35 protein-coding genes are annotated in these 44,556 nt (G+C 73.9%); 20 read left to right on the top strand and 15 right to left on the bottom strand.

The annotated features are described in order from the left end of the window. Positions 1-286 precede the first annotated feature (286 nt). The 3 genes from E1200_RS05640 to E1200_RS05650 all read right to left on the bottom strand — a co-directional run bounded on the left by E1200_RS05640 (position 287) and on the right by E1200_RS05650 (position 3,581). A complete protein-coding gene (locus E1200_RS05640; RefSeq protein WP_131950719.1) occupies positions 287-1,765 on the bottom strand; it encodes an extracellular solute-binding protein in 1,479 nt (492 codons plus the stop codon). Between the two features lie 129 nt (positions 1,766-1,894). Continuing rightward, complete coding sequence (locus tag E1200_RS05645) at positions 1,895-2,686, bottom strand: ABC transporter ATP-binding protein (protein ID WP_243708359.1); 792 nt, start codon at positions 2,684-2,686, stop codon at positions 1,895-1,897. Beyond that, the gene (locus E1200_RS05650; protein WP_243708360.1) at positions 2,679-3,581 is read right to left on the bottom strand and encodes an ABC transporter permease; all 903 of its coding nucleotides are present in this window, start codon (positions 3,579-3,581) and stop codon (positions 2,679-2,681) included. Before E1200_RS05650 ends, E1200_RS05645 begins: the two co-directional genes overlap by 8 nt. A gap of 288 nt (positions 3,582-3,869) precedes the next feature. On the opposite strand from E1200_RS05650, the gene E1200_RS05655 reads away from it, so the two are divergent. The 8 genes from E1200_RS05655 (at position 3,870) to E1200_RS05690 (ending at position 13,500) form a co-directional block, all read left to right on the top strand. Further along, entirely contained in the window at positions 3,870-5,408 is a 1,539-nt protein-coding gene (locus tag E1200_RS05655) for a bifunctional phosphatase PAP2/diacylglycerol kinase family protein (protein ID WP_279483968.1), read from the top strand. Between the two features lie 377 nt (positions 5,409-5,785). Continuing rightward, positions 5,786-6,610 (top strand): VanW family protein, encoded by an 825-nt coding sequence (locus tag E1200_RS05660; RefSeq protein ID WP_131950722.1) that lies wholly within the window; start codon positions 5,786-5,788, stop codon positions 6,608-6,610. A 46-nt stretch (positions 6,611-6,656) separates the two neighbouring features. Then, positions 6,657-7,190, top strand: a complete 534-nt coding sequence (locus tag E1200_RS05665; RefSeq protein WP_131950723.1) for a YceI family protein — start codon at positions 6,657-6,659, stop codon at positions 7,188-7,190. Positions 7,191-7,219: 29 nt separating this feature from the next. Beyond that, positions 7,220-8,803, top strand: a complete 1,584-nt coding sequence (locus tag E1200_RS05670; RefSeq protein ID WP_131950724.1) for a thiamine pyrophosphate-dependent enzyme — start codon at positions 7,220-7,222, stop codon at positions 8,801-8,803. A gap of 316 nt (positions 8,804-9,119) precedes the next feature. Further along, positions 9,120-10,562, top strand: coding sequence for a long-chain fatty acid--CoA ligase (locus E1200_RS05675; RefSeq protein ID WP_131950725.1), 1,443 nt, complete (start codon positions 9,120-9,122; stop codon positions 10,560-10,562). 10 nt (positions 10,563-10,572) lie between these two features. Beyond that, positions 10,573-11,868: a beta-ketoacyl-ACP synthase II gene (fabF, locus tag E1200_RS05680; RefSeq protein ID WP_131950726.1), complete on the top strand. Its 1,296-nt coding sequence runs from the start codon at positions 10,573-10,575 to the stop codon at positions 11,866-11,868. 4 nt (positions 11,869-11,872) lie between these two features. Continuing rightward, positions 11,873-12,508 (top strand): GNAT family protein, encoded by a 636-nt coding sequence (locus E1200_RS05685; protein WP_131950727.1) that lies wholly within the window; start codon positions 11,873-11,875, stop codon positions 12,506-12,508. 74 nt (positions 12,509-12,582) lie between these two features. Continuing rightward, positions 12,583-13,500, top strand: coding sequence for a phytanoyl-CoA dioxygenase family protein (locus E1200_RS05690; RefSeq protein ID WP_131950728.1), 918 nt, complete (start codon positions 12,583-12,585; stop codon positions 13,498-13,500). Positions 13,501-13,540: 40 nt separating this feature from the next. On the opposite strand, the gene E1200_RS05695 is transcribed toward E1200_RS05690, so the two are convergent. Beyond that, positions 13,541-19,012 carry a type I polyketide synthase gene (locus E1200_RS05695; RefSeq protein WP_165950206.1) on the bottom strand — a complete coding sequence of 1,824 codons (5,472 nt, stop codon included), beginning with the start codon at positions 19,010-19,012 and terminating at the stop codon, positions 13,541-13,543. Then, complete coding sequence (locus E1200_RS05700; protein ID WP_165950207.1) at positions 19,009-20,847, bottom strand: fatty acyl-AMP ligase; 1,839 nt, start codon at positions 20,845-20,847, stop codon at positions 19,009-19,011. The genes E1200_RS05695 and E1200_RS05700 overlap by 4 nt, the downstream gene beginning before the upstream one ends. 334 nt (positions 20,848-21,181) lie before the next feature. Between E1200_RS05700 and fabI the strand changes: the two genes are divergently transcribed. Continuing rightward, positions 21,182-21,946: an enoyl-ACP reductase FabI gene (fabI, locus tag E1200_RS05705; RefSeq protein WP_131950731.1), complete on the top strand. Its 765-nt coding sequence runs from the start codon at positions 21,182-21,184 to the stop codon at positions 21,944-21,946. 142 nt (positions 21,947-22,088) lie between these two features. Here the strand turns inward: fabI and E1200_RS05710 are convergent, their stop codons facing one another. After that, positions 22,089-22,337: an acyl carrier protein gene (locus E1200_RS05710; protein ID WP_243708362.1), complete on the bottom strand. Its 249-nt coding sequence runs from the start codon at positions 22,335-22,337 to the stop codon at positions 22,089-22,091. 327 nt (positions 22,338-22,664) lie between these two features. Here E1200_RS05710 and E1200_RS05715 point away from each other — a divergent pair, with 327 nt between their 5' ends. Beyond that, the gene (locus E1200_RS05715; RefSeq protein ID WP_165950208.1) at positions 22,665-23,684 is read left to right on the top strand and encodes a histidine kinase; all 1,020 of its coding nucleotides are present in this window, start codon (positions 22,665-22,667) and stop codon (positions 23,682-23,684) included. A gap of 15 nt (positions 23,685-23,699) precedes the next feature. Next, on the top strand, positions 23,700-24,353 hold the full coding sequence (locus tag E1200_RS05720) for a response regulator transcription factor (protein WP_131950733.1): 654 nt from the start codon (positions 23,700-23,702) through the stop codon (positions 24,351-24,353). Between the two features lie 70 nt (positions 24,354-24,423). On the opposite strand, the gene E1200_RS05725 is transcribed toward E1200_RS05720, so the two are convergent. After that, entirely contained in the window at positions 24,424-25,038 is a 615-nt protein-coding gene (locus E1200_RS05725) for a hypothetical protein (protein ID WP_207933196.1), read from the bottom strand. Between the two features lie 483 nt (positions 25,039-25,521). Between E1200_RS05725 and E1200_RS05730 the strand changes: the two genes are divergently transcribed. The 9 genes from E1200_RS05730 (at position 25,522) to E1200_RS05760 (ending at position 36,676) form a co-directional block, all read left to right on the top strand. Further along, positions 25,522-29,889, top strand: a complete 4,368-nt coding sequence (locus E1200_RS05730) for a type I polyketide synthase (RefSeq protein ID WP_165950209.1) — start codon at positions 25,522-25,524, stop codon at positions 29,887-29,889. A gap of 42 nt (positions 29,890-29,931) precedes the next feature. Beyond that, positions 29,932-30,450, top strand: coding sequence for an SET domain-containing protein-lysine N-methyltransferase (locus tag E1200_RS05735; protein ID WP_131950735.1), 519 nt, complete (start codon positions 29,932-29,934; stop codon positions 30,448-30,450). After that, a complete protein-coding gene (locus tag E1200_RS05740; protein WP_131950736.1) occupies positions 30,447-31,655 on the top strand; it encodes a Glu/Leu/Phe/Val dehydrogenase dimerization domain-containing protein in 1,209 nt (402 codons plus the stop codon). The genes E1200_RS05735 and E1200_RS05740 overlap by 4 nt, the downstream gene beginning before the upstream one ends. Positions 31,656-31,999: 344 nt before the next feature. Beyond that, positions 32,000-32,911 (top strand): hypothetical protein, encoded by a 912-nt coding sequence (locus E1200_RS05745; RefSeq protein WP_131950737.1) that lies wholly within the window; start codon positions 32,000-32,002, stop codon positions 32,909-32,911. A 92-nt stretch (positions 32,912-33,003) separates the two neighbouring features. Further along, positions 33,004-33,150 carry a hypothetical protein gene (locus E1200_RS33525; RefSeq protein ID WP_165950210.1) on the top strand — a complete coding sequence of 49 codons (147 nt, stop codon included), beginning with the start codon at positions 33,004-33,006 and terminating at the stop codon, positions 33,148-33,150. Positions 33,151-33,211: 61 nt separating this feature from the next. Then, positions 33,212-33,358: a hypothetical protein gene (locus tag E1200_RS33530; RefSeq protein ID WP_165950211.1), complete on the top strand. Its 147-nt coding sequence runs from the start codon at positions 33,212-33,214 to the stop codon at positions 33,356-33,358. A 74-nt stretch (positions 33,359-33,432) separates the two neighbouring features. Beyond that, positions 33,433-34,725 carry an amidohydrolase family protein gene (locus tag E1200_RS05750; RefSeq protein ID WP_131950738.1) on the top strand — a complete coding sequence of 431 codons (1,293 nt, stop codon included), beginning with the start codon at positions 33,433-33,435 and terminating at the stop codon, positions 34,723-34,725. After that, on the top strand, positions 34,722-35,747 hold the full coding sequence (locus tag E1200_RS05755) for an ATP-binding cassette domain-containing protein (protein WP_131950739.1): 1,026 nt from the start codon (positions 34,722-34,724) through the stop codon (positions 35,745-35,747). The genes E1200_RS05750 and E1200_RS05755 overlap by 4 nt, the downstream gene beginning before the upstream one ends. Then, on the top strand, positions 35,744-36,676 hold the full coding sequence (locus E1200_RS05760) for an ABC transporter permease (protein ID WP_131950740.1): 933 nt from the start codon (positions 35,744-35,746) through the stop codon (positions 36,674-36,676). The genes E1200_RS05755 and E1200_RS05760 overlap by 4 nt, the downstream gene beginning before the upstream one ends. Before the next feature lies 1 nt (position 36,677). Here E1200_RS05760 and E1200_RS05765 read toward each other — a convergent pair whose 3' ends face one another. The 8 genes from E1200_RS05765 to E1200_RS05800 all read right to left on the bottom strand — a co-directional run. Next, positions 36,678-37,304 (bottom strand): DUF5825 family protein, encoded by a 627-nt coding sequence (locus E1200_RS05765; protein WP_131950741.1) that lies wholly within the window; start codon positions 37,302-37,304, stop codon positions 36,678-36,680. A gap of 14 nt (positions 37,305-37,318) precedes the next feature. Beyond that, entirely contained in the window at positions 37,319-39,232 is a 1,914-nt protein-coding gene (locus tag E1200_RS05770) for a RiPP maturation radical SAM C-methyltransferase (RefSeq protein WP_131950742.1), read from the bottom strand. A gap of 233 nt (positions 39,233-39,465) precedes the next feature. Then, the gene (locus tag E1200_RS05775) at positions 39,466-40,251 is read right to left on the bottom strand and encodes a hypothetical protein (protein WP_131950743.1); all 786 of its coding nucleotides are present in this window, start codon (positions 40,249-40,251) and stop codon (positions 39,466-39,468) included. After that, positions 40,248-41,363 carry a glycosyltransferase family 4 protein gene (locus tag E1200_RS05780; RefSeq protein WP_131950744.1) on the bottom strand — a complete coding sequence of 372 codons (1,116 nt, stop codon included), beginning with the start codon at positions 41,361-41,363 and terminating at the stop codon, positions 40,248-40,250. The genes E1200_RS05775 and E1200_RS05780 overlap by 4 nt, the downstream gene beginning before the upstream one ends. After that, positions 41,363-41,716, bottom strand: a complete 354-nt coding sequence (locus E1200_RS05785; protein ID WP_131950745.1) for a hypothetical protein — start codon at positions 41,714-41,716, stop codon at positions 41,363-41,365. The genes E1200_RS05780 and E1200_RS05785 overlap by 1 nt, the downstream gene beginning before the upstream one ends. Beyond that, on the bottom strand, positions 41,713-42,438 hold the full coding sequence (locus E1200_RS05790) for a hypothetical protein (protein ID WP_131950746.1): 726 nt from the start codon (positions 42,436-42,438) through the stop codon (positions 41,713-41,715). Before E1200_RS05790 ends, E1200_RS05785 begins: the two co-directional genes overlap by 4 nt. 11 nt (positions 42,439-42,449) lie before the next feature. After that, positions 42,450-43,622: a glycosyltransferase family 4 protein gene (locus tag E1200_RS05795; RefSeq protein WP_165950205.1), complete on the bottom strand. Its 1,173-nt coding sequence runs from the start codon at positions 43,620-43,622 to the stop codon at positions 42,450-42,452. Continuing rightward, positions 43,619-44,556, bottom strand: a 938-nt coding sequence (locus E1200_RS05800; protein ID WP_131950748.1) for an NAD-dependent epimerase/dehydratase family protein, incomplete at its 5' end; no start/stop codon positions are given. The genes E1200_RS05800 and E1200_RS05795, both read right to left, overlap by 4 nt.

A 44,556-nucleotide genomic window follows, 5' to 3' on the forward strand; every position in this document is an offset into this window, starting at 1 on the left:
CGCTCCGCCCGCCCCCGCCGCCGAGCCCGCAACTGCCCCTCGAACGCCTTAACGAGCCCTTTGACCTCAACTGTGTTCAATCTGCCTCGCCTCCGCTCGGCGGCTCGCGGGCGCTTCGCGCGCTGTGTTCAATTGCCTCGCCTCCGCTCGGCGGCGAGCGGGCGCTTTACGCGCTCTCTTCCCTCGTCGCTCCGGTCGCTCGTTCCTCGCTCCCTGCGCTCCTCAGTCCAGAGAGCGCGCGCCCGCTCGCGGGCGCCCAAGTCCACAAGGGGCTCGGAAGGGGTGTTCAGCCGCCTACCAGGCCGCGGTCGCGCCAGTTCTCGAAGATCTTCTTGATCTGGGTCTCGGCTTCGGCTACGGCTTCCTTGGCGGACGCCTGGCCGCGGGCGGCGCGGCCGAACATCGTCGGCAGGACGTGGGTGTTGAAGGTCTCGCCCACCGCCGGGTTGGACGGGCCCGGGTAGCCGATGTTGGCGCTCCAGGAGACGGAGTCCTTCAGGAAGGCGAGCTTGTTCGCGGGCTTGGCGCCCCACGGGTCGTTGTCGAGCCAGCCGTTCAGCTGCGGGACGAGCGACGGCCACGCAGGGAGGTCGTACATCTCGGAGTGGTACGTCACGGCCGGGAAGTTCGCCGTGTAGTGCAGCAGGAACTCCTTGGCCGCGTCCGGGTTGCCGGCGTAGGTCGGGACGATCCACTGCTGGATCACGTGCTGTGCCGCCAGCGCCGCCTTCGGGCCGCGCAGCGCGGGGACGAAGTGGATGTCGTCGCCGATCTCGCGGTTCGTGCCCATCGCGGTGCGCCAGGCGGAGATCGAGTTCAGGATGTAGGACGACTTGCCGGCGATGAGGGCCTGGTTGTTCGACGCGGGGTTCCACGAGAAGACCTCATCGGTCTCGGCCTCCTTGAACAGCCGCGTCATGTACTCGACGGCCGCGACCGTCGCGTCGGAGTTGATCGCGACCCGCTCGTTCTCGTCCTGGACGGAGCCGCCGAACGACCACAGCAGCGCCCGCGCCGCCATGTTCGAGTCGGTCTCGGGGGAGAGCCCGATCCCGCACGGCACGCCGGTCTGCCTCTTGATCTCGGCGGCGCCGCGCAGCAGGTCGTCCCAGCTCGCGGGGCCGTTCGGCATGCCGACCCGCTGCCACATCGAGCGGCGGTAGTCACCCGGGTCGGGCGTCCAACCGGGGCAGTAGGCGTAGAACTTCTCGGTGTTCGGGTTGTAGCTCGACTTGCGGCACAGCTCCTGCTGGCGTCCCCACCGCCGGTTCGCCTCCTGGACGACGTCGGACATGTCCAGGACGGCCGGCTCGTACTGTGAGAACGGCGCGATGTGCTGGATGAGGTCGTGGCCGCGCTTCGCCTGGATCTCCGACGCCGCGCGCCGGGGGACGTCCACGGTGTTCACGTGGTCGACGCGGACCTCGACGCCGGCCTTCCTGCCCCAGTCGGCGACGAACTTGTCGAACCAGGCGTCGTGCCGGGGCACGAAGTGGCTCCACATCAGGATGCTGAGGGAGCCGCTCAGTTTCGTCGCGGGGGAGGTGAACACCTCCTTCGGGGCGTCGCCGGAGCCCTTCGCCTGCGGTCCGCTGGACTCGCTCGCGCAGCCCGCGAGGAGCCCGTACGCGCCCGCCGCCAGGGCCGTGGACGCCAGGAATCCGCGTCTGCCGAGCCCGGCGGGGCCGGAGTGGGGGGTCGTCCCCCCACGAAGGGCACTGGGCTCGGGGGTTCGGGGGGAGTCGGGGGTGAGCCGGTCGGCCATGGGAGCCTCCCTCGCCGGTGAGGTACTCCCTCGAAAGTAGATCTACTTTCGAGGGACATCCAGCGACGATCCGGTAACCGTCCGTCACGCTGGTCTCACCGGTCCCGCAGGTCACCGGCGCCCCGCGGGCTACTTGCCGGTGGCCTCGGTGTAGGCGGCGATGACCTCTTCGGGGTCGCCGTCCATGTGCATCCGGCCCTCGTCGACCCAGATGACGCGGTCGCAGGTCTCCTTGACCACGTCGAGCTGGTGGGCGACGAGGAAGACCGCGCCGGCCTCCTTGCGCAGCTCCTCGATCCGCCGCTTGCTCTTGTTCTTGAACTTGGCGTCGCCGGTGGCGAGCGCCTCGTCGATGAGCAGCACGTCGTGGGTCTTGGCCGCGGCGATCGCGAACCGGAGCCGGGCGCCCATGCCGGACGAGTACGTCCGCATGGGGTACTGGATGAACCCCTCCTTGAGCCCGGCGAACTTCACGATCTCCTGGTACTTCGCCTTGGTCTCGGACGGGGTCATCCCCATCGCCAGGCAGCCGAGGACGATGTTGCGCTCGCCGGTGAGGTCCTTCATCAGGGCCGCGTTCACGCCCAGCAGGGACGGCTGGCCGTCGGTGTAGACGGCGCCGCTGTGCGGGGGCAGCAGGCCCGCGATCGCCTTCAGCAGCGTCGACTTGCCGGAGCCGTTGGTGCCGATGATCCCGATGGCCTCGCCCCGGTAGGCGATGAAGGACAGGCCCTTGATCGCGTGGACCTCGGTCATCGTGGGGCGGTGCTGCCGCCGGACGATCCGGGAGAACGCGCTGGCGGCGTTGCCCTTCCCGCCCGCGCCGAACACCCGGTAGACGATGTGGAGATCGTCCACCACGACGATCGGCTCCCGGTTCGGGTCGATGTCGACGGCGCCCCGCACCTTGGTGTCAGCCACGGCCGTATCGCTCCTCGGCACGGTAGAAGTACACGAAGCCCCCGATCAGCATCGCCAGGGACCAGCCGAGCGCGAGCAGCCACAGATGCGTCACGGATTCCACGTGCAGCTTGGTCTGGACGTATCCCCGGTACTCGCCCAGGAGGACGTACCGGCTCAGCTCCAGGAACACGTACGCGGGGTTCGCCTCCAGCAGCGTGCCGAGCCACGCGTGGTCCTTCAGCAGCTGGCTGCGCTCCATGATCTGCGGCAGGCTGAAGATGACACCGGACGCGTACAGCCACGTCCGCATGACGAAGGGCAGCAGCTGGGTGATGTCGCGGTTGAACGCGCCCAGCCGCGCCATGACCATGCTGATGCCGACGTTGAACATCAGCTGGAGCAGCAGGATCGGGATGAAGAGCAGCATGTAGAAGCTGAGCGGCTCGCCGAACGCCAGGATGATGGCGAACAGCACGACCAGCGAGGCCAGCAGCTGCTGCAACTCCACGACCGCGTACGCAAGCGGCAGCGTGGCCCGCGGGAAGTGCAGGGCCCGGATCAGCGACAGGTTGTCGCCGACCGACTTGGAGCCCGAGGTGACGGACCGCTGGGTGAAGCCGAACAGGAACACGCCGGTCACCAGGAACGGGATGAAGTCCGGCAGGTCGCGGCTCAGCCTCAGCAGCAGGCCGAAGATCAGGTAGTAGACGGCCGCGTTCAGCAGCGGCGTCAGTACCTGCCATACCTGGCCGAGGCGGGAATCGCTGTGCTTGGAGACGTTCTTCGCCGACGCGAACGCCCAGATGAAGTTCCGCCGAGCCCAGATGCTCTTGAGATACTTCGGCAGCGGGGGGCGCGCCGCGCTCTGCCTCAGCCCATGCCGTGCGGCGTAGTCGGCCAGGGTCTCGTTCACGTGAGAGGGCTCCGCGATCGTTCCGACCGACTCGCCACCCGAGGAACCGAGTCGTTCCGGGTGACTCATGCCGGGAAGCCTATTGCAGTCGATGCGTCCGACGTGACGTCTGCCCGCATAGTGACCCCCGATTTGAGATCTTTACGGCATCATGTCGCCGTCCCTGGGGATACCCGGGTCATGCGCGTCAACCACTCACGCCGGCCCACCGCGCAGCGCCGACCCCCCGTCTGGCGGCGCCCTCCGCCGCCGGAACCGCCCCGCTCCCGGTTCCACCGTTCCCGCACGTTGCGCAGGCTGGGGCGGCTCGACCGGTGGGCGTTCGACGGGGTCGCGGCGGCGTACCTGCCGGGGCTGGAGTACGTCCTGCCGAGGCTGTCGCGGTTCGCCGACAACGGGGTGCTGTGGTTCACGAGCGCCGGGATGATGGGGCTGGCCGGCGGCGCCCGGCTGCGGCGCGCGGCGCTGCGCGGCTCGATCGCGATCGCGGTGGCGAGCCCGGCGGTGAACCTGGTCGGCAAGCAGGCGTTCCGCCGCAGGCGGCCCGTGGTGGACCTGGTGCCGCCGATCCGCATCCGGTGGAAGCTGCCCACCTCGCACGCGTTCCCGTCCGGCCACTCGGCGTCGGCCGCGGCCTTCGCCGCCGGGGTCGCGATGGAGGCGCCGCGCCCGGTGGCGGCACCGGTCGTGGCGACGGCCGCGGCGGTGGCGTTCTCCCGCGTCTACACCGGCGCGCACTACCCGGGCGACGTCCTCGCGGGGGTGGGGATCGGCGTGCTCGCCGCGCTCGGGACGCGGACGGTCTGGCCCGCCCATCCGCCGGCTGCCAAGGTGACCCCGGCCGAGGACACGGTCACCGGACGGGACCTCGGCGAGCTCGTCACCGAGGACGGCCGCGGGGTGGTCGCGGTCGTCAACCGCGCCGCCGGCGGCGGCGACACGGCGGTCCGGGGCGCGGCCGCGATAGTGCCGAGCCGCGCGGACTACGCGCTGGAGGTCCTGCGGCGGGAGCTGCCCGCGGCGGAGGTCGTGACGTTCACGGCGGGCGACGACCTCGACAAGGTGTTCGGCGAGGCGGCCGGGCGGGCGTCGGTGCTCGCCGCCGTCGGCGGGGACGGGACGGTGAACACGGCCGCGCGGGCGGCGCTGCAGCACGACGTCCCGCTGCTGGTCGTCCCGGGCGGCACGTTCGACCACTTCGCCCGCGCCCTCGGCCTGGCGTCGGCCACGGAGGCGGTCTCCGCCTACCGGGGCGGCCGGCTCGGCCGCGTCGACGTCTCCTACATCGCCCCGGAGGCCGCGCGCCGGGGACGGGAGGAGGAGCACATCTTTCTGAACACCGCCGGTTTCGGCGCCTACACCGAGCTGCTCGAAATTCGGGAGCGGCTGGAGCGGCGCATCGGCAAGTGGCCCGCGCTCGCCGTCGCCGCCGTGCGGACGCTGCGGCACTCCGAGCCCGTGAACCTGGTCGTGGACGGCCGCGAGCGCCGCGTCTGGCTGGCGTTCGTCGGCAACTGCCGCTACGGCGCGCGGGGCGCCACCCCGAACTGGCGTGCGCGGCTCGACGACGGGTGGCTCGACGTCCGGACGGTGTCCACCGGCCGCCGCATCCCGCGCATCCGCGCGGTCGCCGCGGTGCTGGCCGGGCACCTGCACATCATCCCCGGGTACCGCGCGTGGAAGGCGACCGGGCTGGAGATGGCGTCGCCGGCCGGCGGGCTGGTGATCGCCCGCGACGGCGAGCTCACCTCGCTGCCCGGGAGGCTCCGGTTCGGCAAGCACGCCGGCGCCCTGACCGTCTTCTGCCCCGACGCCGCGCTCGGCTGACAGGTCCCCGGCTGACAGGTCCGCGACACGGGTCGGTTTACCGATCATCGTCCGGGTAGGTGACCGGACGTCCCACGACCCCGACCGCCCGGCCGGTCCCGCGCCACCGGCCGGGCGGTCGGCCGTCCGGGCCCGGACCCGGTGTTGTTCGCGGGTTCGTGTTGTTCCGGTAAAGGTCCGGCGTTGGCCGTGGGGCGGGCGGCAGGGTCCGTTGCAGGATCCGAAGGGGATTCTCGGGGGGTGTGTGTTCTGTGAGGCGGACCCGGCCTGGCCGGAACCGACGGTGCCGCGAGCGGGGCCGGCACGACGACCGCCGTCGCCGCGGCCGCGGGCAGCAGCCGAAGCTGGGCGAGTGCGTCCGGCGGTGGTGGCCGTTCGTGGCGGGCACGCTGGCGACGACCGGGCTGCTGCTCGGGGCGTACCTGGTGGGCCCGCGCGAGCCCGGCGCGGCGGCGACGCTGACCGTCCGCGGCAAGGCCCCGCCGGACCGGTCGTTACCGGGCCGGATCGTCCCGGACGCCGCGGCGGGGGCGGGCGCGGGCACCCGGGAGCGGCCGATGAGCAGCTACACCACCCGCTTCACGCCGGGGGAGCCCCGCGTCCGCAACATCGAGCTGGCCGCCGGGATGCTCGACGGCCACGTCGTCGAGGCCGGCGGGACGTTCTCGTTCAACGACGTCGTCGGGCCGCGCACCAAGAGCCGCGGGTACGTCCCGGCGCCGGTCATCACGGGGTCGCGGCTGGTCAAGGACGTGGGCGGCGGGATCTGCCAGGTGTCCTCGACGCTCTTCAACGCGGTGTTCAAGGCGGGCCTGGACATCCGGAAGTCGCGCGCGCACACCCTGTACCTGCCGGAGTACCCCGAGGGGCGCGAGGCCGCCGTGTCGTATCCGGAGCTGGACTTCACGTGGCGGAACGACACCGGGCACCCCGTCCGCATCGAGGTCGACAGCACGGTGGAGTCGCTGACGGTCAACCTGTACGGGCACCGCAGGTACGAGGTCCGGTCGAAGACGTCCGAGCGGTACGGGATCAAGCCGTTCGGCGAGGGCGTCGGGCGGGGACGGAAATGCGTGCCCATGGCCGGCCGCAAGGGCTTCGAGATCGACGTCTGGCGGACGCTCCTCGACGGCGGCCGGAAGGTCCGGCGCGAGAAGTTCCACACCGTGTACCGCCCGCAGCCCAGGGTGAAGTGCCTGTGACGGGGTGCGCGGCCGGTTCGGGCCGCGCACATGGCAGGCTGAAGACATGGCGGTACGAGAGGGAACGTACGAGCTGGGGCCGGACGACGGGCGGCTGCTGGTCCGGACCGGCCGCAGCGGGCTCGGCCGGCGCGCCGGCCACGACCTGACCATCGAGGCCACCCGCTGGACGGCGGCGGTCGAGGCCCGCGAGCCGCTGGACGCGTCGTCGGTCACGGTGACCGTCGCCGTGGACGCGCTGGAGGTCCGCGAGGGCACCGGCGGCGTGAAGCCCCTCACCGACGCCGACCGCGCCGAGATCGTAAAGAACCTCCGCAAGGTGCTGGACGTCCACCGCCACCCGGAGATCACGTTCACGTCCACCCGGATCACCGGGGACGGCGGGATCGAGGGCGACCTCACGATCATGGGGCGGTCCAAGCCCGTGCGGGTCGAGGCCGAGCTGGACGGCGACCGGGTGAAAGGCGGCGTCACCGTGCCGCAGACCCGCTGGGGCATCAAGCCGTACTCGGCGTTCTTCGGCGCCCTTCGGCTCGCCGACGACGTGGAGATCGGCTTCGACGTCCGGCTCCCCGCCTAGCGGCCCGCGCCAGGCATAGGGACCGGACGATGCCGACTCCGATGTCGGGCGGGCGGGCGCTCGCCAGATCGCTGGCCGCGCACGGCGTGGACCATGTCTTCGGGATTCCGGGCACGCACAACCTGGAGATCTACTCCTGGCTGGCGGCGTACGGGATCGCCCAGACCGCGCCGCGGCACGAGCAGGGCGCCGGATACGCCGCCGACGCCTACGCCCGCACCACCGGACGGCCGGGCGTGGTCGTCGCGACGACCGGTCCCGGGCTGCTCAACGCCGTGACGGCCGCCGCGCAGGCGTACTCCGACAGCGTGCCGGTGCTGCTGGTGTCGCCGGGCCTGCCGGTGCGGGACCCGGCGACCGTGACCGGCCGGCTGCACGAGACCAAGGACCAGTCGGGGGCGCTCGGCGCGATCGTCGCGTGGAGCCACCGGGTGACGTCGGTCGCCGAGGTGGAGGCGGCCGTGGCCCGCGCGTTCGCGTTCCTCACGGGGCCGGAGCGGAAGCGGCCCGTCCACATCGAGGTACCGGTCGACGTGCTCACCGAGCGCGCCGCCCTCGGCCCGGCCCCCGCGACGAGTCCGCCGGTGCCGGCGGGCGCGGCCCCGGCGGACCTCGTCGAGGCCGCCGCGCGGACGCTGGCGGCCGGGCCGGCGACGATCGTCGCCGGCGGCGGCTCACGGGGCGCCTCCGCCGAGCTCACCGAGCTCGCGGGCCTGCTGGGCGCGCCCGTCGTCACGACGGCCAACGGCAAGGGCGTCGTGTCCGAGTACCACCCGCTGTCGCTGGGGGTGGCGCTGCATCTGCCGGCGGTCCGGCACCGGCTGGAGACCTGCGGCGCCGTGGTGGCGGTCGGCACCGAACTCTCGGAGGCCGACTTCTGGACCGCTCCGCCCGAGCTGGACAACGTCGTCCGCATCGACCTCGATCCCGCCCAGCGCGGACGGCACGTCCTGGTCGGCGACGCCGCCCCGACGGTCCGCGCGCTGATCGACTGCCTGAAGTCGCTGGGGCGCACAGCCCCCGCGGAGGCGGCCGAGGTGCCGGGCCTCCGCCGCACCCGGGACGAGCAGGCCCGTGAGCAGGGGCGGCGCTGGCTGGAGTGGCTGGACGCCGTCCGCGCCGAGCTCGCCTCCGACGCCGTCATCACCAGCGACTCGGCGATGGCCTGCTACTACGGCGCCCTGCCCAACCTCCCGGTCGAGCCCGCGGGCCGGTACCTGCACCCCACCGGCTACGGCACGCTCGGCTACGCGCTGCCCGCCGCCGTCGGCGCCAAGATCGCGGCACCGGATCGCCAGGTGGTCGCGCTGTCCGGGGACGGCGGCATCCAGTTCACCCTGAGCGAGCTGGCGACCGCGGCGGGGCTCGGGCTGCCGCTGCCGGTCGTGGTGTTCGACAACGGCGGCTACGGGGAGATCCGCGCCGAGATGGCGGCGCGCGGCGACGCCCCCGTGGCCGTGGACCAGCACACCCCCGACCTCCCCGCGATCGCCCGCGCCTACGGCTGCGACGGCCTGGTGGCGTCGCGTCCTGCCGTGCTCGCGCTGGCGCTGCGGCACGCGCTGCGCCGGGCCCGGCCGACGGTCATCGTCGTCCCCGAAGGCCGCCCGTGACCGGTGCGCACGGCCGCACCAATGCCGCTCGGCAATGCCGCGCCGACGCATACTCAATTGTGCCGACAATGCATACGCAACGAGAACTAGTGAGCGCCATCTTTTGGTGTACCTCACAGCGCCTCACCTGCGAAAACTAAAGTGTTCGCGCAATTGCGCACCGTATTGCCGGATGCCTCGCACGGCTAATGCGAAAGCGGTTAGTGATCTCCCTTGACTTTCGCATCCGAAATGCAGAGGATCGCCCATATCAACGTGTGAAAGCGATAAATCAGCTGACTCGGCCGTGCTGGGCCGCGGCGGAGGAGAGGTCGCGATGGGGGCTCGTCTGGTCGGCTCCGGCGGTGGCGGGGCGATCGGCATGGAGTCCGCCGCGGGCGGCGCCGCACGGGTGCTCCGCGACGCCGGGATGCGCGCGGGCGACCGGGTCCTGCTGTGGGCCGACAACGACACGTCCTACGCGGCGGTCGTACTCGCCCTGATCCACCTCGACGTCTCGCTGGTCCTGCTCGACCACCGGCAGACCCCGGCGGACACCGCCGCGACGGCGCGCACGGCCGGGGTGTCGTGGGTCATCACCGACATGCCCGACACCATGGCCCACGAGCGGGTCGTCCCGCTGGAGTCGCTCGCCGGACATTCCCCCGAACCCGGTTTCTCGGTCGTTGCCGGGCCCTGGCGCGAACGTTCCGACGCCCTGATCACGTGGTCGTCCGGAACCACGGGTAATCCCAAGGGGATCGTCCGCACGGGGGAGGCGTTCCTGGGCAATCTCGAACGCACCCAGCGCCGTTTCGGCTACCGGCCCGACGACGTGCTGATGCCGCTGCTGCCCTTCTCGCACCAGTGGGGCCTGTCGCTGATCCTGCTCACCTGGCTGAGCGGCGCGACCCTCGTCGTCGCCCCGTACACCCGCATCGACCGGGCGCTGCGGCTCGCCGGGCGGACCGGCGTCACCACGGTCGACGCCGCCCCGGCGACCTACCACAGCCTGCTCAACGTCCTGGCGCGCCACCCGGGGCTGCGCGACGCGGTCGCCTCCGTGGAGCGGTGGTGCACCGGCGGCGCCCCGCTGCATACGGGCTTGGGGGAGCGGTTCGCGGAGACGATGGGCCGCCCGCTGCTCGACGGGTACGGCAGCACGGAGGCGGGCAACATCACGTTCGCGCTGCCGCCCCGCCCGGTGGCCTGCGGGCGCCCGCTCGACGGGGTCGAGGTGTGGATCGCCACGCCCGGCGGGGAGCGCGCCGCACCGGGCGCCACGGGCGAGATCTGGGTGCGGTCGCCCGACCTGTTCACCGGCCACCTGGACGCGGACGGCATCACGCCGGTCGACCACGGCGCCGGATACCGCACCGGTGACCTGGGCTTCCAGGACGCGGACGGCAACCTGCACGTGCTGGGGCGCAGGTTCGCCGTCCACCGGTCCGGGCACACGCTGTACCCCGAGGCCATCGAGCGGACGGCGGAGCGGTGCGGCCGCCCGGTCAAGATCGTCGCGCTGGACGACGACCGGCGCGGCGCCCAGCTGGTGTTCGTGGTGGCCGACCCGGACGGCGGCGCCCCGCACGTCTGGTGGGAGCGCCTCCGCGCGCTGCTGCCGGCCTACGAGCAGCCGAACCGCGTGCTGGTGGTCGACCGGCTGCCGCTGAACCGCACCGGCAAGGTCGACGCCGCCGAACTGCGGCGGGTGGTACTGAGCGAGTTCGGACCCGAACCGTCCCCGGCCGCCGCCGGCGCCCCGGTTCGCCGGACGTGAAGGGAGCGCAATGTCAACGCATTCCGAAGCACCGCGACCCGGGGCACCGGGATCGGACCGGACGGCGCCGCGCCGGCGCGTCGTGGTCACCGGCACCGGGGCGGTGTCGCCCATCGGCGTGACCGCCGACGAGTTCTGGGCGGGCCTGCTGGCGGGCCGCAGCGGCGCGCACCCCATCACCGGGTTCGACGCCGCGGAGCTGCCGGTGCGGATCGCCGCCGAGGTCCGCGACTTCGACCCGGACGTGTACCTGGAGCGCAAGCTGAGCCGCCGCCTCGACGGCTACGCCCAGTACGCCATCGCCGCGGCGTACCAGGCGACCGCGCAGGCCAAGCTGCCCGTCGGCGACGGCGCCGGCGACGGGACCGCGGTCTACGTGGGGTCCGCCTACGGCGCCGACAAGCTCATGACGATCGCGCTGAACACGATGCGCGAGCGCGGCTACCGGGCGATGAGCCCGTTCTACGCGGCCAACAGCGGGGTGGACAGCGCGGCGGGCGAGATCGCGATGCTGCTGGGCGCGACCGGCCCGTCCAACTCGATGAGCACCGCGTGCGCCACCGGGGCGACGTGCATCGGCGAGGCCACCCGGCTGATCCGGCACGGCTACGCCGACGTCGCCGTGGCCGGCGCGGCCGACGACTGCGTGACGCCGCTCAACATCTCCACGACCGCGCGGGCCGGGGCGCTGACCCGCCGCAACGACGACCCGGAGCGCGCGAGCCGCCCCTTCGACCGGGACCGCGACGGGTTCCTGATGGGCGCGGGCGCCGGGGTGGTGGTGCTGGAGTCCGCCGAGCACGCGCTGGCCCGGGACGCCGAGATCCTCGCCGAGCTGGCCGGGTACGGCTCCAGCACCGACGCCTACCACGTGACGGCCCCGCACCCGGAGGGGCGCGGCGCGCGCACGGCGATCCGGCAGGCCATGCAGGACGCCGGCCTGGCCCCGGCGGACGTCGACTACGTCAACGCGCACGGCACCGGCACGGTCATGAACGACCGGGTCGAGGCTGCGGCCATCCGCGCCGAGCTGGGCGAGCACGCCGAGCGCATCCCGATCTCGTCGATCAAGTCGATGACCGGGCACACCCTGGGCGCGGCGGGCGCGCTGGAGCTGATCGCCTCCATCCGCACGATCCGCGAGGGCGTGATCCCTCCCACGATCAACTGCGACGACCCCGAGGACGCGGGGCTCGACTTCGTCCCGCACGAGGCCCGCCGCCAGGAGGTGCGCACGGTGCTGAGCAACTCCTTCGGGTTCGGCGGCCGCAACGCCGTCCTGGCCGTGACCCGCTGGGAGGCGTGAGCGGATGAAAGGCGAACTCGTCACCCTGCGCCGCGTGACCGACGACGACCACGACCTGCTGGCCTCCTGGGCGAGCGGGCGGGCCGGCCTGTACGGCAGCGGGTCCGCGTCCTTCCCCAGCCGCGACGACATGCGCGGCAGCATCCAGGCCGGCGCCCGCTACCTGATGGTCACCGACCCGGACGGCACCCGGATCGGGGCGGTGACCTGGGAGTCCGGCGCGCACGCGCTCAGCTTCCGGATCGGCGTGATGATCGGCGAGGAGGACTTGTGGACGGAGGGGCACGGGGCCGAGGCCGTCCTGCTCCTGCTGAACCTCCTCTTCCACACCATGGGCGCGCACCGCGTGGAGATGATCGCCGGCCTCTACAACCGGCAGCCGGTGCGCATGGTCACGCACGGCTACATGGTGCTGGAAGGCATCATGCGCGACTACTTCTTCGTGGACGGCCGCTACTTCGACGCCGTGATCCTGTCGCTGCTCCGCCCGGACTACTACCGGCTGGTCGAGGATCTGGGGATCCCGCAGGACGTGATCCCGGCGGAGCAGAAGCGGGAGGCGCAGGAGACGCTGCGCAAGTACCTGGTGGACGTCTCCGGCGACTACTTCGTCCAGCTGATCGAGAACCGGCAACGCTAACCGGCCCGGCCGCGCCCCCCGCCCGGCGGCTCACCCGCCGGCCGGCCGCACGAAGGACAGACCAGGAGGCTCCCATGTCATCAGCCGCTCTCCGCGGCACCGTCAGCGCGCGCACCTCCGGCGGGAAACCGCCGGAGGTGCCGCGGTTCCACCCGCCCTACGACTGGGACGAGGTCGACGAGGTCACCCGCGACCTGGGCACGGCGGTGCTGACCGGCCTGGTCGGCGCGGAGCTGCGCGGCCGGTTCGACCGGGAGATCGACCGGTGGCTGGAACGGCATCCCGGCACCGCCCGCCCCGACAGCGGGTCGCGGCTCTACGACACGTTCATGGGCCGCCGCACGGCGCGGCTGCACGGGCTGGTCGCCAAGGCGCCCTCGGCGGCGGACGTGATCGCCCACCCCGGCATCCTCGGCTGGGCGCGGCGGCTGCTCGCCCCGGTCAGCGACGGCATCCTGCTCAGCGCGGCCGAGTTCATCCAGATCGGCCCGCGCGAGTCGCGCCAGTTCACCCACCGCGACACCGACGCCTGGTGGTTCGCGCCGCGCGGGCGGGACCCGCTGTGCGTCAACGCGATGATCGCGCTGACCCCGTTCGACGAGCGGAACGGCGCGACGCGGGTGGCGCCCGGCAGCAACCAGTGGGGGGACGGCCGCCGGCCCCTGGACAGCGAGATGGTGCAGCCCGCGCTGGAGCCCGGCGACGCCCTGCTGTTCCGCGCCGACGTGTTCCACGGCGGCGGCACGAACCGCACCGCCGGGGAGTTCCGGCGCAGCGTGCTGCTCAGCTATTGCGCGGGGTGGCTGCGGCCGCTGGAGAACTCCTACCTGAACGTGCCGCGCGAGGTCGCCGCGGGACTGTCCGACGACCTGGCCGAGCTGCTCGGCTACACGCTCTACGACTCGACCCCGCGCGGGGGCGGCATCATCGGGACGTACGAGTACGGCGATCCCCGCCGGGTCCTGCGCGACCAGCGGCCCGCCCGCGGCTGACGGCCGCCCCCGGCCCCGGCCTCCGGCCGCGCGCCGGGGGTCAGCCGTCGCCGGCCGACACCTCGTCCAGCATCGCCGACCAGGACCCGCCGTCCGTGGCGGGCGGGTCGGCGGGGTCGGCCGGGTCGGCGGCGTCGTGCTCGGTGAGTTGTCCGGCCAGCAGCTCCGTTAGGGCCTCCACCGTCGGGTGGTTCCACAGGGTGGTGGCGGACAGCGCCGTGCCGGTCAGCCGCTCCAGCCTGCGGCGCAGCGCCAGCCCCATGATCGAGTCGAGCCCGAGCTCGGCCAGCGGCCGGTCGGCGGCCAGGTCGCCGGCCGGCAGGCCCAGCTCGGCGGCCGCCGCGTCCCGGACGGCCGCGGCCAGGACGGGCCCCAGCTCGCCGGGCGGGAGCGCCGACCAGTCCGGCCCGGCGAGCTCCTCCGCGTCCTCCCGGGCCGCTTCGGTACCGGGGTCGGCCAGGACGTCGGCGAGGAGGCCCTCGGGAGGTGCGTCCGGCGCGGGCCCCGGGGCGACGACCAGCGCCTGCGGCATCCCGTGCCGCAGGACGTGGTCCAGCGCGCCGAACGCCTCCGCCACCCGCAGCGGCCGCAGCCCGGCGGCGCGGGTCTGCTCGTCGACCAGGCGCGCGGCGGCGGCGAAGCCGAGCCCGTCCCAGGGGCCCCACCCGATGCTCGCCACGCGCGCGCCCTCGCTGCTGCGCCGGCGCGCGAAGGCGTCCAGGAACGCGTTCGCCGCCGCGTACGGGCCTTGGCCGGGGATGCCGAACAGCGTCCCGGCCGACGAGAACAGCACGAGGAAGTCCAGCTCGTCCGCCGGGAGCACCGCGTCCAGCGCCAGTACGCCCGCGACCTTCGGCCACAGGACGGCCTCGACGGTGGAGGCGTCCAGGTCGTGCAGCGGCCGGTCGCCCACGACCCCGGCCGCGTGGACGACGCCGCGCACCGGGGGCAGCCCCTCCCGGTCGCGCTCCCGGAGCAGGCGGCGCAGCGCCTCGGCGTCACCGGCGTCCAGCGGCACGGCCCGCACGTCGACGCCGCGCGCCTCCAGCTCGCGGATCGCGGCGACCCGCGCGGCCGTGGCGGCGTCGGCGACCCGGTCCCACTCCGCGCGCGGGGGCAGCGGCGTGCGCGCGGTCAGCAGGAGGCGGCGCGCACCGCGCTCGGCCAGCCACCGGGCGGTGCGCAGGCCGAGGTCGCCGAGCCCGCCGGTCACCAGGTAGGCGGCGTCCGGACGGCAGCGCACCGGGGCGTCGCCGGAGGCGCCCCCGGCCGTGCCCCCGGTGGGGGCGAGCCGCAGTTCCGTCACCGTGCCCGCGGCGATCGAGAGCGGGCCGTCCGGGCGCCGGCCCAGCACCCCGGCCAGCGCCGCGAACGTCGCGTCGTCCTCGTCGCCCAGGTCGATCACCCCGCCCCAGCGGTCCGGGTGCTCGGCGGACGCGACCGCCGCTAGTCCCCACAGCATCGACTGCAGCACGCCGGAGGTGTCGCGCGGGGAGCGCGCCCCCCGGGTGACCAGCCAGACCCGGGCGGACCCCTCCGTGATCGCGGCGGAGGCGCGGCGCACCATGGCGACGGCCTCCTCGTAGGGGGACGCGGCACCGGGCGCCGAAACGAGGAGGACCGCCTCGGCCTCCGTGGTCTCCGCGAGGTGGACGCGGTCGCGCAGCCCGGCCGCGAGCCGTTCGGTGAACGCGCCGGGCGGCCCGGCCACCGCGACCGAGGCGGGCGGCGCGGCGTCCGCCGGTTCCAGGGGCCGCCAGTGCGGCTCGAACGTCAGCTTCCGCGCGTCGGCTGCGGGCGCGGGCGCCGAGTCGGCGTTCAGCAGGGTGTAGGTGAGGCGGTCGGCGGTCAGGACGGGCGCGCCGTCCGGGGTGGTGACGGTGACGTCCAGGCACAGGTCGTCCCCATCGGCTTCCGGTGAGCGGCGGACGTCGACCACGGCCCGCCCGCCCGGCTCCGCGGCGGCGGCCAGCCGGTGCGCGCCGGACGGGACCGGCGACTCGCGCCCGTCGTCCAGCACCGCCAGCGGCGCCAGGTGCAGGACGGCGTCGAGCAGCCGGGCCGTGCCGCCGGACAGTTCGACGGCGGCGCGCAGCCGGCCGGGCGCGCGGCACGCCTCGGCCACCCGCCACGGGTAGACCGAGCCGTCGGGGAGCGCGTCCACCGCCGCGCCGGCGACCGGGTCGCTCGCCGGTACGGGCTCGGGCTTCGGGGCGGCGGTGCGCGCGGTCACGTGCTCGGCCCACGCGGCGTCCGGCTCGTCCTGCGGACGGGCCGCCAGCCGCAGGTCACCGCCCTGCTCGGTGACCTGGACCTCCAGGGGCCGGCCGGCGAGCACGGGCCGGGACAGCCGTACGTCGGCGACGGCCCCGGTCGCGGACGCGCGGAGCAGGGTGTTGAGGAGCACCGCGGCCGGGACGACCGGCACGCCATCGACGGCGTGTTCCGCCGGGTAGGGCCGGAGCTCGGGCGAGAAACGCGCGCGCCACGCCCGCATCGGGGGCTCGGCCGGAACCGTGTCGGGCGCGCCGAGCAGCGTGCCGGGATCGGGGGCCGGAAGGCCGGGGCCGGGCGCGGTGTCCGCGAGCCAGTACCGGGTGCGGCGCCAGGGCACGGCGGGCAGGTCGATGACGCGGCCCGCCGGGTGCAGGGCCGCGGGGTCGGGCCGGAACCCGGCCGCGGCGAGCCGGGCCACGGCCGCCTGGAACGTCCACGGCTCGTCGCAGTCGCGGCGCAGCGTCGGGACGGTCACCGGCTCCGCGACGCCCTCCGCGATCAGCGTCTCCTCGATGGCGTGCGTGAGCACCGGGTGCGGGGAGATCTCCACGAAGGGCCCGAGCCCGGCCGCCGCCCGCACCGCCTGCTCGAAGCGCACCGGGCGGCGCAGGTTCGCCGCCCAGTACGCCGCCGTGAAGTCGGGCGCCTTGCGCGGGTCGTCGAGGACCGTGCCGAGGAACTCGCAGGCCGTCCCGCCGGTGCCGGTCACCTCGGCCAGCTCCGCGGACAGCTCGTCCAGCAGCGGGTCCATATGGCGGGAGTGGGACGCGACGTCCACCCGGACGACACGGCCGAACCGCCCCTCGCCCTCCAGCCGGGCGACGAGCCGCGCCACGTCCTCGGGGCCGCCCGCGACCATGCTCTGCCCGGGGGCGAGGTGCCCCGCGAGCTCGACGCCGGGGAACCCGGCCGCGAGACCGTCCTCGCCGAGGCCGGTGAGGTCCGCCACCGCCATCGCGCCCGCTCCGGCGGCGCGGGCCATCAGCCGGGACCGCCGCACGATCACCGCGACGCCGTCCGCCGGGGACAGCGCCCCCGCCACCACCGCGGCGGCGACCTCGCCCATCGAGTGCCCGATCACCGCGGCCGGTTCGGCGCCCCGCGCCCGCCAGAGCGCGGCGAGCGCGACCTGGACGCCGAACAGCACCGGCTGGACGCGGTCGATGCCGGTGAGCGGGCGCCCCCGCTCCAGCACCCGGCGCAGCGAGTAGCGGGCCTCCCGCACGAACAGCGGGTCGAGTTCGTCGACCGCGGCGGCGAAGGCGGGCTCCGCGCGCAGCAGGCCGCGCCCCATCCCGGTCCACTGCCCGCCCTGCCCGGGGAACACCCACACCGGCCCGGCCCCCGCCGGGTCGCGGACCGGCGGGAACACCGCCGGGCCGGGGCGCCCGGCGGCGAGGTCGCGCAGTTCGGCCGCCAGCCGCTCCCGGGAGGCGGCGACGACGGCGGTGCAGGGCCCGGCGGTGCGGCGGGCCAGAGTGCGGCCCAGGTCGGGCAGTGCGGGGGAGGTGTCGGACTCCGCCAGCCGGTCGGCGAGCGCCGAGGCGAACGCGCGGGTCGTCTCCGGGCCGGTGACCGGCAGGCAGTAGACGCCGGGACGCTCGCCCCCCTCCTCGGGCTCCGGGCTCGTCACGGGTTCACCGGCGGGCGCCGCTTCGAGGACGGCGTGGGCGTTGCCGCCGCCGAAACCGAACGAGGAGACTCCCGCGCGGAGCGGGCCGCCGCGCTCCGGCCAGCCGGACTCCCGCGTCACGACCTCCAGGCGCGCGCCGCGGAAGTCGATGTGCGGGTTGGGCGTGCTGAAGTTCAGGCTCGGCGGCACCCGGCCGTCCGCGAGCGCCAGCACCACCTTGATCAGGCCCGCCACGCCCGCCGCGGCCTCCAGGTGCCCGATGTTGGTCTTGACCGACCCGACGAGCAGCGGCGCGTCCGCGTCGCGCGCCGCGCCGTACACCCGTCCCAGCGCGCGGGCCTCGATGCCGTCGCCGAGCATGGTGCCGGTGCCGTGCGCTTCGACGTAGCCGACGTCGCCGGGGCCGATCCCGGCGGCGGCGCAGGCCGTCCGCAGCACGTCCTCCTGCGCGCGGGGGTTGGGCGCCATCAGCCCGTTGGACGGGCCGTCGCTGTTGACGGCGCTGCCGAGCAGGACCGCCAGCACGCGGTCGCCGTCCCGGCGCGCGTCCGCCAGCCGCTTCAGCACCACCACGCCGCAGCCCTCGCCGCGGACGTAGCCGTCGGCGGCGGCGTCGAAGGTCTTGCACCGGCCGTCGGCGGCCATGGCCCCCGCTCGGTGGAAGTTCACGGTCACCCCGGGCGACAGGATGAGGTTGACGCCGCCGGCGAGCGCCAGGTCGCTCTCCCCGGTGGCCAGGCTCCGCGCCGCGAGGTGGATCGCGGTGAGGGACGAGGAGCACGCGGTGTCCACGACGAGGCTCGGCCCGTGCACGCCCAGCCAGTGCGAGATCCGGTTCGCGATGATGCTGGGGCTGGAACCGGTGCCCGTCCAGGCGTTCACCGTCGTCAGGTCGCGGAAGAGCAGCTGGCCGTAGTCGGAGGTGGACGCGCCGATGAACACGCCGGTGCGGCTGCCCGCCAGCGCTCCGGCGGCCATGGCGGCGTGCTGCAGCGCCTCCGCCGCGACCTCCAGGGCGATCCGCTGCTGCGGGTCCATCACGGCGGCCTCGCGCGGCGAGACGCCGAAGTGCCCGGCGTCGAACTCGCCCACGTCGCCCGCCAGGAAGCCCCCTCTCGGGACCTCCCCGCCGAGGAGGCGCTGGACGGCGGGCTCCTGCCGGCGCCAGTCCCGCCAGCGGTCCGCGGGGACCTCGCCGACGCCGTCGCGGCCGCCGCGCAGCATCTCCCAGAACGCGGCCGGGGTGGTGACACCGCCGGGGAAGCGGCAGCCGATGCCGACGACCGCCACCGGGCCGCCGCCGGGCGGTGCCCCCGCCGCCTCCGGGAGGGCGGGGTCGTCGTCCCGGCCGGGGACGCACGCGCGGGCCAGTTCGGCGACCGTCGGGTGGGCGTAGACGAGCGCGGGATCGATGACGGTGTCGAGCCACTCCTGCAGTTCGCCGGTGAGCTCGACGATGCCGCGGGAGTTCAGGCCCAGTTCGGTGAAGGTGCGGTCGGGGTCCACCGCGGCGGCGGGCCGCCGCAGCCGGTGGGCCAGCCGGCCGGCGAGCCACCGCCGGATCTCGGCCTCGGCCGGAGCCGGGCGGTCTGGAGCGGTCACCTCGCACCGTCCGCCACCGGCTCCGCCGCGACCACGGCGGCGATCACCGCGGAGTCCGCCGGGTCGCGCGCGCCGGCGGCGAACCGCGTGCGGCACTCCGCCCGGCGGATCTTGCCGCTGGTGGTCCGCGGGAGCCGGCCGGGCCGGACGAACACCAGCTCCGCCGCCGGCAGCCCGTGCTCGGCCGCGAGCGCCGCGTTCACCGCGCCGGCCACGCCGGCGGCCGGTTCGCCGAGCCGCCCGCCGCGCAGCTCCACCGCGACGCCCAGTTCCTCACCGTCCCCGGTCTCCACGGCGAACGCCGCCACCCCGCCGGGCCGGATCGCCGGGTGCGCGCCCTCGACGGTCAGCTCGATGTCGGCGGGGGCGTGGTTGCGGCCGTCCACGATCACCAGCTCCTTGCGGCGGCCGGTGATGTACAGCTCGCCCTCGTGGACGAAGCCCATGTCGCCGGTGCGCAGCCAGCGGCCCGGCGGCCCGTCCGGGAAGGCGGTGAACGCCGCGCGGGTCAGGTCCGGCCGCCCCCAGTAGCCCGCGGTGACGTTGGGGCCGCTCGCGCAGACCTCGCCGACCCGGCCGGGCGGCAGCGCCGCGCCCGTGTCGGGGTCGATGACCAGCAGGCTCACCCCGGGCAGCGGCGGCCCGCAGCTCACCAGCTCCCGCACCGGCGCGCCCGCCCCGCCCGCCGCGCCGGCCGCCGGCCGCGCCCGGCCTTCGGTCAGCTCCGCGCGGTCGAACGCGCGGGCCGCGGCGCCGCGGACGGCGGCGGCCACGCCGAGGGTCGCCTCGGCCAGCCCGTAGCCCGGGGAGAGCGCCACCGGGTCCAGGCCGCACGGGCCGAAGGCGTCCAGGAACGCCGCGATGCCGCCGGGCCGGACCTGCTCGCTGCCGTTGGTGACGCTGGTCAGCGAGCTGAGGTCCAGCCCGCCGCGCCGGTCCGGGCCGACGCGGCGCACGCACAGGTCGAAGGCGAAGTCCGGCCCGGCGGTCCAGGTGCCCCGGTACTCGGTGATCAGCCGCAGCCAGCGGCCCGGCTCCTGGAGGAACGCCATCGGCGTGAAGAGCACCGCGTGCGCGCCGGTCCCCAGCGGCAGCACGATGCCCGAGATCAGCCCCATGTCATGGAAGAACGGCAGCCAGGACACCACCACCGAGCGGTCGTCCATCTCCGACTGCCGCTCGATCTGCCGGACGTTCGCGATCAGGTTGGCGTGGCTGACGCACACCCCGACCGGGTCGCGGGTGGAACCCGAGGTGTACTGCAGGAACGCGAGGTCGCCGGGCGAGCGGGACGGGTCGCTCCAGCCGGCGGCGGCCTCGTCCGGGATCTCGTCGACGCACAGGACGGTGTCGCCGGTGCCGGCCCGCGCGTCCTCCAGCGCCGCGTCGACGTCGGGCCGGACCCCGGCGGTGGTGAGCACGTGCCGCGGCGAGCAGTCGGCCAGGACGCCGCGCAGCCGGACGGCCTGCCCCGGCCGCTCCGGACCGGGCAGCGGCACCGCGACGCACCCCGCGTACAGGCAGCCGAGCCACGCCTCCACGTACTCGGCGGAGTGCGGGCACGCGACCGCGACCCGGTCGCCCGGCGCGCAGGTCCGCCGCAGCGTCGCGGCGACGGCCCGCGCGCGCTCGTCCAGGGTCTCGTAGTCGACGGCACGCGCCCGGCCCGCCCGGTCGACGGCGAAGTCCACGAAGGAGAAGGCGACGTGCTCGGGGGTGCGCCGGGCCCGGCGGCGCACGATCGCCACCAGATCGTCCGCCTCGTTCGCCTGGTCCGCCCCGGCCGCTCCGGCCGCCTCGTCCGGCGCGCGGCCGGGGGACGCGGGCATGTCCATGGAGCCTCCTTCATCGGGGAATTGTGTGCGCCCACGAAAACGTTTGGCGACAATTGCCAAGGCCGCCCGCGCGCGATCATCCCCGTCGGCACCATGGTCGTGACAGCCGCAGGGTCCGGCAATAGCCCGGAGTGGGCAATGGGCTAATACTTTTGTATTACGGCGGCGGCGCCGGGACGGAGAATTCCCGGTGTCCGGGGCGCCCATCTGCGAGGATCATGAACATGAATGTTCTTCATGAATCTACGGCGGCAATGCCCGGCCGGTTAGTCGTTGACATTGAATCGACCCCACCGTTACGTTGCGACGAGCAAGAAAGGCATGGTGGGGGCCGATGGGAATTCTCGATGGCAAGAACATTCTGATCACCGGCGTACTCTCCTACTCGTCGATCGCCTTCGAGGTCGCCCGGGTGGCGCAGGACGAGGGCGCCGAGGTCGTGCTGACCTCCTACGGCCGCCGCAGTCTGGTGGAACGGGTCGCGGCGCGGCTGCCCAAGCCGCCGCCCGTGGTCGATCTGGACGTCACCGACACCGAGCAGCTCGACTCGCTGGCCGAGCGGGTCGGCGTGCACCTCGACGGCCTGGACGGGGTGCTGCACGCGGTGGCGTTCGCGCCGCCGGGCGCCCTGGGAGGCGCGTTCCTGCGGACCGCGTGGGAGGACGCGGCGACGACACTGCAGGTCTCGACCTTCTCCCTCCAGGCGCTCTCGACGGCCGTGCTCCCGATGCTGCGGCCCGGGTCGGCGATCGTGGCGATGGACTACGACGACGGCGGCGCGTTCCCCAGCTACGACTGGATGGGGGTCGCCAAGTCCGGGCTGGAGTCGTGCGCCCGCTACCTGGCCTACTACCTGGGGCCGAACCGCGTGCGGGTGAACCTCGTCGCGGCCGGTCCGCTGTGGTCGGTCGCCGCGTCGCACATCCCCGGCTTCAAGGACTCGCTGGTGGACTGGGACGAGCGGGCGCCGCTCGGCTGGCGGCCCGACGACCGGACGGCGGTGGCGCGGGCGTGCGCGGCGCTGCTGTCGGACTGGTTCCCCGCGACGACCGGCGAAATCGTCCACGTGGACGGCGGCCGGCACGCGATGGGCCACTGAGCAGACCCCTTACCACGGTCGCGGCACCGCCCTACAGAGGACGGTGCCGCCGAACGGAGATCCACCCCCTCGCCGGTGTGCGTGGCGGGCGGTGCGCCACCGCTCGCCGCGCCGCGGCGGACCCGCAGGGAGAGGATGTGTGTCAGACCATGCGCCGCCCGATGAGGTCGGTGATGTCGCCGACCGTCCGGATGTCCTTCAGCTCCTCGTCGTCGATCTCGACCTCGAAGCGGTCGAAGATCGCGGCCCCTATCTCGACGACGCCCAGCGAGTCGACGTCGAGGTCCTGCATGAGGTGTTTGCCGGGGGTGATCTCGTCCCGGGGCACACCCGCCACGTCCTCGATTATTTCGGCCACCGACATACCGATATCCGTACCGGTCTTCTGCACTGCCAAGTCACCTCACCGTCGTCTCCCCGCCGCATCTCGTTCAGGCGGCGACTCGGTAATCATGGTGGCACGTTTCGTGACCGCCGCAATCACCAGTACGTGGACGGCGGGCTACTCAATTGAGAGTACTGCGAATGGCCGACAGGCTTGCGAAGCGATGTGCTGATGGCGATCATGAAGTCCATGGGGCGGTGGTGGCGCGGGGCAACGGTGCCCAAGGACGCGCCCGCCGCATGCGTTGTGTTTTTGGCCGGTTGCTTTCTGTTGTGGTCGGAGAGTTTTCCCGTTCCCCTCGGAATAGTCGAGCCGCGGCACCTCTTCCTGCCGGTGCTCCTGGCCAGCGGGGCGCTGGCCCTGCGGCGGAGCAGGCCGGTGCTCGGGCTCGGCCTGGCGGCGGCCGCCGCCGTCCTGGACGCCGTGGCGGGGCCGTCGCTGCTCCCGCTGCCGATCCTGGTCTACCTGCTCCACCAGGTGGCCGTCCACGGACCCGCGCGCGCGGCGCCCTGGATGCCGCGCGGCGGCTACGCGCTGGCGGTGCTGGCGGCCTTGGCCGTCCTGCTGGACACGGGCAACTTCCGGCACGGACTGCTGACCGCGATGTGCACCGCCCTGGTCCTGGTGTGGCCGTCCACGACCGGGCTCTCGGTCCGCGCGCACCGCGAGCGCGCCGAGCAGGCGCGCCGCGGCAGCACACTGGAACGCTTCAAGACGCTGGCGCAGGAGCGCGCCCGGATGGCGGGCGACCTGCACGACATCGTCGGCAACCGGCTGAGCGCCATCGCGCTGCAGTCCACCGCGGCGCTGGCCACCGCGCCCGACGACGAGCGGCACCTGACGGCGCTGGCCGAGCTGCGGCGCACCAGCCTGGAGGGCGTCGGCGAGGTCCGCAGCATGGTCGCGGCCCTGCGCACCGACGAGGCGTGCCCGGCGTCCGTGCCCGCCTCGCTCGACTACGCGCGGACGCTGCTGGACCGCGTGGAGCGGCTGGGGTCACCGGTGCGGCTGCGGACGGTCGGGACGCCCGTCGCGCTGTGCCAGGAGGTCGAGACGGCCGCCTGCCGCATCATCCAGGAATCGCTCACCAACGTGGTCAAGCACGCCGGCGGGTCCGTCGTCGAGACCGTGCTCGCCTACCGGGAGAACCGGCTGGTGATCACGGTGCAGAACGAGTTGCCCGCCGCGCCCCCGGCCCCGGAACGCCCGGGGAGCGGCTACGGCCTGGTCAGCATGAGCGACCGGGCCGAGCGGATCGGCGGGAGCTGTACCGCGCGGCGGTATGCGAACCGGTGGCGGGTGGACGCGGTGCTGCCGCTGCGCCCGGCCGGGACAGTCAGGGTTGTGCCTTGAAGGGGAGTCTCCATCATGACCATCCGCGTCCTCGTCGTCGACGACCATCTCGCCGTCCGGGTGGGCCTTTCCATGATCATCAATTCGGCCGCGGACATCGAGGTGGTGGGGGAGGCGGTCGACGGTGAGGAGGCGCTGAGACAGGCGAAGGCCCTCCAACCGGACGTGGTGCTCATGGACATCCGCATGCCCGGGATGGACGGCATCACCACCACCCGCCAGCTCTGCATGCTCGGCGTGACCAACGTCCTGCTGACCACGGCGTTCGACGTCGACGAGTACCTGTTCGGGGCGCTGCGCGCCGGGGCGGCCGGGTTCATCCTGAAGGACACCGACGCCGACGCGCTGATCGCGGCGCTGCGGTCGGTCGCGAACGGGGGCGGGGTGCTGTCGCCGAGCGTGACGCGCCGGCTGATGGCCGACTACACGACCCGGATGTCGCCGCCGGAGACGCGCGAGCAGCAGGAGAAGGTCCTCGAACCGCTCACCGCGCGGGAGCAGGAGGTGCTGTCCTGCGTCGGCCGCGGCCTGTCCAACCGGCAGATCGCCACCGAGCTGCGCCTCGCCGAGAACACCGCCAAGACCCATGTCAGCCGCGTGCTCGCCAAGCTCGGGCTGAGCAGCAGGGTGCAGGCGGCCATCCTGGCGCGGGAACTCGACCTGATCTGAACCCGCTCCGACCCCGCCCGTCCCGCCGCGACCGCTCCCGCTCCCGCTCCCGATCAGCTTCTGCTCCCGATCAGCTTCCGCTTCCGTTGTCCGGGCGAGGCTCCGCCTTCCGGGCGGGCTCCCGCTCCGGCTCGCCGGCCGGGCCTTCCTTGCCGTCGTCGTCGCCGGGCCACAGCGTCGCCGTGATGGGCCAGATCGACCAGACCCCCAGCATGATCGTCATGGACCTGATCCAGCCCCAGAGGTGGCCGGTGCGGTCGGGGTCGTCCACGGCCGTGATGACCGCGAACAGCAGCCCGCAGGTGATGACCCAGGTGATGCACGCCTTGCCGAACTCGCGCCACTCGTAGCGCACGGCGGCCTGGCCCGACTTGGGCGGGCGGGGCGGCGGGGGCCCGCCGGCGAACCGGTGCGCGAACCGGGCGTCGGCCCACCGGACCATGCTCGGGCCGAACACCACGGAGAAGCCGATGTACACGGCCGCGAGCCCGTGCTGCCACCCGGCCGTCGCGCCGTTCCGCAGGTCGATGGCCGAGGCGACGAGCAGGACGAGGTCGATCAGCGGGACGCCCGCGAGCAGGACCGCGCCGAGCCGCCGCCGGCCCAGCAGGTAGCGCGCGGCGAGCCCGCCGGCCAGGACGATCCAGAAGGCGATTTCGCAGGCCACGATGAGGCCGAAGATCATGCCGAACGCCCCTTTTCCGCTCCGGTCGCGCACGGCGGCCCCGGAATCGGGGAATGCCGGCCGGGCGAATTGCCCGCGGCGCGCGCTGCGCTCCCGGCTCTGGGAGTCTGTTTATCGCTCGATTGACGGCGGAGGGTCGGTTGCATTGCGTTCTTTCATGCTCGTGGCTCCATGATGAGACGTCAAGGACCGCGGGTGCACCGCTTCGCGGATGAAGTCCGCGTACATCGAAAGTAGGACGGCGTGCCGGAGGCGCCGGCGCCGACCCCGTCCCACCTGGGACGGCGCGCACCCGGCCGCCCGCGTGAGGTCGGCGGCGACCCGGCGGGACGTCCCCCCGGCCGCCGCCCGCCGCCGCGGCACGACCGCCCGGGATGGGAATTCCCGCTCCCGGCATCCGCGAATCGGGTACATCGAATTGACGATCCGGTTGCTCATTTCAGGTCATTGCTGATGGTGGGGTCGGTGCCCATCATTGCCGATATGGAACGGATCGGCGAGCGGCTCGCAAAGCTGGACGACGTCCGGCGGGCGGAACTCGATGCGCGGTCGCGCGCGGCCGCCGCGACAATTGCGGGAGAGCCGATCGCGATCGTCGGCATGGCCTGCAGGCTGCCGGGCGGCGTCCGCGGCCCGGGCGACTACTGGAAGCTGCTCGTGCGGGGGCGGGACGCCGTGGGCGAGGTCCCGGCCGACCGCTGGGACGCGGACGCCTTCTACGACCCCGACCCGCACGTTCCCGGCCGGATGAACTCCCGCTGGGGCGGGTTTTTGGACGACGTCGCCGGCTTCGACGCCGAGTTCTTCGGGATATCGCCGCGCGAGGCGGTGTCGATGGACCCGCAGCAGCGCATCCTCCTCGAAGTCGTCTGGGAGGCGCTCGAACAGGGCGGCATCGCGCCCGGCGAGCTGGCGGGGTCGCGCACCGGCGTGTTCGCCGGCATCTACCACTCCGACTACCGCGGCCTCCAGACCGCCGAACCCGACGCCTACAGCAGCACCGGCACCGCGCACAGCGTGGCGGTCGGCCGGATCAGCTACCTCCTCGGCCTGCGCGGTCCCAGCGTCGCGGTGGACACCGCCTGCTCGGCCTCGCTCGTCTCGGCGCACCTGGCGTGCCAGAGCCTGCGGCTGCGGGAGACCGACCTGGCGGTGGCGGGCGGGGTGAACGTCGTCCTCGACCCCGGCCCGCAGGTCGCCATGTCGCAGTGGGGGATGCTGGCGCCCGACGGGCGCTGCAAGAGCTTCGACGCCGCGGCCGACGGGTTCGTCCGGGGCGAGGGCTGCGGCGTGGTCGTCCTCAAGCGGCTGGTCGACGCGGTCCGCGACGGCGACCCGGTGGCCGCGGTGATCCGCGGCTCGGCGGTGAACTCCGACGGCCGCTCGCAGGGGGTCACGGCGCCCAGCGGCACCGCGCAGCGCGAGGTCATGCGGGACGCGCTGGAGCGGTCGGGCGTCGCGCCGGAGTCGGTCGGCTACGTCGAGAGCCACGGCACCGGGACGGCGCTCGGCGACCCCATCGAGTTCGAGGCGCTGGACGCCGTGTACGGCGCGGGCGGCGACGCGCCCGACTGCGCGCTCGGCGCGGTCAAGACGAACATCGGGCACCTGGAGGCCGCCGCCGGCGTCGCGGGCCTGATCAAGGCGGCGCTCGCGGTGCGGCACGGCACGATCCCGCCGAACCTGCACTTCGGCCGGTGGAACCCCGCGATCGACGCCGGGCGCAGCCGGTTCTTCGTGCCGGTCGAGGAGACGCCGTGGCCCACGGGCGAGGGCGTGCGCCGGGCCGGTGTCTCGTCCTTCGGGTTCGGCGGGACCAACGCGCACGTCGTTCTTGAGGAGCATGTCCGGGGCGGCGCGGCGCCCGCCGAGCCCGGCCTCGCCGTGTACCCCGTCGCGGGGACGGCCCCGGAACGGATGCGGGACGCGGCGGCCGGGCTGGCGTCCTGGCTGGAAGGGGACGGCTCGGCGGTACCGCTCGCCGATGTCGGGCGAACCCTGGGGCGGCGCGCGGACCGCCCGGCCAGGGGAGCCGTCGTCGCCGCCTCCCGCGCCGAGCTCATCGCGGGCCTGGCGGCGCTCGCCGCAGACCGCCCTCCGTCCACCACGGCCACGGCTGATGCCGGAGGCCCGGTCTGGGTGTTCTCCGGGCAGGGCGGCCAGTGGCCGGGCATGGCGCGGGAGCTCCTGGAGTGCGACCCGGCCTTCGCGGCCGCCGTGACCGAGGTGGATCGACTCGTCCAGGCCGAGGCGGGGTGGTCGCCGGAGGCGCTGCTGCGGGCGGGGCGCGCCGAGGAGATGAGCGGGGTGGCGACCGTCCAGCCCCTGCTGTTCACCATGCAGATCGCGCTCGCCGCGTCCTGGCGCGCCCGCGGTGTCGAGCCGGCCGCCGTGATCGGCCACTCCATGGGCGAGATCGCCGCCGCCGTCGTCGCGGGGGCGCTCGCCCCGCGCGACGGCGCCGCGATCGTCTGCCGGCGGTCCCGGCTGCTGTCCCGGGTCGCCGGCCAGGGGATCATGGCCTCCGCCGAGGCGCCGGCGGACACCGTGCGCGCGGCCATCGCCGGAACGGCCGCCCCCGGCGAGGTCGACATCGCCGTCCATGCCGGCCCGGGGCAGACCGTGGTCTCGGGGGAGACCGCGGCCATGCGGGCGCTGATGGAGAAGCTCGCGGCGGACGGCATCGACGTCCGCGAGATCAAAGTCGATGTGGCGTCGCACTCGCCCCTCATGGACCCGCTGGCCGCTCCGCTGCGGGAGGAGCTCGCCGGCCTGGAGCCCGCGCGGCCCGAGATCCCGTTCTACTCGACCGTGCGCGACCCGAAGGACGAGCCGCCCCTCCTCGACGCGGACTACTGGGTGGCCAACCTGCGGCGCCCGGTCAGGTTCGCCGACGCGGTGCGCGCGGCGGCCGGGGACGGCCACCGCGTGTTCCTGGAGGTCGGCCCGCACCCCGTCCTCGGAGCGGCCCTGGACGGCACCCTCCTGGACGCGCTCGGCGACGACTCCTTCACGGTCGCCTGGAGCCTGCGCCGGGACGAGCCGGCCGAGCGGGAGCTACTGACCGGTTTGTCGAAGCTCTACACCGCGGGCCACCGGGTGGACTGGGACCGGGTCTTCCCCGAGGGGACGGTGGCCGACGTCCCGCCGACGCCCTGGCGGCACCGCCGCTTCTGGACGGAGACGGCCAAGCCGGAAGCGCCGCAGGCGGAGCCCGCCCCGGCGCCCGAGTGGATGCTGCGGCTCACCTGGCCGGCCGCGGAACGGGCGCGGCCGTCCGCCCCGCCGGACGGGACATGGCTCGTCGTCGGCCGGGACGCCGAGGACGAGAAGCTCGCGTCCGGCCTGGTCGACCGGCTGCGCGCGGGCGGCGCCTCCGCGTCCTCGGCGCGGCTCCCGGACGCCGCCGACGAGGCCCACGGCACGACGGGCGTCGTCCTCCTGTCGACCGGGCCGGGGACGGGCGACGACCCCGCCCTCGCCGGCCGCACAGCCTCCGGCGTCCTCGGCCTGGCCCGCCGCCTGGCCGCGTCCCCCGAGCCGCCCCGCCTGTGGCTGGTCACGCGGGGCGCGCAGGCGGTCGGCGGCGAAGCGGAGCTCAACGCCGCCCACGCGCCCGTGTGGGGGCTGGGCCGGTGGCTGGCCGTCCAGCACCCCGACGTCCACGGCGGCCTGATTGACCTGGCGCCGATCCCCGCCGAGGACGACGCCGACCGCGTCCTGGCCGAGCTGGGCGCGGAGCCCGGCGACGCGCAGGCCGCCTACCGCGACGGCGTGCGGCACGTCCCGCGCCTCCGCCCGGCCGGGGACGTCCCCGCCGGGACCGGCTCACCGATCCCCGGGGACGGCGCCTGCCTCGTCATCGGCGGCACCGGCCGCATCGCCCCGGCGCTGCTGCCCGGCCTGGCCCGGCTGGGTGCGCGCCACCTCGTGGTCGTGTCGCGCGGCGGGCTGCGCGCTGAGTCCGGGGCAGCCGCCGAGCGCCTGCGCGCGGAAGGGGTGCCGGTCACCGACGTACGCGCCGACGTGGCGGACGCGGCGGCCATGAGCGCGCTGTCCGGCCGGTTCGGCGCGGACCTGCCGCCGTTGCGCGCGGTCGTGCACGCCGCCCTGACCGAGGGAACGGCGCGGCTGGAGGACATGGGCGAGGAGCACCTGGCCGCGATGTTCGCCTCCAAGGTCGACGGCACCGCGCTGCTCGGCCGTCTCGGCGAGGAGCACGACGTCCGCTGCTTCCTGGGCTTCTCGGCGCTGGCGGCGCTGTTCGGCGGCTGGGACCCCGCCTACGCCGCGGCCAACTGCTACCTGGAGACCTTCGCGCACGCCCGTCGGCTGCGCGGCCTGCCGGCGCACGTCGTGAACTGGGGCGCGTGGCGGGAGGGCATCGAGGGCACCCCGCAGCAGGCCCTGTTCGAGGGCACCGGGCTGCGCCTCATGCCCGGCCCCCGCGCCGTGCGGACCCTGGGGCCGGTCCTGTCCGGCCCGGACGTCCAGACCGTCGTGGCCGACGCCGACTGGGACCTGCTCGGAAGCGCCGACTCGGCCGCCCCGTCCCCGCTGCTCAGGGAGCTGCTCACCGCGCCGCCGGACGGCAGCCGGGAGAGCCTGCGCGGGCACGTCCGCGCCATCGTCGCCGAGGTGCTGGGGTTCCCCGGCCCGGAGGCGCTCGGCACGGACCAGGACTTCTTCGAGGTCGGCATGGACTCGCTGATGAGCCTGCTCATCCAGCGCCGCCTGCGGGCGCTGCTCGGCCGGCCGCTGCCGCCGCTGCGGCTGGCCGCGCACCCGACCGTGGAGATCCTCACCGACCATCTGCGGCGGCTGCTGGACGAGCCGCCGCCGCGGCCGTGACGCGGCGCGCCGGACAGGCACAACGAACCGACAGGAGCGGACATGTGGAGTGGTGGCGGATACCTGGAAGTCGTCGGGGGACGTCCCGGCGGCAGCGGGATCATCAGCAACCGGGACTTCGCCCCGGGTGACACGATCATGAGGGTGGCGGCGGACCTGGAGCTGGCCGAGCCGACCCGCTTCTCGCTGCAGGTCGGGGCCGACCGGCACATCGACGCCGGCGAGATCCGCTACCTCAACCACTCCTGCGCGCCGAACGCCTACTTCGCCGCGTCCGCCGGGCTGCTGGTCGCCGAGCGCGCGATCGGCGCCGGCGACGAGGTGTCGATCTTCTACCCGGCCTCGGAATGGGACATGGCCTGCCCGTTCATGTGCGAGTGCGGGGCGGACGGCTGCGTCGAGTTCGTCGGCGGGGCGCGGCACCTGCCCCGCGCGGCGCTCGGGCGCTACCGGTTCAACGAGCACGTCCTGGGCCTGCTGGAGGCGCTGGACGGGCTCCCGGCGCACGGCGGGCGGCTCCCGGCGGGCAACGCCGACCCCGCCGCGGGCGGCGACCTGTGACCGCGCCGTACCTGCGCGTCACCTGGGTGGACGAGGTCACCGGCGTCCCCGGGTACCTGGTCGTGGACCGGCTCCGGCGCGGTGTCGCCAGCGGCGGGGTGCGCATGCGCGCCGGCTGCACCCCGGAGGAGGTCGCGGACCTGGCGCGGGTCATGTCGCTGAAGGAGGCGATCGCCTTCCGCCCCGGGGACCGGTACCGCCCGTTCGGCGGCGCGAAGGGCGGGATCGACCTGGACCCGGCGCATCCGGAGGCGCGCGGCGTCCTCAAGCGGTACTTCCTCGCCATGCGTCCCCTGCTGGAGCACCACTGGGCCACCGGCGAGGACCTCGGCGTCCGGCAGGCCACCATCGACGGCCTGATGGCCGAGCTCGGGATGCGCAGCTCGGTGGACGCGGCGCTGGTGCACGTGCCGGACGGCGCCGACGCGGGCCTGCGCCGGCTGGCGGGCGCGTTCGCCGTCACCGTCGGCGAGATCAGCCTCGGCGACCTCGCCGGCGGCTACGGCGTGGCCCGCGCGGTGGTGCGGGCGCTGCGGCACGACGGGGCCCGCGTGGCGGGCGCCCGCGCGGTGATCCAGGGCTTCGGCTCCATGGGCGGCGCAACCGCGCGCTACCTGGCCCGCCACGGCCTGCGGGTCGTGGGCATCACCGACGCCGACGGCCTGGTGGTGAACCCGGACGGGCTCGATGTCGAGACCATGCTGCGGGCCCGCACGCTGTACGGGGGCATCGACCGCGACCGGCTGGCGCCCGGGGACCGCGAACTCGACGGCGCGGCGTGGGTGGGCGTCGACGCCGACGTGCTGGTGACCGCGGCCGTGTCGTACGCCGTCCACGAGGGCAACCACGGGCTGGTGCGGGCGCGGTACGTCGCCGAGGCGGCCAACGCCTCGGTCACCCCGGGCGCGGAGGCGGCGCTGGCGCGGCGGGGCGTCGCGGTGCTGCCCGACTTCGTGGTGAACTCCGCGGCCAACGCCTGGTGGTGGTGGACGCTGTTCGGCGACGTCGAGCCGACCGCCGCCTCGGCGTTCGCGCGGATCGACGAGACCATGGACGGCCTCGTGGACCGGATGATGGGCACCGCCGCGTCCGGCCGGACGCCGCTGCGGGAGGCCGCGGTGGCGGTGGCCCGGGCGAACGGGGCGGCGCTGGGCGACGCCCCGGGCGACGAAGTCCCCGCCCTCGCCGAGGAGCGGGAGCCTTGAAATGCGAACCGATTACCCGCCGCTGCTCAGTTGGCTGTAATTCGCATACCGATTATGTAGTAGTCCTTTCCGGGGATTCGCCGAATCCCCTCTCCGGCCTGCGGTTATCCCTTCTTTGGGTCTGTCGATAAGCGCCGATGAATTCGCCGAAGATTGCTCTTGACAGTGTTCGGAGAGGTGCGCATCATTGCCGTGAACAGCTAATCCGGAAAGTAACGATGGATTGCGAGACGAGTGGGTTGCCAATGATGAATCACCCTGAGTCCGGCGGCGTGAACGGCCATGCTCCGGAGCTTTCGTCGGCGAATCTCCGCGCCGTCTTTCCGGACGGGGACATCTACGCCGTGAGCGACGACGAGACGCTGCTGCGCGAGGCCGCGCGGTACGGGCTCAAGGCCGTCGCGATGGACGAGTCCGGCGACCTCCCCGAGGACTCCCGCGTCGTCCTCTTCCTCCGCAACCACCTGCTGAGCAGGGAGATACGCAAGCGCTTCCGCGCGTCGCGGGTGCTGTTCGTCCCCATCTCCAGCTTCGACACCGAGCTGGAGTCCGCCCTGTACACGCTGCGGCTCACGTTCCTGACCGACTACGCGGCGGCCGTCGGCCGCACCCGCCGCTGGATCGACGACCTGCGGAGCCTGACCGAGCCGATCGGCTTCGTCTCGAACGGGCCGTGCTCGGCGGGCACGCCGGGCACGAACATCGTCTGCGAGCTCGCCGACGACCTCACCCTCGACGCCTGGGCCTCGCCGACCATCGGCCCCGGGCAGTGGGTCGGCGTCGGCAGCTACTGCGAGATCGCCATCACCTCCCGCGGGCCGGCGGGCAAGCGCCCGCGGCCGTTCACCATCGACGGGACCGCGGTCGCCTCGGGCGTCCTGGCGGCCCGCGACCCGCGGTTCGACGAGGCCGGCGACGCCCGGATCAGCGCCGCCGACGACGTCCGGCGCGAGCTGAACCGGCGGGCCCCGATCATCATGCGGCTGAAGGGCGGCGTGCTCACCGACGTGCGGGCCGGCGGCGAGGACTTCACCGACGCGCTCCGCGAGGTGACCAATCCCGAGTACGACCTGCACGCCCTCGAACTCGGCCTCGGCACCAACCAGCACGTCCTGCCGCACGTGGACTGGACGGTCAACTCGCAGCTCAACGAGGGCGCCGGCCCGGTGCACATCGGTTTCGGCGACGGCATGACCGGCGCCCACATGGACTTCGTGGTCGCGGAAGCGGCCCACCATTTCGGCCCGTCGGACTGACGGCCGCCCTGAACGTCGATGGGGCGTTTCCTGGAAACGCCGCATGACGATGCCCCCCGTTCCTTCCTGAGCAGGATGGAGGTGAATTGCACATGCGTAACCTGTCCGTTTCGGACCAGTCGTGGACCATGCAGGCCGAGACCACCGAGGCCCAGCAGGCCGAGGTCGTCGAGGAGCTGGACGTGACCGCGGAGCCGGAGTTCGAGCGCAGCCTCAGCTTCAGCTACGCCCGCATCTGAACCCGGTCTCCGCGCCGAGCGCGGCGGAATCCGCCGACCCCGGGAGGGGGTGAACATTCCCATGCGCAAGCTTTCCATTTCGGACCAGTCGTGGACCGTGCAGGGCGAGACCGCCGAGGCCCAGCAGGCCGAGGTCGTCGAGGAGCTGGACGTGACCGCGGAGCCGGAGTTCGAGCGCAGCCTCAGCTTCAGCTACGCCCGGATCTGATCTGAGCTCCATTCGGCGGGGGTGGCGGCCGTGGTGGCGCCGCCCCCGCCGTTCCATCGGGAAAGGACATGTGAATGGACACGGCAGACGACCGCCACATCGTCATCTCGGTCGACGGCCACTGCGGCGCCCCGGTCCTCGGATACCGGGAATACCTGGAGTCGGCCTATCTCGCGGACTTCGACCGCTGGGCGGCGACCTACGAGGTGCCCTATGAGGACATGAAGGGCGAGGACGGCTCCCGCAACTGGGACTCCGACCGCAGGCTGCGGGACCTCGAACGGGACGGGATCGTGGCGGAGGTCCTCTACCCGAACACCGTTCCGCCGTTCTTCTCCACGTCCTCCCTGGCGAGCGGGCAGGCCACCGTCCAGGACGCCGAGCAGCTGCGCCGCCGGCGGGCCGGGCTGCAGGCGCACAACCGCTGGGTGGCCGACTTCTGCGCGCAGGCGAAGGGGCGCCGCGCGGGCGTCATCCAGATCCTCCCGCACGACATCGACGCCGCGGTGCGCGACATCCGCGCCGGCGTGGACGCCGGGCTGACCGGCGGGGTGCTGCTGCCGGGCGCGCCGCCCGGATCCGGCCTCCCGCCGATCTACTACCACGACTACTACGGCCCCATCTGGGAGACCTGCTCCGAGCTCGGGATCCCGGTGAACTGCCACAGCGGCAGCTCCGGGCCGCGGACGGGCGAGCGGCAGGAAGACGACATGTTCTTCCTCATGGAGATGAAGTGGTGGGACCAGCGGACGCTGCGCCACCTCATCCTGGGCGGCGTGCTCGAACGGTACCCCGGCCTCAAGGTGGTGTTCACCGAGGTGGGGGTCGACTGGATGCCCGCCCTGCTCCGGTCCATGGACCGGTACTTCGAGTCGGCGCGCACGACGTCCGGGCTGTCCGGCGAGGACGTCACCTACCGCGGGTCGCACGTGATGGACGGGCTGTCCATGCGCCCCAGCGAGTACTGGCAGCGGCAGTGCTACGCGGGCGCGAGCTTCCTGCACCCGAGCGAGACGGCGAAGCGGAACCTGGTGGGCATCGACAAGATCATGTGGGGCAGCGACTACCCGCACATCGAGTCGAGCTTCCCCTACTCCCGGGAGGCCATCCGGTTCGCGTTCGCGGGCGTCCCCGCCGGCGAGGCGGAGGCCATGCTCGCCACGACCGCCGCCGGCGTCTACGGGTTCTCGCTGGACGACCTGCGCCCGGTCGCGGCGCGGCTGGGGCCGGGCCGCGCGGAGGTCGAGGCGGGCATCGACCCGGCGACCCTGCCGGCCGACGCCGCCAAGTGCCCCGCGTTCGCGGGCGCCATGCCCGGGGCGGCGATGACGCAGATGGGCGACAACCGCAAGCTCGCGGAGAAGTGACCGCGTCCCGGCCCGGCGCCGCGATCGAGACGTCGGGCCTGGTCAAGACGTTCGGCGGGCACCGGGCCCTGGACGGCGTCGACCTGCGGGTCCCGCGCGGGTCGGTGTACGGGCTGCTCGGCCCGAACGGGGCGGGCAAGACCACCGCCGTCCGGGTGCTGGCGACCCTGCTGCGCCCGGACGGCGGCGAGGCCCGGGTCTTCGGGCACGACGTGCGGCGCGAGCCCGACGCGGTGCGCTCCCGCATCGGGCTGACCGGCCAGTACGCCTCCGTCGACGAGGACCTCACCGGGCTGGAGAACCTCGTGCTGCTGGGCCGCCTGGCCGGCTACGGCAGGAAGGCGGCCCGCGAGCGCGCGGAACGGCTGCTGGAGGCGTTCGGGCTGGCGGACGCCGCCGGCCGGGAGGTCAAGAACTACTCCGGCGGGATGCGGCGCCGCGCCGACATCGCCGCCAGCATCATCAGCACCCCCGACCTGCTCTTCCTGGACGAGCCCACCACCGGCCTCGATCCGCGCAGCCGCAACGACGTGTGGGAGATCGTCCGGGTCGTGGTCGCGCAGGGCACCACGGTCCTGCTGACCACCCAGTACCTCGACGAGGCCGACCGGCTCGCGGGCCGCCTCGCGGTCATCGACCACGGGCGCATCATCGCGGAGGGCACGCCCGGCGAGCTGAAGGCGTCGGTGGGCACGGGCTCGCTGCGGCTGCGGCTGCGGGACGCCCCGCGCCGCGAGGAGGCGCGGGCCCTGCTCGCGCGGCTGCTGCGCGTCCCGGTGGCGGCCGACCCGGACCCGGCCGCGCTCACCGCCCGGCTGACCGGCACGGACGGCGCGGACGGTGCGGACGGCGGGGGAGACGCCGCGAGCCGGGCGTCCCGCGTCCTGGCCGAACTCTCCGCCGCGGGCATCGCGGTGGACGACTTCTCCTTCGGCCGGCCGAGCCTGGACGAGGTGTTCCTGACCCTCACCGGCCGCCCGGCCGCGAACGGCGCCGGCGGGAAGGACGGGATGGCGGCATGACGGGCGGCGGCGTGCGCAGCGCGGACCGGAGCGAGGCGGACCGGAGCGAGCCGGACCGGAGCGAGCCGGACCGGAGCGGGGCGGAGGAGAGCGAGGCGGAGCGGGCGCCGGGCGGCCACGTCCCGTCCCCGGAGATCATCGGGGCGGTGCTCGCGCACGCCGACCGGCCCGCGCGGCCCGGCCCGTGGGCGGTGTCGCTCGTCTTCGGCCGGCGCGCGATGCTCAAGATCAAGCACGTGCCCGAGCAGATGCTCGACGTCACCGCCCTCCCGGCGATCACGACCGTGATGTTCACCTACCTGTTCGGCGGCGCGCTGGCCGGCTCGGCGACCGACTACCTGCAGTACCTGCTGCCCGGCACCATGGTGATGAGCGTGCTGATGGTCACCATGTACACCGGGCTGACGATCAACACCGACATCCAGAAGGGCGTGTTCGACCGGTTCCGCACCATCCCGATGTGGCGTCCCGCGCCGATGGTCGGGTACCTGCTCGGCGACGCGTTCCGCTACACGCTGGCGGCGGTGGTGATCCTGGTGCTCGGCCTGGTCCTCGGCTTCCGGCCGGCGGGCGGCCCGGCCGGGGTCGCGCTGGGGATCGCGATCCTGGTGGCCTTCTCGTTCGCCCTGTCGTGGGTGTGGACGATGGTCGGGCTGCTGCTGCGCTCGGAGAAGGCCGTCGTCGGCGTCAGCATGCTGCTGATGTTCCCGCTGACCTTCCTCAGCAACATCCTCGTCAGCCCGGCCACGATGCCCGGCTGGCTGCAGGTGTTCGTGAACAACAACCCCGTCACGCACCTGGCCGCGGCGGTCCGCGGCGTCATGCAGGGCGACGCCGGCGGCGAACTGGGCTGGGTCGCCGGCTGGGGCGCCGCCCTGATCCTCGTGTTCGGCCCCCTGACGATGCGGCTCTACAACCGCAGGCAGTGAGTCAGGGTCGGGTGTCCGGCCAGCGGTGGAGGCGGTACGGGAGCCACCAGAGGTAGGCGCCGATCTCCGCGACCAGCCGGTTCTTCCGGAAGCCGTTCGCGATCGCCGGGTCGACCGCGTCGGCCGGCGCCCCCTGGTCGAGCGTCCTGACCGCGTCGAGGTGCGCCTCCCGGCCGAGGGTCAGCCGGCGCGCCCCGGCCTCCCGGGCGTCCCGCACATGGATGAAGCCCGGCCCCTTCCGGTAGAGCAGGCTGCCGAAGCGGTACGCGTCGCGCCACCGCCCGGCGGCGCCGCCGTCCCCCTGGAGCACGGCGGCCGGGGGGTAGAGGTGCTGGAGGGAGGCGAGCGGGAAGTCGTCGTCGCACTCCAGCGTCCACTGGACCGACGAGCCGATCCGGGTGAGCTCCCGGACGAGCGACAGCTGCTGCACCGCGTACGCGGCGTCGGCGCCCTTGCGGACGTCGACCGGGTCGGCCAGGTCGACCTTGCGGGCGCCCCGCTCGCTGAACCGGAGGGCGGCGGCCGGCGCCGCGCCCTCCGCGGCCTCGTCGTCGCCGAGGAGCATCCCTGGGATCTCCCTGGCCGCGCCGGTGTACTCCCGCCAGAGCGTGACCTTGATGTCGGGCATGCGGCTCTCCCGTCTCAGTGCTGGGCGACCAGGCGCGGCGCCGCGTGGCCGGTGTCGGCGGCCCGGAGGTGGACGTCGGTCCTGGTCCGTTGCAGCTCGCGGTTCGCCGCGACGGCCGCGACATGGATGTAGTGGTCGTTGTCGGTGAAGACGAGCCCGCGGCCGCGCCAGTCCGCCAGGATCGCCGCGACGGCCGCTTCGCCGATGTCCGCGCCGGTCTCCGCCGACAGCTTGCGGGCCAGCACGGGGATGTTGCGGGGGTCGTCCAGCAGCCGGAACAGCGCGAGCTCCACCGGGTCGGCGAGGACGTGCGTCGACCAGGCGAAGTGCGGCCGCGTGTTGATGAGGACGATCTTCTCGCCCAGGTCGTGGAAGGTCAGCCGGCTCTGCGGCGCCACCTCCTGCCACCGTTCGGTCGCGGCCCCCAGCAGCTCGGCGACGTCCTCGCCGATCCCCGCCGGCGCCGCGTCGAAGGAGTAGCTGAGGTCGCGGCACTCGCTCTCGGGCAGGTCGTAGATCAGCCGGTGCGGGCGGGCGGGCCGCAGGTCCGGGAAGCCGAGTTCGGGCCGGTTGAAGTACGGGCTGAACCGCTCGATGACGATCCGCGCGATGGCCTCGGGCGGCCGCAGGTGGTGCAGGGCCGGGAACTGCTCGACGATCGCCGTGTAGTCGGCGGACGTCTCGCCGGGGAAGCCGTAGAGGTAGTTCCAGAGGACCTTGATTCCCAGCGACTCGGCGTCCCTGATGATGCGGACGTTCTGGCAGCCCGTGACGCCCTTGTCCATCAGCTTCAGGACGTGGCTGCTGAGGTTCTCGATGCCGGGCTGGATCACCACGACGCCCGCGTCCGTGAGCGTCTGCAGGTGGCGGCGCCGCAGGTTCGACTTCACCTCGCAGTGCAGGCGCAGGTCGTGGTCGGCCTCGGCGAGCCGGGGCAGCAGCGAGGTGACGTGCGCCATGTCGAGGATGTTGTCGACCACGTAGATGTCGAGGGTCCGGTGCCGTTCGACGAGCTCCATGATCTCGTCGTAGAACCGGCCGGGGCTCTTGCTGCGGAAGTCCATGTACGAGCCGTTGAGCCCGCAGAAGGTGCAGTGGTGCTTGGCGCCCCACCAGCATCCGCGCGACCCCTCCATCACCAGGACCGGCTCGACCCAGGACCGCGCCACCGACGTCGACCACCGCTCGAAGAAGTCGTCGTAGTCGGGCGGCACCAGGACGTTGGGCGGGAGGGGCTTGGCCTCCATCTCGTTGGCCACGGAGGTGCCGTCGTCCCGGCGCCAGCACAGGCCGGGGATGTCCGCGAACTCGCCCTTGCCGCGGATCGCCTCGACCATCGCGGGGAAGTTCAGCTCGCCCTCTCCCCGGACGACGAGGTCGATGTAACCGAAGTTGCGGTGGATGGCGGCGCCCTGCGGGCCGTCGCAGTTGGCGCCGCCGAACACCGTCAGGATCTCCGGGGCCAGGCGCTTGATGTGCCGGGCCGCGGCGAGCGAGGCGACGTTCTGCTGGAACGTGGACGTGAACCCGACGAGGTCGGGCTCCATCGCGACGATGCGTTCCGCGAGGTCGCGGATGAACGCCTCGCTCTGCTCCCGGAGCCTGAGCATGAGGTCGACCCGCTCGGCGGGGAACTTCTCGCGCGCCATCTCCTCGAACTCGGCGGCGTGCCGCTCCCTGTCGTGCAGGGCGGGCGCGAACACCCAGTCCCCGCAGCTCTCGAAGTGGGAGTCGACCGCGAAGAAGCCGTAATCGGCGGGGGAGAGAGGGGACCGCTCGGCGAGCCAGTCGATGTAGTCGAGATTTCCGCAGACGGTGCGGACTTCGACGCCGTCGAGCCGGGTTCGCGCGAGCCGGCCGAGGACCCCGAGCGCGATGGGAGGCATGTCGATCGCTGCCCAGGGCATGGAGACCAGGAGAATACGCATGTTCACCCTTTATCGCTTCAGGCGTCGATACCGGCGATCCTGGATATTTCATCGGGAAATGTCAAGACAGGCGTTTTCGTGTATTTGGTACCCGGATCGCTAATGGCAGCGTAATTGCAGGTCAGGGCGTATGCAATACATCGAAAGAGGGAGGTGCCCGGCACTCGTTGGGTATGCATTGTCGCCGCAATTGAGTATGCGTACCGCGGCCGTTCACCGGCGCGGGCGGCGATTCATCCCGCGGAATGGCGGGCGCGGGCGGCGCGGGTGAACTGGTCGTCGAGGCTGCGGGGGAACGGCAGCATCCGGTGGATGTCGCGCCAGGGCGCGAACTGCCGGACGGCGTTGAACCCGGCCGCGGTGACGATCCGTCCGACGTTCGGGCCGGGACGCCAGGCGGGATAGACGTCCAGGTAGGCGACCTGCGGCGGAAGGCCGCCCGGCTTCTGCGGCGACACCAGGGTCATCGGCGGGCGGACGCCTTCGACGGACGCCATGTCACGCGCGTAGGCGACGAGTTCGAGCGTCTCGGCCTCCGGCCCGCTGTGGACGATGAGCCAGCCGTCCACGTCGACCGGCTCCGACGGCGGATCGGTCAGGGTGAGCGGCACGATCTCGGCGGAGACCGTCCGCAGGTACGCCTCGTGCGCGGGGGCGAGCGGTTCGAGGACGAACGTCCGGTCGTAGCGCGGGGGATCGGCGGGCAGCAGCGGCGCGTAGGCGTCCCAGCGGAGCAGCCGCGCCAGGTGCGTGACCCGGGTACCGGGCAGGATCCCGTCGCCGCGGATGAGCTCGCCCTTGAGCCCGGCCGGGAACGCGTCCACGATCACCTCGTCCGGCGCGAGGTCCGCCGCGCCGGCGCTCCGCACGACGCGCCAGTCGCCGGTGACGCGCGGGTCGCCCGCGAACGGCGACCCCGTGACGACGGTGACCGGCCCGTCCATCCCCAGGGTGTGCAGGACCGACCGGAGCCGCGTCAGGTGCCCGAGCCCGTCCCCGGACGCGTAGCAGAGGATCACCGGACCGCGTCGAGGACGGCGCGGTACCCGGCGGTCTCGGCGGCCGGAGTGAAATCGCGGCGGATGCGTTCCGCGCCCGCCGCGCCGAGCTTCGCCAGCTCCGCGTCGCCCGCCCGCGCGGCCCGGTCGATCGCCGCGCGGCACGCGTGCGCGTCCCCGGCGGGGAAGGTGAACCCGATCTCGTCGTCGGCGACGTCCGCGAGCCCGCCCGCGTCCGAGGCGAGCAGCGGCACGCCGAGCGCCGCCGCCTCCAGCGCGACGTTCGGCATCCCGTCGTAGAAGGACGGCAGGGCCACCAGGTCGCAGCTCGCGTAGACGGCGGGCAGGTCGTAGCGCTCAAGGAACGGCATGGACGAGTACGGTACGCCGCGCTCGTCCAGCCACTCCGCCACGGACTCCTCCACCTCGCCGACCAGCAGCAGGTGGAACGCGCCGGCGTGGCCGGACGCGGCCAGCGCGTCCAGGAAGAACCCGACGCCCTTCTTCTCCTTGAGCTGCCCGATCAGCCCGATCGTCCGGCGCCCCGGCGCGACGTGCTCCGCCCGCCAGGCCCGCGCCTTCTCCCGCTCGGACGGCAGCACCCGCCACTGCGCGGTGTCGACGCTGTTGGCGACGTACGTGACGGCCGCGCCCGGCGCGACCGCCGACACGAGCGGCGCGTGCGAGCGGGCGACGACGCACACCCGGGCCGAGGCGCGCAGCGCGTCCGCCAGCACGCCCCGCCGCCGCATCGAGAAGACGCCGACGTCGATGTCGTTGCCGCGCAGCAGCGTGACCAGCGGGGCGTCCAGCAGCGCGGACAGGACGGGCGCGGCGAGCATCGCGTACGCGCCGCCGAACGCGACCACGTGCCCGTAGCCGGTGAGCCGCTCGGCGCCGAGCGTCGTCCACAGCCGCCGCAGCGCGTGCTCGGGGTCGTCGCCGAGCGGCGCGGTGATCAGCCGCCCGCCCTGCTCCCGCCCGGTGCCCCACGGGCGGGCGCGGCGGGTGAGGTGCGCGACGTCGACCTCCACCCCGGACGCGCGCAGCCCCCGCACGATGCGGTCGCACGACTGGGACATCCCGCCGCGGCTCGGCGGATAGTGCTCGGTGAGCCACAGGACGCGGGGCATCAGCTGTCCACGAAGCCCGTGTCGTCGTCCGGGCCCCAGTCGCCGCCCTGCGACCACTCGTCACCCGGGTTGAACGCCCCGCGGTCGTACTCGTTGAAGTTCGAGTACCAGAGGGCGTCGTTGTAGACGTGCGCGCTGCGCTGGTAGTAGTGCCGCCGGTAGCCGCCCGTCCAGGCCGGCTGGTGCGGGTCGGGCGTCCCGTAGCCCTGGGCGGCGCCGCATTCGGGGCACAGCCCGTTCGGCCCGGCGTGGGCGCCGCACACGGCTTGGCGGCACCCGGGGCAGGACGCCACGGCCGCCTGCCCGCAGCGGCCGAGGACGAAGAAGCCGGTGGTCACCGAGCACGGGGTCACGGGGTCCTCCTCGCGGTGCGGCCCGGGGTCCACCGGAACGGTTCGGTCGACACGTGCAGGATCTGGTCGATCATCGCCTGCTCCTCCAGCGGGCCGGGGAACTTGCCGCTCGCCCGGATCACCGTCCGCTTGCCGGGCTTGACGCGGACCCTGATCCACGGGGGCGGCGGCGACCCCGGCCGCTGCACGACCGCGTCCTTCGCCAGCCGCCGCGTCACCTGGACGATCTGCACCGTCTTCGACTTCGACTTGAGCTTGAGCTTGCCCCGCGGGTTGCGCTTGCGGTACTTGCGGTGCCGGACGCGGTCGGTCACCGACAGCTCCAGGACGCTGCCGTCGCGCAGCTCCGCCCTCATCCGCAGCCACGGGTCCATGGCGTACGACTGCTTCATCGACGTGATCGGCGGCCGGACCGGCACGTCGTACTGCGGCCCGTTCTTCTCCGGCAGCCGGTGGCCGCGCATGTCCGCCGCCACCGACAGCGTCCCCTGGGGCGGCATGTCGGACGCCAGGATGCGCAGCATCGGCACGAGCACGCCCGGCACCCGCCGGTTCAGCTGCCACTTGCCCCGCCGCACCTCGGCGGTGTGCCGCGCGAGGCTCTGGATGACCGGCTCCCAGTCGTCGCGCCGCAGCGAGACGGCGAACGCCCGCTCCAGGGTCAGCGCCTTGTGCAGCGGATGGAACCGCTCGATGGCGGCCTTCTGCTTGCGCCAGAACATGACGAAACCACCTATTGAATCCGGTCGTGCACCGGCCGGGCGACCGTGCGGTAGACCTCGGCCAGGCGGGCGCGGGAATGCGCCCACGTCAGGCCGTCCTCGATCCGGCGCCGGCCCGCGCGCCCCATGGCGGCGGCCTCGTCCGGGTACTCCAGCAGGATGCGGACGGCCCGCGCCAGCTCGGCGGGACGGTCCGCGGGGACGAGCCGCCCGTGCTCGCCGTCCGCCATCAGCTCCCGCACCGCGGGCAGGTCGGAGGCCACGACCGGCACCCCGGCCGCCATCGACTCGATCACCTTCAGCGGGGCGCAGCCCTGGTCGAGGTTGCGGGCGCAGCCGGTCAGCGGTGCCACCGAGACCTCCGCGTGCGCGAGCCACGCGGCCACCTCGTGGTGCGGCAGCGTGAACCGCCAGTCGACCCGGTCGGCCACGGCAAGCCGCTCGGCGAGGCGCCGCACCGGCTTGGACCGCCGCTCCGGGACGGACGAGCAGACCACCAGCCGCAGGTCTTCCAGGTCGGCGAGCCGCGCGAACGCGCGCATCAGCACGTCGAGCCCCTGCCACGGCTGCAACGCACCGATGTAGACGATGTACCGATCGGGCGCCCCCTCCGGACGCACCGGCCGCGCACCGACCTCCGCCCCGTTCGGCACCAGATGGATCTTGTGCTCCGGAACTCCCCGCGCCGCGACCGCCTCGCCGATCACCCGGGACGGCACCACGACCGCGTCGCTGCGCTCCAGGCAGTGCCGCTCCAGCTCGCGGATCTTGCCGAGCGTGCTCGGCGCCGCCCACGGCCAGGTGTGGCTCATCTCGATGGACGGCAGCCCGTTGACCTCGTACACGACCTTGTGCCGCCGGCCGTCCGCGACGACCGGCAGCGCGCTCCACGGGTCCCGGACGTGGCAGACCTCCAGCGTCTCCAGGTGCGGCTCAAGATGGCGGGCGACCCACTCGGAGAACGCCTCGGCCCGGTCGATGAGGTTCGGCACCGGGACGTCGAACCGGGCGATCTCCCGGGTCCCCTCCCGCTGGTACCGGGGCAGGTCCGGGCCGCCGATCACGCCGAGCAGCCCGCCGCCGAAGCGGTCGAACAGCTCGTCGGCCATCTGCGCGATGTGGACGGCCGACCCCTTGCTGGACGGGAACCGGTCGAACGCGAAGTACGCGGCCCTGTGCCTCACCCGACCCGCACCTCCTCGTGCGCCGCGCGGTGCCAGGCGATCTGGTCGGCGAGCCCCTCGGCCAGGCCGGTCGTCGCCGTCCAGCCGAGCAGCCGCCGCGCGCGGCCGGTGTCGGCCCATGTCCGCGCGGCATCGCCGGCGACCGGCGCCTCCCGCCGGATCTCCGCGGTGACGCCGAGCGCCGCGGTGAGCATCGCGATCGCGTCCCGGACGGTCACGGGCTCGTGGTGCCCGACGTTGACGGCGATCCCCGGCGGCAGGTCCGCGGCCGACGCCGCGAGCGTCGCCGACACCGCGTCCCGGACGTGCGTGAAGCTCCGCGACCGCAGCCCGTCACCGAACACCGGGAGCGGGCGCCCGTTCAGCGCCGCCTCCACGAACCGGTGGAACGCCATGTCGGGCCGCTGCCGGGGGCCGTAGATGGAGAAGTACCGGAGCAGGACCGTCCGGAGGCCGTCCCCTGCCGCAGCCTCCGCGAGCCGCTCCACCTCGACCTTGCTGGCCGCGTAGGGGCTCGCCGGGTGCAGCGGATCGTCCTCCCGGTTCGGGCGCCGCCCCGCCGACCCGTACACCGAGGAACTCGACGCGATGACCACCTTCGGCCGCGCCGCCGCCGGCCGCCGCATGCACGCCGCGAGCAGCCGCGCCGTCGCGCGGACGTTGTCCCGCTCGACCGCCCGCCGGGCGCTCCACGAGTCGCGCACCCCGGGACGCCCGGCCAGGTGCACGACGACGTCCGCCGCGGCGACGGGATCAAGGTCGTCCACCGCGAGGTCGATCTCGGCGGCGGCGACACCGGCCCTGGCCGCGAGGTCCGCCCACGCGCGGCGCGCGACCCCGGGGTTCAGCGAACGATCGGGCGCGTCAACGGCGAGGACCTCATGCCCGGCCGCCGCGAACGCACCGGCCACATGACCCCCGACGAACCCCGCCG

The sequence above is a fragment of the Actinomadura sp. GC306 genome (genome assembly GCF_004348665.1).
Classification (GTDB): Bacteria; Actinomycetota; Actinomycetes; order Streptosporangiales; family Streptosporangiaceae; genus Spirillospora.

Bases quoted from the DNA above. Each gene is read 5' to 3' on its own strand.
- E1200_RS05760 (WP_131950740.1), top strand. From the start codon at position 35,744: ATGACGGGCGGCGGCGTGCGCAGCGCGGACCGGAGCGAGGCGGACCGG.
- E1200_RS33530 (WP_165950211.1), top strand. From the start codon at position 33,212: ATGCGCAAGCTTTCCATTTCGGACCAGTCGTGGACCGTGCAGGGCGAG.
- E1200_RS05685 (WP_131950727.1), top strand. From the start codon at position 11,873: ATGAAAGGCGAACTCGTCACCCTGCGCCGCGTGACCGACGACGACCAC.
- E1200_RS05700 (WP_165950207.1), bottom strand. From the start codon at position 20,847: ATGGACATGCCCGCGTCCCCCGGCCGCGCGCCGGACGAGGCGGCCGGA.
- E1200_RS05665 (WP_131950723.1), top strand. From the start codon at position 6,657: ATGGCGGTACGAGAGGGAACGTACGAGCTGGGGCCGGACGACGGGCGG.
- E1200_RS05690 (WP_131950728.1), top strand. From the start codon at position 12,583: ATGTCATCAGCCGCTCTCCGCGGCACCGTCAGCGCGCGCACCTCCGGC.
- E1200_RS05640 (WP_131950719.1), bottom strand. From the start codon at position 1,765: ATGGCCGACCGGCTCACCCCCGACTCCCCCCGAACCCCCGAGCCCAGT.
- E1200_RS05725 (WP_207933196.1), bottom strand. From the start codon at position 25,038: ATGATCTTCGGCCTCATCGTGGCCTGCGAAATCGCCTTCTGGATCGTC.
- E1200_RS05735 (WP_131950735.1), top strand. From the start codon at position 29,932: ATGTGGAGTGGTGGCGGATACCTGGAAGTCGTCGGGGGACGTCCCGGC.
- E1200_RS05720 (WP_131950733.1), top strand. From the start codon at position 23,700: ATGACCATCCGCGTCCTCGTCGTCGACGACCATCTCGCCGTCCGGGTG.
- E1200_RS05750 (WP_131950738.1), top strand. From the start codon at position 33,433: ATGGACACGGCAGACGACCGCCACATCGTCATCTCGGTCGACGGCCAC.
- E1200_RS05675 (WP_131950725.1), top strand. From the start codon at position 9,120: ATGGGGGCTCGTCTGGTCGGCTCCGGCGGTGGCGGGGCGATCGGCATG.
- E1200_RS05770 (WP_131950742.1), bottom strand. From the start codon at position 39,232: ATGCGTATTCTCCTGGTCTCCATGCCCTGGGCAGCGATCGACATGCCT.
- E1200_RS05765 (WP_131950741.1), bottom strand. From the start codon at position 37,304: ATGCCCGACATCAAGGTCACGCTCTGGCGGGAGTACACCGGCGCGGCC.
- fabI (WP_131950731.1), top strand. From the start codon at position 21,182: ATGGGAATTCTCGATGGCAAGAACATTCTGATCACCGGCGTACTCTCC.
- E1200_RS05780 (WP_131950744.1), bottom strand. From the start codon at position 41,363: ATGCCCCGCGTCCTGTGGCTCACCGAGCACTATCCGCCGAGCCGCGGC.
- fabF (WP_131950726.1), top strand. From the start codon at position 10,573: ATGTCAACGCATTCCGAAGCACCGCGACCCGGGGCACCGGGATCGGAC.
- E1200_RS33525 (WP_165950210.1), top strand. From the start codon at position 33,004: ATGCGTAACCTGTCCGTTTCGGACCAGTCGTGGACCATGCAGGCCGAG.
- E1200_RS05670 (WP_131950724.1), top strand. From the start codon at position 7,220: ATGCCGACTCCGATGTCGGGCGGGCGGGCGCTCGCCAGATCGCTGGCC.
- E1200_RS05730 (WP_165950209.1), top strand. From the start codon at position 25,522: ATGGAACGGATCGGCGAGCGGCTCGCAAAGCTGGACGACGTCCGGCGG.
- E1200_RS05790 (WP_131950746.1), bottom strand. From the start codon at position 42,438: ATGTTCTGGCGCAAGCAGAAGGCCGCCATCGAGCGGTTCCATCCGCTG.